The 57,671-nt window shown below is 44.6% G+C and carries 40 protein-coding genes and 1 pseudogene (1 of these 41 running past the window's edge); 17 read left to right on the forward strand and 24 right to left on the reverse strand.

Annotated elements, in window-relative coordinates; translation table 11 throughout:
• Positions 1-278 (reverse strand): hypothetical protein (locus BN161_RS30150; protein WP_209441908.1); only part of this gene is annotated, 278 nt, incomplete at its 3' end.
• Positions 275-1,616 (reverse strand): annotated as a pseudogene (locus BN161_RS16710) (RNA-binding domain-containing protein). The gene BN161_RS30150 and the pseudogene BN161_RS16710, both read right to left, overlap by 4 nt.
• Positions 1,617-1,904: 288 nt before the next feature.
• Between BN161_RS16710 and BN161_RS16715 the strand changes: the two are divergent.
• Both BN161_RS16715 and BN161_RS16720 read left to right on the forward strand, forming a co-directional pair.
• Positions 1,905-4,070 carry a peptidase domain-containing ABC transporter gene (locus tag BN161_RS16715; protein ID WP_044268397.1) on the forward strand — a complete coding sequence of 722 codons (2,166 nt, stop codon included), beginning with the start codon at positions 1,905-1,907 and terminating at the stop codon, positions 4,068-4,070.
• Between the two features lie 107 nt (positions 4,071-4,177).
• Positions 4,178-5,509: a TolC family protein gene (locus tag BN161_RS16720; RefSeq protein WP_044268398.1), complete on the forward strand. Its 1,332-nt coding sequence runs from the start codon at positions 4,178-4,180 to the stop codon at positions 5,507-5,509.
• A 376-nt stretch (positions 5,510-5,885) separates the two neighbouring features.
• Here BN161_RS16720 and BN161_RS16725 read toward each other — a convergent pair whose 3' ends face one another.
• The 5 genes from BN161_RS16725 to rbfA form a co-directional block, all read right to left on the reverse strand.
• Positions 5,886-6,788, reverse strand: a complete 903-nt coding sequence (locus BN161_RS16725; protein ID WP_044268399.1) for a DUF6268 family outer membrane beta-barrel protein — start codon at positions 6,786-6,788, stop codon at positions 5,886-5,888.
• Between the two features lie 133 nt (positions 6,789-6,921).
• Positions 6,922-7,926: a sensor histidine kinase gene (locus BN161_RS16730; RefSeq protein ID WP_044268400.1), complete on the reverse strand. Its 1,005-nt coding sequence runs from the start codon at positions 7,924-7,926 to the stop codon at positions 6,922-6,924.
• A gap of 13 nt (positions 7,927-7,939) precedes the next feature.
• The gene (locus BN161_RS16735) at positions 7,940-8,698 is read right to left on the reverse strand and encodes a LytR/AlgR family response regulator transcription factor (protein WP_044268402.1); all 759 of its coding nucleotides are present in this window, start codon (positions 8,696-8,698) and stop codon (positions 7,940-7,942) included.
• A 44-nt stretch (positions 8,699-8,742) separates the two neighbouring features.
• The gene (locus BN161_RS16740) at positions 8,743-9,975 is read right to left on the reverse strand and encodes an FtsX-like permease family protein (protein WP_044268403.1); all 1,233 of its coding nucleotides are present in this window, start codon (positions 9,973-9,975) and stop codon (positions 8,743-8,745) included.
• The gene (rbfA, locus tag BN161_RS16745) at positions 9,972-10,304 is read right to left on the reverse strand and encodes a 30S ribosome-binding factor RbfA (protein ID WP_044268404.1); all 333 of its coding nucleotides are present in this window, start codon (positions 10,302-10,304) and stop codon (positions 9,972-9,974) included. Before rbfA ends, BN161_RS16740 begins: the two co-directional genes overlap by 4 nt.
• Positions 10,305-10,440: 136 nt before the next feature.
• Here rbfA and BN161_RS16750 point away from each other — a divergent pair, with 136 nt between their 5' ends.
• Both BN161_RS16750 and BN161_RS16755 read left to right on the forward strand, forming a co-directional pair.
• Positions 10,441-11,532, forward strand: coding sequence for a sensor histidine kinase (locus tag BN161_RS16750; RefSeq protein ID WP_044268406.1), 1,092 nt, complete (start codon positions 10,441-10,443; stop codon positions 11,530-11,532).
• A complete protein-coding gene (locus tag BN161_RS16755) occupies positions 11,529-13,475 on the forward strand; it encodes a tetratricopeptide repeat-containing sensor histidine kinase (RefSeq protein ID WP_044268408.1) in 1,947 nt (648 codons plus the stop codon). Before BN161_RS16750 ends, BN161_RS16755 begins: the two co-directional genes overlap by 4 nt.
• Before the next feature lie 3 nt (positions 13,476-13,478).
• On the opposite strand, the gene BN161_RS16760 is transcribed toward BN161_RS16755, so the two are convergent.
• The 3 genes from BN161_RS16760 to aroQ all read right to left on the reverse strand — a co-directional run bounded on the left by BN161_RS16760 (position 13,479) and on the right by aroQ (position 16,126).
• A complete protein-coding gene (locus BN161_RS16760) occupies positions 13,479-14,108 on the reverse strand; it encodes an O-methyltransferase (protein WP_044268410.1) in 630 nt (209 codons plus the stop codon).
• Positions 14,109-14,208: 100 nt separating this feature from the next.
• A complete protein-coding gene (gene pyk / locus BN161_RS16765; RefSeq protein ID WP_044268411.1) occupies positions 14,209-15,666 on the reverse strand; it encodes a pyruvate kinase in 1,458 nt (485 codons plus the stop codon).
• Positions 15,667-15,706: 40 nt separating this feature from the next.
• Positions 15,707-16,126 carry a type II 3-dehydroquinate dehydratase gene (gene aroQ, locus BN161_RS16770; protein ID WP_044268412.1) on the reverse strand — a complete coding sequence of 140 codons (420 nt, stop codon included), beginning with the start codon at positions 16,124-16,126 and terminating at the stop codon, positions 15,707-15,709.
• 210 nt (positions 16,127-16,336) lie between these two features.
• On the opposite strand from aroQ, the gene xerD reads away from it, so the two are divergent.
• From xerD to BN161_RS16815, 9 genes are all read left to right on the forward strand, one after another.
• Positions 16,337-17,287, forward strand: coding sequence for a site-specific tyrosine recombinase XerD (xerD, locus tag BN161_RS16775; RefSeq protein WP_044268414.1), 951 nt, complete (start codon positions 16,337-16,339; stop codon positions 17,285-17,287).
• A 138-nt stretch (positions 17,288-17,425) separates the two neighbouring features.
• On the forward strand, positions 17,426-19,117 hold the full coding sequence (locus BN161_RS16780) for a tetratricopeptide repeat protein (RefSeq protein WP_044268416.1): 1,692 nt from the start codon (positions 17,426-17,428) through the stop codon (positions 19,115-19,117).
• A 98-nt stretch (positions 19,118-19,215) separates the two neighbouring features.
• Positions 19,216-20,268, forward strand: coding sequence for a TlpA disulfide reductase family protein (locus BN161_RS16785; protein WP_044268419.1), 1,053 nt, complete (start codon positions 19,216-19,218; stop codon positions 20,266-20,268).
• A gap of 14 nt (positions 20,269-20,282) precedes the next feature.
• Positions 20,283-21,821 (forward strand): YifB family Mg chelatase-like AAA ATPase, encoded by a 1,539-nt coding sequence (locus tag BN161_RS16790; protein WP_044268421.1) that lies wholly within the window; start codon positions 20,283-20,285, stop codon positions 21,819-21,821.
• Positions 21,822-22,217: 396 nt separating this feature from the next.
• Positions 22,218-25,214 carry a SusC/RagA family TonB-linked outer membrane protein gene (locus tag BN161_RS16795; RefSeq protein WP_044268424.1) on the forward strand — a complete coding sequence of 999 codons (2,997 nt, stop codon included), beginning with the start codon at positions 22,218-22,220 and terminating at the stop codon, positions 25,212-25,214.
• Positions 25,215-25,228: 14 nt separating this feature from the next.
• Positions 25,229-26,848, forward strand: coding sequence for a RagB/SusD family nutrient uptake outer membrane protein (locus tag BN161_RS16800; RefSeq protein WP_044268427.1), 1,620 nt, complete (start codon positions 25,229-25,231; stop codon positions 26,846-26,848).
• Positions 26,849-27,142: 294 nt separating this feature from the next.
• Positions 27,143-29,416 (forward strand): GH92 family glycosyl hydrolase, encoded by a 2,274-nt coding sequence (locus BN161_RS16805; protein WP_044268429.1) that lies wholly within the window; start codon positions 27,143-27,145, stop codon positions 29,414-29,416.
• Positions 29,413-29,955 carry a hypothetical protein gene (locus BN161_RS16810; protein ID WP_244436533.1) on the forward strand — a complete coding sequence of 181 codons (543 nt, stop codon included), beginning with the start codon at positions 29,413-29,415 and terminating at the stop codon, positions 29,953-29,955. The genes BN161_RS16805 and BN161_RS16810 overlap by 4 nt, the downstream gene beginning before the upstream one ends.
• A gap of 261 nt (positions 29,956-30,216) precedes the next feature.
• A complete protein-coding gene (locus BN161_RS16815) occupies positions 30,217-30,831 on the forward strand; it encodes an HU family DNA-binding protein (protein WP_044268434.1) in 615 nt (204 codons plus the stop codon).
• A 29-nt stretch (positions 30,832-30,860) separates the two neighbouring features.
• Here BN161_RS16815 and BN161_RS16820 read toward each other — a convergent pair whose 3' ends face one another.
• From BN161_RS16820 to BN161_RS16870, 11 genes are all read right to left on the reverse strand, one after another.
• Complete coding sequence (locus tag BN161_RS16820) at positions 30,861-32,384, reverse strand: type II toxin-antitoxin system HipA family toxin (protein ID WP_044268437.1); 1,524 nt, start codon at positions 32,382-32,384, stop codon at positions 30,861-30,863.
• Positions 32,374-32,691: a helix-turn-helix domain-containing protein gene (locus BN161_RS16825; RefSeq protein WP_044268440.1), complete on the reverse strand. Its 318-nt coding sequence runs from the start codon at positions 32,689-32,691 to the stop codon at positions 32,374-32,376. The genes BN161_RS16820 and BN161_RS16825 overlap by 11 nt, the downstream gene beginning before the upstream one ends.
• A gap of 66 nt (positions 32,692-32,757) precedes the next feature.
• Positions 32,758-33,990 (reverse strand): histidine phosphatase family protein, encoded by a 1,233-nt coding sequence (locus tag BN161_RS16830; protein WP_052356315.1) that lies wholly within the window; start codon positions 33,988-33,990, stop codon positions 32,758-32,760.
• Positions 33,991-34,019: 29 nt separating this feature from the next.
• Entirely contained in the window at positions 34,020-35,429 is a 1,410-nt protein-coding gene (locus BN161_RS16835; protein WP_044268442.1) for a glycoside hydrolase family 28 protein, read from the reverse strand.
• 27 nt (positions 35,430-35,456) lie between these two features.
• A complete protein-coding gene (locus BN161_RS16840) occupies positions 35,457-37,787 on the reverse strand; it encodes a GH92 family glycosyl hydrolase (RefSeq protein ID WP_394332301.1) in 2,331 nt (776 codons plus the stop codon).
• A 2-nt stretch (positions 37,788-37,789) separates the two neighbouring features.
• Positions 37,790-38,923 (reverse strand): acyltransferase family protein, encoded by a 1,134-nt coding sequence (locus tag BN161_RS16845; RefSeq protein ID WP_074435156.1) that lies wholly within the window; start codon positions 38,921-38,923, stop codon positions 37,790-37,792.
• Between the two features lie 52 nt (positions 38,924-38,975).
• Positions 38,976-41,138 carry an alpha-N-acetylglucosaminidase gene (locus BN161_RS16850; RefSeq protein WP_044268618.1) on the reverse strand — a complete coding sequence of 721 codons (2,163 nt, stop codon included), beginning with the start codon at positions 41,136-41,138 and terminating at the stop codon, positions 38,976-38,978.
• A 91-nt stretch (positions 41,139-41,229) separates the two neighbouring features.
• The gene (locus BN161_RS16855; protein WP_044268445.1) at positions 41,230-45,402 is read right to left on the reverse strand and encodes a hybrid sensor histidine kinase/response regulator transcription factor; all 4,173 of its coding nucleotides are present in this window, start codon (positions 45,400-45,402) and stop codon (positions 41,230-41,232) included.
• Positions 45,399-47,462 (reverse strand): acetate--CoA ligase family protein, encoded by a 2,064-nt coding sequence (locus tag BN161_RS16860; RefSeq protein WP_007219240.1) that lies wholly within the window; start codon positions 47,460-47,462, stop codon positions 45,399-45,401. Before BN161_RS16860 ends, BN161_RS16855 begins: the two co-directional genes overlap by 4 nt.
• A gap of 109 nt (positions 47,463-47,571) precedes the next feature.
• Positions 47,572-48,642 (reverse strand): TIGR04133 family radical SAM/SPASM protein, encoded by a 1,071-nt coding sequence (locus BN161_RS16865; RefSeq protein ID WP_044268449.1) that lies wholly within the window; start codon positions 48,640-48,642, stop codon positions 47,572-47,574.
• Positions 48,635-48,799: a radical SAM-associated putative lipoprotein gene (locus BN161_RS16870; RefSeq protein WP_224321373.1), complete on the reverse strand. Its 165-nt coding sequence runs from the start codon at positions 48,797-48,799 to the stop codon at positions 48,635-48,637. The genes BN161_RS16865 and BN161_RS16870 overlap by 8 nt, the downstream gene beginning before the upstream one ends.
• A 179-nt stretch (positions 48,800-48,978) precedes the next feature.
• On the opposite strand from BN161_RS16870, the gene BN161_RS16875 reads away from it, so the two are divergent.
• On the forward strand, positions 48,979-50,595 hold the full coding sequence (locus BN161_RS16875; protein ID WP_044268620.1) for an AAA family ATPase: 1,617 nt from the start codon (positions 48,979-48,981) through the stop codon (positions 50,593-50,595).
• Complete coding sequence (locus BN161_RS16880) at positions 50,567-52,027, forward strand: vWA domain-containing protein (RefSeq protein ID WP_044268456.1); 1,461 nt, start codon at positions 50,567-50,569, stop codon at positions 52,025-52,027. Before BN161_RS16875 ends, BN161_RS16880 begins: the two co-directional genes overlap by 29 nt.
• 10 nt (positions 52,028-52,037) lie before the next feature.
• Here the strand turns inward: BN161_RS16880 and BN161_RS16885 are convergent, their stop codons facing one another.
• Together BN161_RS16885 and BN161_RS16890 are read right to left on the reverse strand one after the other, a co-directional pair.
• Positions 52,038-53,174, reverse strand: a complete 1,137-nt coding sequence (locus BN161_RS16885; protein ID WP_081743731.1) for an AAA family ATPase — start codon at positions 53,172-53,174, stop codon at positions 52,038-52,040.
• 99 nt (positions 53,175-53,273) lie between these two features.
• Positions 53,274-53,981, reverse strand: coding sequence for an HAD family hydrolase (locus BN161_RS16890; RefSeq protein ID WP_044268625.1), 708 nt, complete (start codon positions 53,979-53,981; stop codon positions 53,274-53,276).
• Positions 53,982-54,408: 427 nt separating this feature from the next.
• Here BN161_RS16890 and BN161_RS16895 point away from each other — a divergent pair, with 427 nt between their 5' ends.
• Positions 54,409-55,182 (forward strand): class I SAM-dependent methyltransferase, encoded by a 774-nt coding sequence (locus BN161_RS16895; protein ID WP_044268458.1) that lies wholly within the window; start codon positions 54,409-54,411, stop codon positions 55,180-55,182.
• 583 nt (positions 55,183-55,765) lie between these two features.
• Here the strand turns inward: BN161_RS16895 and BN161_RS16900 are convergent.
• The gene (locus BN161_RS16900) at positions 55,766-56,662 is read right to left on the reverse strand and encodes an Rpn family recombination-promoting nuclease/putative transposase (protein ID WP_044268628.1); all 897 of its coding nucleotides are present in this window, start codon (positions 56,660-56,662) and stop codon (positions 55,766-55,768) included.
• Positions 56,663-57,637: 975 nt separating this feature from the next.
• Here BN161_RS16900 and BN161_RS16905 point away from each other — a divergent pair.
• Positions 57,638-57,671 carry the 5' end (the start) of a tetratricopeptide repeat protein gene (locus BN161_RS16905; protein WP_044268461.1) on the forward strand. It continues 1,709 nt past the right edge of the window, so only the first 34 of its 1,743 coding nucleotides appear in the window; it begins with the start codon at positions 57,638-57,640; its stop codon lies off the right edge, out of view.

Here is a 57,671-nt window from a genome sequence, read left to right on the forward strand (position 1 = left end):
TCAGAAAATCCATTTTTAGCCAAACAACCATCAAAAAAGAAGATAGATGGCGGCATAGGCGCCACAAAAGCTGAAAAACAAAAATAGATTGGGAACCCTAAGAAAAAGGATTCACAATCTATTTTTTGTGTATTAGGGAGAGACTTATTACAAGTGGGGAACTTTTTCAGTGCCCTCATTAAAACAACTCTCTTTTCAATGAACCCTTTGTGAACCCTTAGGCGAATATATAAACCTCTAAATTTCAACCTATTGAGTGAGCGCATTCTTGTTTTCACTCTGATTTTGAATCCTTTGTGAACCCTTTAAGCGTGTAGTGAGTTCCTTTACCGGTTGTTCCTTGTATTTCTAACCAATTATCCAATTGTGATAATATCCGGTATGCGGTAGCCTTACTTGTATTCAACAATCTTTGCACATCTGAATTTGTTACTGCTCCATTCTTTGCTGCATACTCAATAACAGGCATAAACCGTTTATCCAAATTTTGCGAAACAAGCTGTGAATGTACATCCGTGTAATAGGTTATCATCAAACCACTTAATACTTGTACGACTGGTGGCAACAGATTATAAGAACCGACAGCCTCCAAAATACGTTTATACCCACGTCCCCAACTCTCAATATCTCCACACCTAAAAAGAGCATTGGCAATGGAAGGATTATAAGGACGGGACGGATGTTTCTCAAACAGCTTCTGTGTCGTCCAGTCTTCAGGCAAACGCCCGGCATTCCAAAAAAACCACATGGTCGGGGTAAACACTTATCTGTGTGGGGGTTGCATCCTCATAAGATTTGTGAGCTATGCAATTCATTAAAGACTCTCTTAATGCTTCAACCGGAAACTGTGGAGTTTCACGGCGGGCCCCCCCCTCATAGGAGATGCTATATATAAGATATTTGGTCTTTATCAAATCCATAGCTTTGTCTATCTGTTCCATTAAGGAGCCATGAACCTCATCTTGAAACGCCAAATCTTCATTATCATTCCGAAAGAAACCTATCTTTATGTATGCACCCCGCACATATTTCTCAGGATCAGGATGAAATAGCAATACAGCCGCCCGAGTTAATTGTCGGGTATCATCATCTATCAGCCGCAGATCATAGAGTAAGTGCTCTGTCGTATCATTCAAAATATCAGCATCCACACGGTTGCTTTTTGCAGCTTCCCGGCGGAAACGCCTCAATGCATTAGTCGATAAGTCCTCTATTGTTACACCCGCTATCAGAAAATCATCCCAATTTTTACCTGTACGTTGCAGAATAAAACGATTCAGGGCTCCGCCTTTTAATTCCTGCTTCGTACTACCCGTACGATAATGGTACTGACCTTTATAATTTATCGGATTTGAATAAGGCGGCACTACGATTTCGATGTATTCCAGCCCGTTTTCTTCCAGCAAGTTTACATCCACAATTACGCCCAGAACATCACGCACTTTATTCGGTATATCTTCCAATAACTTTTTAGCATTAGGAGCCCCCACCACTTTTCCATTATCGTCCATACCTATATATATTTTACCGCCTACGGCATTGGCGAAACCGCATATCCATTTCAGATATTCGTCACGCCAGCTTTCTTTCCATTCTATATTTTGATTCTCACTCATATACTTGTACTTTATCAGATGCAAAAAGACTAAAAACGCTAATCATTAAAGAAGAATAATGTTTATTCTTTCCCTCTAATCAGACAACATTGCAGGAATATTCTTGTATTATTCTACGCAGCATCAATTTAACATAGCGATAACATAGCAATAACACAACTTCTTCCACTAACCCCGTACTTTTGCTTCACAGAAAAAATACTCCTTAAAACAATACACGGCTAATGAGATGATAGCCCAAAAACAGCAAGTAAACATTAAGTAGCAAATAATAAAAACAGAGATAAAATGAAAAAAGGTACCAAGATCAAACAACATGACATCACCGATTGCGGAGCAGCCTGTCTGGCTTCCGTATGCGCCCACTACGGACTGCGCTTCCCGGTATCGCGCATCCGCCAATATGCATTCACCGACCAGAAAGGTACGAATGTATTAGGACTGATAGAAGCCGCCAACAAACTGGGATTGTCCGCCAAAGGCGTCCGCGCACAGTTCGATGCACTGTACACGATTCCCAAGCCAACCATCGCACATGTGCTGGTAAATCACAAACAACTTCAACACTTTGTTGTAATCTACAAAGTGACGAAGACACACATCACATATATGGATCCCGGAGACGGACGGATGCATAAGGTTTTACACGAAGACTTCCGGCACGACTGGACAGGTATACTGGTATTGATGGAACCGGAAGAGACCTTCAAAAAGGGAAATCAGCAAACCAGCATGAGCAAGAAATTCCTTTCATTGCTGGCACCCCATAAGTCCGTAATGCTGCAAGCCGTCTTCGGTGCACTTGTTTTCAGTATTTTGGGATTATCCACTTCTATCTATGTAGGCAAAATCACAGACTATGTACTGGTCGACAAAAACACCAATTTGCTGAATCTGATGGGAGTGATTATGCTCATTATCCTGTTGCTGCGTACCTTCATCGGTGCAATGAAAAGCATTCTGGCACTGAAAACCGGACAAAGAATCGATGCAGCCCTGATCCTGGGATATTACAAACACCTGCTGACCCTGCCTCAACAATTCTTTGACACCATGCGCGTAGGAGAAATCATTTCACGCGTGAACGATGCCGTGAAAATACGCAACTTCATCAACAACGTATCTCTCGATCTGGTAGTGAATATCATGATACTGGTGTTCTCCCTGTGCCTGATGTTCATTTATTCCTGGAAACTGGCAGTCATGACCCTGATATCTGCACCGCTATTCCTGCTCATCTTCTGGGGCTTCAACAAGCTGAACCGGAAATACCAACGCAGCATCATGGAAAGCAGTGCCGATCTGGAATCCCAATTGGTAGAGTCCATCAATTCCATTTCAACCATTAAGCGTTTCGGCATCGAAGAGTATGCCAACCTGAAGACAGAAAGTCGTTTTGTACATTTATTGAAGAATACTTACCGAAGTATTTACGGTTCCATCCTGGCACAAGGAGGCATCCAATTCGTATCTACAGGAATCACAATCGCCATCTTGTGGCTGGGCAGCATTCTGGTTATCGATCAGGAGATGACACCCGGCACGCTCATGGTATTCTATTCTCTGGTCGGTTACGTCATCTCGCCCATCGGTTCGCTGATATCATCTAACCAGACTATTCAGGATGCATTGATAGCCGCCGACCGTCTGTTTCAGATTATGGATTTGGAAAGGGAGCAGGACAATGAACAAAAGATCATTCTGGAACCGGACATGATGGGCGACATCATTTTTGAGAATGTTTCTTTCAGATACGGTTCACGCAAGGAAGTATTCAACTCCCTGAATCTAACCATAGAAAAGGGCAAGACTACTGCCGTCATCGGAGAAAGCGGTTCGGGTAAAACAACACTGATTTCCCTTTTACAGCACATCTACCCCATTCAATCCGGACGCATCCGCATTGGAGACTATGACATTGCACAGATTGACAATCGCAGCCTCCGGCGCCGGGTAGGTACCGTTCCCCAACAAATCGAGCTGTTTGCCGGAACCGTCACCGAAAACATCGCACTCGGTGATACGCAACCGGACATGAAACGTATTAGCAGTCTGGTGAAACAGCTCGGCCTGACAGATTTTATAGACAGGCTGCCTAATGGCTACATGACTCAAGTAGGCGAACACGGCGCCACCCTTTCCGGAGGCGAGCGTCAGAGACTTGCCATAGCCCGCGCCCTGTATAAAGAACCGGAAATCCTGATTTTCGATGAAGCCACTTCGTCACTGGATTCCATAGCCGAACGTTATGTAAAAGAAACACTGGATGCATTGGCCGGAAAGGGGAAAACGGTAATCATCATTGCCCACCGACTGACTACAGTGAGATGTGCCGACAACATTGTAGTGATTGACAAGGGTAAAGTGGCAGAAACCGGCACACACAGCCAGCTCTACGATGCAGGTGGCTCATACTTCAGGCTTTGGAACGAGCAGTTTGCCATGCTGGAATAATCTTAACATAGCAATAACATTTCTATAACATCGTTTGAGCTGTCAGTGTTCTATTTTTGCAACAACAAAGCAATAGAATCATACAGTAATCAAACGATGTTATTTTTATGAAGAAATTAATAATGATAAGCGTGGCAATCACGACTTTCGCCTTTATCGGCAATGTACAGGCACAAAATAGAAGATGGTCTCTCCAAGAGTGCATCGATCACGCCATCCGGCACAATATTGAAGTAAAACAAAGCCGGAACCGTATTGAAAAACTAAAAGTAGAAAAAAGCACTTTAAAAAACAGTTTCCTGCCCGACCTCAGTGCCGGAACTTCTCAGAAGTTCGACTTCGGACGCTCACTCAATCGCAGTAATGCATACGAAGACAGCAATACACAAAGTTCTTCCTTCTCCGTAAGCGCAGAAATGCCTCTTTTTACAGGTTTCCGGCGGAGTGCATCCGTATCACGCAACAAGTTCGACCTGATGGCAGCCGAAGCTGATAAGGAACTTATAGAAAACGATTTATCACTGAATGTCACAAGCTGCTATTTCCAGATTCTGCTGAACAAGGAAATCCATAAGATTGCCCGGGAGCAAATCCGTTTGACCCGGGAACAAGAAGACCGGACATTACTTCTGATAGAAAACGGCAAAGCACCGCAATCCCAACTATATGATGTCAAAGCTCAATTGGCTGACGATGAACTGACGGCAACGGAAGCCAAAAACTCGCTCCGTCTCTCCCTCCTCGACCTCATACAGCTCATGGAACTGCAAGGGCATGAGGAGTTCGACATCGATTCTCTTGATGAGAACATATCCCGGACAGATACCATCATGCCCCAAAACATCTATGCAGCCGCACTGAACTGTATGCCTCAAATAAAACAGGCCTATTATTCACTGCAAAGCAGTTCAAAAGCCATCAAAGTGGCCAAAGCAGGATACTACCCCACGCTTTCATTGGGTGCAGGTATCAGTACCGGCTATTACCATTCGGGGAACAGCATAAATCCATCCTTCAGGCAGCAACTCCAAAATAATATGCAGAAAAGTGTCTATTTATCACTGAGTATCCCTCTTTTCGACCGATTTTCAACCCGGAATGAAGTCCGCACCGCACGAATAGAAGAGAGTAATGCCCGTCTGTCTCTGGAAAATGAGAAAAAGAACCTATATAAGGAGATTGAAAAAGCTTATACGGATGCAGTGAACGCATTGGAAAAATACGAATCGACCTCCAAAGCCGTCGTTGCCAATGAAGAGGCACATCGCTATGCTTTGGAGAAGTATGCTTCGGGGAAGTCAGCCGTATATGAATACAACGAAATAAAAATGAAACTGGCAGAGGCATTATCGAAACAATCACAAGCAAAGTATGCGTATCTGCTAAAAGAGCGAGTATTGGCATTCTACTCATGCAGAGAATCAGCACTAAGCCATTGATTATTTCTTTTTGCCCGGTTGTTTCTGTATCTCTACAGTAAGCATTACCGGGTGTTAACCTTGGCTGACAAGCCTGCCAACCTTGGTTAACCGGCTCGTCAACCAAGGTTGATAGGCCTGTTAACCTAGGTCAACACCCGGCTACCCCTAAGGGTAAAGGGATAGATCACTGGTTCTCAACACAATAACCCCTGATATAAAGTAAATATATGCATCATCCTGATCCGGATTGATTGCAAGAGTGAGAGCTCCTTTTTTGCTCTCACTCTTAAAAGTTGCTCTCACTAACACTTAAGATTCTTATTATTACTGCTTTATATACAAAGTGAGAGCAGTGAGAGCAACTTGATCCAACTTTTTGTTGAACGCATTCTGTCTAAAACCCACACTTCACTCCGGCGGAAAAGTAAACCGTCGGATTGAAATACGGATCATCTTTATCACTGAACATATTGTCTACAAACCCTTTAAGCGTACGTTTAGTCAGATCTCCAGACCTGAGCCAATTGCCCCCTATCCCCAAATACAGGCACGACTTCTTACCTATTTTGTATTCCGGACAGAGATAAGATCGCATCATAACCGAAGCATATATCATAGACTTCCCCTCTACATCCATCACAGAAGATATCCCATCCATTTCCATTGCCACCAACCTCAGCTTAAACCGATCTCCCAAACGTACCGCCCCGGACACCTCAACACCGGAAGAGAGATTCACATTGACCTCATAATTACCGGAAAGCTGCCAGTTAAGAAAGAACATCGGCATGGCAATAGGCACTCCAAATGAATTCGTCAATCCAGCCCCAACACCTATATCCAGATTTTTCCTGCATTTATACACAAAAATCACTCCCCCATTCACCAATACACTCTGCCAGGTAATTGCATCCGGTGCCGAATAAATACCTGCTCCCAAACTGGCTATCATGTACCACTTCTTCGACAAGGGCCGTACATGTGTCAGGTTAAGGCTGCCACTCAACACCTCATCCGGATGTATATCCAAAGCCATCTGTCGATTATTAAGCATCGCATAAGTCCCTCTGACCGATGCCGACCACATGACAGGTTGTCCTGATGCATTCTGCTTCAGCGAAAAGGGCAGCGTATATGCTCCGGTGAATTTTAATAAATCGCCCGAACCCAATTTATTCCCCGCTTCATCTCTGAAAGAAGAGGCAGGCATATACTCCGTTTTAATAACTCCTTGTGCAAAACCATCGATTGCTGCCACCAAGAGCAACAGAAATAAAAAATAAGAGAATCGTCTCATTGCTAATAAATTAGATTATTTTATTGCAAAGAAAAGAGATTAGCTTGTCCGGTATAAGTCTTTTCCGACGAACTGCATGAAAGACCTGTTGAATTTCATTATCCCAAAGATGGAACAAAAGGAAAAAAGAAGATTATTCGAGGAAAGGTACTCTCACTACAAATTCTGTAGTACTTTTCACGATATCAATTACTTTATCATACAAGGCGTATTGTTTTTCCAGATTCCCTAATCCTACACCACCTCTATCTACTGAACTCCGCAATTGCAGATTATTGGAAACCATGATCCCCTCATCGGTAAAGCCTATCCGAACAATAAGTGGATTCTTTAAAGTAGCTATATTATGCTTAATCGCATTTTCTACCAGCAGTTGCAAGCTGACGGGAATGATTAATCTGGTTCCGTACAAATCATATTCGTCTATCTCGATGAACAATGTATCTTCAAAGCGAATCTTCTCCAGAAATACATAGCTTTCCAGAAAAGCCAGTTCTTCCTTCAAAGTAACCATCGGACGATTGTTTGTCAACAACAGATAACGGTAGACACCTGACAGCTTTTTAGCAAACAGATTGGTCTTTTCCGCATCACTATAGGCCAGTGAGGATAGCACATTCAGACTATTGAACAGGAAATGTGGATTTATCTGGGCTTTCAAGGTTTCATACTGATACTGAATCTTCTCTTTCTCTATAATTGCCAGTTTCTTCTCTGCTTCCATTTGGCTTTGCTGATAAAAGAATATCTCAATCAGAAGAACAATCATGCTATTCCAAAGTACTACCGGCAGAGACATTTTCAGCAGAGCATAATCTTCCGGCCAAGGTTCCTCCAGAATAATGGACAGGATATAATTTGCCGCTATGCCGAAGCAACTCACCCATACGGATGCCAACAATAAATCGATAAAGATTCTCATTGTATTGTTAATGTTGTCCAGCTTCTTATGGACAATAACAATGATGAGAAAGTCAACAATCCCCACAAAAATGCAGGCAGGTAAATTGAGCAGATACTGTGTCTCCAAACTCAGGCTCCGGGGAGCGTCAGAAAGAAGCTCCGCCACATACTGGAATGCAAACAGAGAAATTGCAATGATCACTATGAAAAGCAGGATATACCATTTATTCTTCATCCCCAAATGTATTTTAAAGCACACCATCCACCCACTTCAGGAAATCAGGAACCCGCACACGACTGATTAAAACCTCGTGCGGACATTCAGGCTGGAAGCTCAACTTCAACCTACTATTGAAGTACTTGGATATCTTACGGATAGAATTGATATTGGCAATGCAATTGCGGGAAACACGGAAGAAAGTCCTCTCATCCAGCAACTGCTCTATCTGTTCCAAAGTATAGTCCACAATATAGCGTTTATCTGAAAAGGTATGCAGAAAGACTACTTTCTCTTCACTGTAGAAGAAAGCGATATCCGAAGTCTCCACATAATGATATGCATCACCTTTCTGGATAAGGAAACGGTTCTTTTTACAATTACTCATCAATGCTTCTTCCAGTTTCCTGTAATCGGTAGCGGGAGGTTGCACAACCCTGAACTGTTCAAATTTCCTCAATGCCGCCAGTAAATCATCTTCCTCCACAGGCTTCAGCAGATAATCCACACTATTCACCTTAAATGCCTGTATGGCATGCTCATCATAGGCGGTAGTAAAGATAACAGGCGTCGTAACCTGCATCTGCTCAAAAATGTCGAAACTGTATCCATCCGTCAACCGGATATCCAGCAACACCAAATCTACCGGATGATGTTTCAGAAATTGTACGGTCTGCTCCACAGTGGCTGTCCATGCCTCCAATTGATAATCGGGGCGTAACTTCTCCATCATCCGCTTCATTTCTTCGTAAGCGAAACGTTCGTCTTCTACTAACAGGTATTTCATCATCCGTCACTCAATTTATAGGAATCTGCCGTAACCGAAAACTGACATTATTTCTTCAGTAACCGCCGCGTCAAATAGTGCACCGGATACCACACCGAAAGGAATCCGACAGTAATCACCGTAATAAATATCAGTACTACATCCGTTGCATGCACACTGACTGGATAAGCATCCACAATAAAGCTGCCACTACCGCCACCTAAGGAGATGATGCCAAAACGCTGCTGGATATAGCAAAGCAACAGCCCCAAAACAATACCGGAAAGTGCACCGAACAGGGAAATAAGCCGACCTTCAAACAAAAATATACGGGCTATCAAGCGGTCATCAGCTCCAAGATTACGCAGAGTCTCCACGTCTTCGCGTTTATCCAGGATCAACATGGAAAGAGATCCAATCACATTGAAACAGGCTATCGCAAGAATAAATGTGAGAAAAAGATAAGATATGAATTTCTCTATCTCCATAATACGGAACACATCTGCCTGCTGCTCATAACGGTCCAGTACCACAAATTCATCACCCAGGATACGGGCAATCTTTCTCTGCACAGCCGTGACATCCGCCCCCGGCTTCAACTTCAATTCCACAGCCGACACCTCCGTGTCATAATTAAAAAGATTACGGGCAAAGCTAAGAGAAGTAAGAATGTAGCGTGCATCATACTTCTGCTGATTAACAACAAACACTACACCGGGAGAGAAAAGGTAATCACGATTGAAAGAAGCGGAAGGATTAGCCATATTCACGCGTACATTCCGTTTGGGAGCATACACTTGAAGAGGATCAACAAACTGAAGTCCTGTTCCCAACTCAGATATCAGCTCCACACCCAATACGCCATAATCTACGATAGAGTCATGTAGGATAAATTCACCTGCGCCGTACAGCAAACTATCAATAGACGTAAGCTCCTCGAAATTATCTTCCACCCCTTTAATAATAGCCATAGCCTGACGGTCCTTATATTGCACCATGGCATTCTCCTCCAGCGTCTCTGTCCAGACACCAATCTCCGGCAAAGAACGCACTTCCTGAAATGCTGCCCCCTGCGGTTCAAAGACTTTTCCTTCACGAACCGTAATTTTCAATTCCGGATCAAAAGCTGTAAAGAACCCTGCCACCATGTCCTGAAAACCATTGAACACGGAGAGTGTACAGACCAACGCCAACGTAGCCAATGCCACTCCACACACCGAAATGCCGGAAATGATATTGATAGCGTTGTGCTTCTTCTTGGAGAAGAGATAGCGCCGGGCTATGTAGAAGGGAAGGTTCACTTCAACAATTCATCTATTTTTTCAAGATAATCCAGTGAATCATCCACAAAGAACTTCAGTTCCGGAATGATACGAAGCTGATGACGCACACGGGTCCCCAACTCATAACGGATAGACTTCATATTATCATTGACATTCTTTATTATCTCCTCCGCCTTTTCCGAAGGGAAGATACTGAGATAAGCACGTGCGACACTCAAGTCCGGGCTGATACGCACAGCACTGACAGAGATCAGTACACCGGGCATCGACTTAGTCTGCAACAAGAAAATTTCACTCAATTCTTTTTGAAGCAAACGGGATATTTTATTCTGTCTGGTAGTTTCCATACTATATATTTCTTTATTTAGAGACAAAGTTACGGAAATATCTCAGTTAGCTGATAAATTATACTTTTTTTAGCACGATTATTGCGACAATCTATTTGTAATAAAATACCTTTGCAACGACACTAATCAAAAAAACATGAAAAAGCCTGTCTTCATACTACTATTTCTGCTTTTCCCGTTTCTTAACAGTTATGCCAATCAGGGTAGCAGCCAAGATAGTATCCGGAAAGTCGCCGACCAGTATATGCAAGAACAGCAATATGAAAAAGCTGCCAACCTGTATAAAGAATTGGGAGACCGAATTGAAACGGATTACAAAGAAATCAACTCCCATAAAGTAAAGGATTTACGGAAGACATACTCCATAGACGAACTGCAACTGGCCAACAACCAGCAACAGAACCATTTGCTATTAGTAGCCCTCATCATATTACCCTGTTTCATCATTGCTGCAGTTTTTTGCTTCGTCTACCTGAAAAAACAAGCCAAAAAGTTAATGTTCTCAAGGCGGAAGTTACAGAAAGCAGAGAAAGCGGTAGAAGACTCGATACGCAACAAAAGCCTTTTCATTTCAAACATGAGCCACGAAATCCGGACTCCATTGAATGCCTTGTCCGGCTTTTCCGATATACTGACCACTCCCGGCATCGATGATGAAACCCGGAAACAATGCAATGATATTATCCAGTTGAACTCCCGCCTGCTACTGAATCTGGTGAACGATGTGGTAGACATATCCTGCCTTGACGTAACGAACATGAAGTTCAACCTTAAACAATGCGATGCAGTGGACTTATGCGAAGGTATCGTTCAAACATTAGAAGGTATCAAGCAGACACAAGCCGAAATCTTCTTCAAAACCGAACTCCCATCCTTAGAGATCGAGACCGATACCCTCCGGTTGCACCAAGTGCTAATCAATATATTGGTCAATGCCACCAAGTTCACAAAGGAAGGAAGCATCACCCTGCTACTGGAACAAAACGAAAAAGGTATGGCGCAATTCTCCATCACTGATACCGGTTGCGGTATTCCGTTAGAAAAACAAGGCAAAATATTCGAACGCTTCGAAAGAGTAAACGAGAAATCCCAGGGAACAGGCCTTGGATTGGCTATCTGCCAACTCATCATCAGCCGCCTTGGCGGGAATATCTGGATAGACCCGCAATATACCGGTGGTTCACGGTTCGTCTTCACCCACCCATTAAAGCAGGAGGACAAGGCATGAAGAAAGCAACATTAATTATTTTGTTCATATCCGGAATGCTATTCCAAATAAAAGCATACCCATCCCAGCAAACAGAGCAACAATTCCGCGACAGCATTTTTCAGGTTGTCAAATCCGAGACTAATGATACACTTCGCTCAAAGATATTGAGAGACGCTTTCCAGCAATACATAGGGAAAAAGGTTGGTATAGAATTTCTCGACTCCGCTCTTGTACTTTCCAGACAGAAAGGAATGCACGAAGAAGAGTTATACATTCTTTTTGATTATTGCCGCCACTATGAATTCCAGGCTGACGCTTCTGAGATGGAACGGTGTTTTCTGAACCTGAGAGAAGCCAGCTACCGATATAAGGATTACTCGCTCTATTATACAATCTGGTTATCCATATTACAGGCCAGGTGTGCCCAGGGAGACACAGAATACGCCATCATGCAAGCCCGGGAAATGCAAAAAGAAGCCGGTCGCATCCAATACGACAGGGGAGTATTCGTTTCACTCATCGCCTTGGCACAAGCACAAGACTTTGCTGAACAATATGACGAAGCGATTGCAAGCTATAAACAAGCTTTGATAGTAAATCCGGATGCCAACAATTATTCTCTGATGCTGATACACGAGAATTTGGCGGGAATATACATGGCACAACAGAAGTATACAGAAGCCCGCAGTGAATTGGAGCAGTTACAAGAGGTCTTGAAAAAAATGGTAGAAAAGGACCCGCAATCCATAAATATATTGAGAAACATTTTCTTAGAGACAGAAATATATTTCGGTACGGCTTATGCTAAGGCCGAAGACAAAGATAGCCTTAAACTACATTTGGCAAGAGCAGAAAAGTACTACGATAAAGATATATTCTTCAGCTACTATATTGATTACCATGCTCTATGGGGCGTATACTATAAGCTCATAAAAGACTGGGAAAAGTGTTTCCAATCATTCGATCTGGCCTTGTCATCCTGTCAGGGAACAGAGCCTTTCCATGACAACAGTATTCTCAAGATGAAAGCAGAAGCTATGCTGGAGGCGGGTCGATATGAAGAAGCAGCCGACATCTATAAAACAGCCGCCCTTAAAGGAGACTCTCTCAACAAGGATATGCTGCAACGCCATGAAGAAGTATATCAAGCTAATTATAAAATCCAAAAAGCTTTATTAGATAAAGAATTGCTGACCAAACAAAATCGCTGGATATACGTCGGAACATCTGCCGTCATACTTATCCTGATGCTCCTTGCCATTATACGCGCCCTTCGCATTCACGGGCAATTACGTAGTTCGGAAAAAGAAACCCGGCACGCATTAGAAACGATAGAAGCGGCAGATAAAATGAAAGAGTATTTTCTGCAAAATATCACTTATGAAATCCGCATACCACTGAATACAGTCGTAGGTTTTTCCGAACTATTATCTACCGAGAAAAATCTTTCCGAGGAGGAAATACAGGAGTATTCGGCAGCCATAAAGAATAACTCTGAAAAGCTACTGGCCTTGATAAACAACATCCTTGATTTATCACGCCTTGAAGCTGGCATGATGCGGTTTAACGTACAGGAATGTGATGCCGTAGAACTTTGCCGGGAAGCAAAGATGATGGTAAACATGCAGACCACGTTAGTGAATCCGGAATTCCACACCACTCTGGAGACATTGCCCATCCAGGCGGATAGCAGATGGTTCCTCAAACTGCTTTCATCATTATTGTCCGTACCAAGGTTATATGACGGAGAAGTTTGCCAAGTGGAATACACCCTGACCAGAGAAGAACAACATCTTAAAATCACAGTAAAAGGAAGTCCTCTCTACCAAGTGTGGGAAGACGAACAGGAACAACGTATCCTGCACGACATCAACCGGCTTTATCTGGGAGCATTTAAAGGGAACTATCAGGTTTCAGAAGGAGTGGAAAAAGTGGTTACAATTACTTATCCTCTGACTTAAATATTATTTCTTGCGGATAATGGTCAGTCCGTCACGCAAAGGAAGAATTACCTTCTCTACCCGTGCATCCTGTGCGACAAGGTCATTGAAAGCCTTGATTCCTATAGTCTGCAGATCAGTACGATGCGGTTGTTCTTCAAGAACATGACCGTCCCACAAAGTATTATCGGCAATAATGTAACCGCCATCGGAAAGACGCGACAGCACCATCTCATAATAATCGATATATTTACGCTTGTCACCATCAATAAAGGCAAGGTCGAAAATAAGATCCAACTGTGGAACCATTTCCAACGCATCACCTATATAAAACCTGATCCTATCCGCATAAGCAGAATTCTCCAACCATGGGCGGGTGAAGTCTTCTTGTTCATCATTGATCTCAAACGTGTATAACATTCCGTCTTCCGGTAATCCTTCGGCCATGCAAAGAGCAGAATAACCGCTATAAGTACCTATTTCCAGAATACGATGAGGACGTATCATTTTGACAAACATCTTTAGCATCCGCCCCTGCAAATGGCCCGATGCCATACGCGGATACAACAATTTAATATGTGTATCCCGATAAAGGGCTTTCAGATAATCACCTTCATCGTCAATGTGCTGCAAAATATATTCGTCTATAGTCATAACAGTTGACAATTAACAATTGACAGTTGACAATTGACAATTGCTATGCAGTGTGACAGCGCAACCAATTGTCAATTGTCAATTATCAATTGTCAATTCATTAAAGGTATCTGTTTTTATTGGGTAATACACTTTCTTCCGCATACTTCAGAGCATCTCCCACTACATTAATTTCGAGGAAAGAAGTATGTGTTCCGGCTTTACCGCTGCTCAGATAACCCACCATATCAGTTTCTGATAAACGGCCTTCTTTCAGCAGACGACGCAGAGCTGCGAAATAGTATTCCTGGCCGTTAGCAAGTTCCGGCATGTAAATAGCTTCCACACCGTAAGAAAGTGCCAGATGGCGCATTGTCTTTTCCTTATAACAGATGGCCAGCACCGGATATTTACCACGGAATGCAGCAAGGTTGCGGGCAGTACGTCCACTGTAACTATCAGTGATGATCGCACGTATCTTCAACTTCGAAGTAGCCTTTACAGCTTGTTTCGCCAGGAAGGCAGTCACATCGTTGCTGTTCTCATCCAGTGGAATACGAATATCGTTATCAGCCAATTTATCTTTTTCTGCTTGTGCAGCCACCTTTGTCATAGTCTTCACGGCATCCAACGGATATTTACCATACGCCGTTTCACCGCTCAGCATCAAAGCATCCGTACGGTAATAAATAGCATTCGCAATATCTGTTACCTCTGCACGGGTAGGACGCGGATTGGTAATCATTGTATGAAGCATCTGCGTAGCCACAATTACCGGTTTCTTTGCCAGGATACATTTACGAATCAGCAAACGCTGAATACCCGGAATACGCTCTTGGGGGACTTCGATACCAAGGTCACCACGAGCCACCATCACACCGTCAGCCACTTCCAGGATTTCATCAATGTTATCAACGCCTTCCTGATTCTCTATCTTGGCTACGATACGGATATCACTGTTATGAGCATCCAGAATTTCCTTTATATCCAGAACATCCTGTTTATTACGCACAAAAGAGTGAGCAATAAAGTCGATGTCTTTCTCAATGGCATAAAGAATATTGGTACGGTCCTTTTCCGTCAGAGAAGGAAGATTGATACGTACTCCCGGCACATTTACGCTCTTACGACTTCCCAAAGTAGCATCATTCTGTATCTCACATACCAAATGATCTTCCGTTTTATCCACAACAATCATTTCCAGATCACCATCATCAATAAGGATGTGTATGCCAATGGCAACATCGTGCACAAAGTTAGGGTAGGAAACGGAAATACATTCACGGGTAGTTTCCAAATCTGGATCACCTACGACTTTCACTCTGTCACCGACTTTGTAAGCGATAGGATCGGCACAGATGGTAGTACGCACTTCCGGACCTTTAGTATCCATCAGGATAGCTATACGGTTGGACACCGCACGCACATTATTTATCAGCATCTCCGAACCTTCGCGGCCGAGATGTGCCGTGTTCATACGCACCACATTCATACCGGCTTCAAACAAGCCTTTTATAAAATCAACATCGCAACGCTTATCAGAAATAGTTGCAACGATTTTTGTCTGTTTCAATAACATAATCTTATACCTATTTTATTTAATTACAAATTATGAATTACTAATTACCGGCCAACGCTTCAAGCGCCAGGCGGTAAGAGTTCAATCCGAAACCGCAGATAACGCCTTTGCAGGCGCAAGCTATCATGGATACATGACGGAAAGCCTCACGAGCATGCACATTAGAAATATGTACCTCGATAACCGGAGAAGTCACTGAACGGATAGCATCCTGCAAAGCAATGGAAGTATGGGTGTAAGCACCCGCATTCAGAATAATTCCGTCTACATCAAAACCTGTTTGCTGAATTTTGTCTATCAGCTCTCCCTCGATGTTCGACTGGAAATAGTCTATTTGTATATCAGTATACTTCTTACGAAGTTCGACAAGGTAATCTTCAAAAGTAACACTGCCGTAAATGGAAGGTTCACGTTTGCCCAGCAGATTGATATTCGGGCCATTAATAATTTGTATCCTCATAACACATTTTTTTATACCTTTGTTCCGGAACTATAGCTCCGCAGTAACTCCGTAAGAAGTCCGTACCTGCTCCGTAGTAAGTCCGTAGCAGCTCCGTATCAGGTCCGTAGTAAGTCCAAGCCTATAGACACGGAGCAGATACGGGGCAGGTACGGATCGGATACGTTCCGGAAAACATTCAAATTCAGGGAACAAAGGTAGAAAAAAGAAATGAAATTAGACGAAAAAACAATAAATAAGGAGAAAGAAGCACTGATTATCAGGAAGTATCAGCAGTATCTAAAGTTAGAAAAAGCACTTTCTGCCAATACGCTTGATGCCTATCTAACCGATCTTGATAAATTGCTGCGTTTTTTGAAAACAGAGAATATCGATATGCTATCAGTCACTCTGGACGACTTGCAACGTTTCGCCGCCAGCTTGCATGACATCGGTATCCATCCCCGCTCCCAGGCACGCATCATGTCCGGAATAAAATCATTCTTCCACTTCCTGATTATGGCAGACTATCGGGAAGATGATCCCAGTGAACTGCTCGAAGGTCCTAAAATAGGTTTTAAACTGCCGGAGGTACTGACCGTAGAAGAAATAGACACCATCATAGCTACTGTAGACATGAGTAAAAAGGAAGGCCAGCGCAACCGGGCCATTCTGGAAACTCTATACAGCTGCGGACTGCGCGTCTCAGAACTTTGTAATCTGAAGCTGTCCGAGCTCTATTTCGATGAAGGTTTCATTAAGGTAGAAGGAAAAGGCAGCAAACAGCGATTAGTCCCCATTTCCCCACGTGCCATCAAAGAAATAAAATACTGGTTGCTCGACCGTAATGTTGGTAAAATAAAGAAAGGATTTGAAGATTATGTATTCCTTGCCCGCTGGGGAAACAGCATCTCGCGCATCATGGTTTTTCACCTGATAAAGGAGTTGGCGGAGAAAGCCGGCATCACCAAAAATATCAGCCCGCACACCTTCCGTCATTCCTTCGCTACCCACTTGCTGGAAGGAGGCGCGAACCTACGCGCTATACAATGTATGCTGGGACACGAGTCCATCGCAACTACCGAAATTTATACCCATATCGACCGGAATATGCTGCGGAGTGAGATCATTGAACACCATCCAAGGAACATCAAATACAGAAAAGAGACAGGATTTCATTAAATTATAATAAAATTGGCTATTCCTTTCAGATTGTGCCGGGAGATTTAATATCTTTGCGAGGCTATTATCATGTGGTAATAGGCACTGAGAGAAACCAATAGACTAATTTCAATTACAAACAATTAATTTATACCTAAAATGACTAAGAGATTGTATCTGCCTTTGTTAATGGCACTGGTTGTTGCACTTTCATCTTGTAGCAGCAAAATGGGTGAATTATCTTCTGATTATTTCACCGTAACCCCTCAGGTTCTTGAAGCTGTAGGTGGCAAAGTTCCCGCCACTATCAACGGAAAATTCCCTGAAAAGTATTTTAACAAGAAAGCTGTAGTAGAAGTAACCCCGGTTCTGAAATGGAACGGTGGAGAAGCTAAAGGACAGTCAGCCGTATTCCAAGGAGAAAAAGTAGAAGGTAACGACCAGGCCATCTCGTACAAGATGGGTGGTAACTACACTATGAAGACTTCTTTCGATTATGTTCCCGAAATGGCAAAATCAGAGTTATATCTGGAATTCAAGGCCACAATCGGTAACAAAACAGTAACTATTCCTGCTGTGAAAGTAGCTGATGGTGTGATTTCTACCTCTGAAATGGTTGAGCAGACACTGAGCAGCGCTACTCCTGCTAACGGAGACGACGCTTTCCAACGTATCATCAAGGAAAAACACGATGCTAACATCATGTTCTTGATTCAGCAAGCTAACGTTCGCGCCGGTGAATTGAAGACCGCTAAGGAATTCAACGAAGAAGTGAAGAATGTAGACGGCGCTGTTAACAAGAAGATCAGCAACATCGAAGTTTCTGCTTATGCATCTCCCGATGGCGGTGTAAGCTTGAACACTAAGTTGGCCGAAAACCGTCAGGACAACACTGCAAAGGTTATCAACCAGAACTTGAAGAAAGCAAAAATTGACGCTGCAATCGATACAAAATATACTGCTCAGGACTGGGAAGGTTTCCAGGAATTGGTATCTAAATCCAATATCCAAGATAAAGAACTGATCCTTCGCGTTCTGTCTATGTATTCTGATCCTGAACAAAGAGAGCAGGAAATCAAGAACATTTCTTCTGTTTACAAGAACTTAGCTGACGAAATCTTGCCGCAATTGCGTCGTTCTCGTCTGACTTTGAATTATGAAATCATTGGTAAGTCTGATGATGAAATCACTAATCTGGCTAACACAGATGCTAAGCAACTGAGTCTGGAAGAATTGCTGTACGCAGCTACTCTGACTAACGATCCGGCTAAGCAAGAAGTAATCTTCACTAAAGCTACTCAGATTTATCCGAACGACTATCGCGCTTACAATAACTTAGGTAAACTGGCTTACCAGGCAGGTAACCTTGACAAGGCTGAAAGCTACTTCAAGAAAGCCGCTTCTATCAAGGATGCTCCTGAAGTTAACATGAACCTTGGTTTGATCGCTTTGGCAAAGGGTGATAAAGCCGCTTCCGAAACTTACCTGAGCAAAGCTTCCGGCGCAAAAGAACTGAACGAAGCCCTGGGTAACCTCTACGTCGCTCAAGGTCAATATGACAGAGCCGTAAACGCATTCGGCGACACGAAATCTAACAGTGCCGCTTTGGCTCAGATCCTGGCCAAGGACTACAACAAAGCTAAAAACACTTTGGCAAGTGTAGAAAAACCGGACGCTTATACTGAATACCTGATGGCTGTATTAGGTGCAAGAACCAACAATTCTTCTATGGTTACCAGCAGCTTGAAGAGCGCTGTAGCTAAGGATCCTTCATTGGCTAAGAAAGCCGCTTCTGATCTGGAATTTGCTAAGTACTTCACGAATGCAGATTTCATGAGTATCATTCAGTAAATAAAAAAATATCTATAGAATGCCCGGCGTTGAGAAATGTCGGGCATTTCTTTTTTATTATCTGCAAAAGCCGTACTTTCGCAAAAAAGTATTTAGAGATGAAGAACGTCTGTCTATTATATCTTCTATTAATCGGCCTCTCTGCCTGTGGTGGAAAGAAGACCGATAGTATCAGCCTCAGCGGAGAAATCAAAGGATTGGGGAATGACACCATCTATTTATATGGTGCGGACAGAATGCATGACCGCATGGATACGTTGATTGCCGAAAAAGATAAATTCTCCGCGACACTTTCCGCTGATACGCTAGTCACCACAATCTTATTATTCAGTGACGGAACGGAGTACCCGCTTTTCCTGAATAAAGGAGATAAAATACAAATAAAAGGCTCCATGGCCGAACTATCCTCTTTACAAATCAACGGCAATACCCCCAATAAAGAATTAACAGACTTCAACCAGGACCTGAAAGGATTGGGTACCCCGTCCGGAAAAGCTTTGGAAGAGAAAGCAGAAAATTTCATTACCGAACATCCCGCTTCATTAGTCAGTATCTATCTGCTGGATAAATATTTTGTGCAGAAACCTCAACCCGACCTGGAACAAATCCAGAAACTGGCAGACCGTATGACCGGAGAACTGAAGGACCGCCCCTTTATGAATGCATTACTGAAACGGATTGAAGAAGAAGAAAAGATAGCTGTAGGAAAATCAGCACCCTACTTCCGACTGCGCAATGCGGAAGATAAAGATATAAGTCGCTCCAACTTTAAAGGCCAGTACCTGCTCATACAGTTCTGGGCTTCGTGGGATACGGTCAGCCGTGCAAACAATGCCATGTTCCGCCGTATTTATAAGGAAGAGCAGAAGAATAAGAACTTCGCATTGCTGGGCGTTTCTCTCGATCTTGATAAAAAGAAATGGCAGGAAACCATCAAAGCGGATACGCTGAAATGGGAACAAGCCTGTGATTTCTCCGGCTGGAGCGGAGAGATTATCAAACAATTTGCCATACAGACACTTCCTACCAACATACTTCTCAGTCCTACGGGAAGAATAGAAGGAAAAAATCTGGATGAAAAAGCAATTGAGAACAAGCTAAAAGAAATTGCTGAAAAAGAAAAGGAGAAGAAAAAAGCTACTCACCACTAATCACTAATAAACACGTGCTAATCAAAGTTTTCGGAGCGGCTGTGCAAGGCATTGACGCAACCCTCATCACCATCGAAGTAAACAGTTCAAGAGGTTGTATGTTCTACCTCGTCGGACTGCCGGACTCTGCCGTCAAGGAGAGCCATCAACGTATCATTTCCGCATTACAGGTCAATGGCTACCGGATACCGACCAGCAATATCGTCATCAACATGGCACCTGCCGATATCCGGAAAGAAGGCTCCGCTTACGACCTGCCCCTTGCCATTGGTATGCTTGCCGCCGGAGAGGTAATCCAATCGGATAAGCTGAACCGCTACCTGATGATGGGCGAGCTGAGTCTGGACGGTAGCCTGCAACCCATCAAAGGAGCACTGCCCATTGCCATCAAAGCACGTGAATTAGGATTCGAAGGAATCATTATACCCAGACAGAACGCTCTTGAAGCGGCAGTAGTCAATCAGATTCAAGTATATGGAGTTGAAAACATCAAAGAGGTAATAGAATTCTTCAACGGGAAGCAGGAGCTCACTCCTACCATAGTCAACACCCGCGAAGAATTTTATGCACAACAAAGTAGCTTTGATCTGGACTTCGCGGATGTAAAAGGACAGGAAAACGTAAAACGCGCACTGGAAGTAGCCGCGGCAGGAGGACATAATATAATCCTGATTGGTGCCCCGGGAAGCGGAAAATCCATGCTTGCCAAAAGATTACCATCCATTCTTCCTCCACTGTCCCTGGGAGAGAGCCTTGAAACTACAAAAATACATTCTGTGGCAGGAAGACTGCAAAACAATACGGGGCTTATTTCAAAACGCCCGTTCCGCGATCCGCATCACACCATCTCCACAGTAGCCATGACCGGTGGAGGCAGTTACCCACAACCGGGAGAAATCAGCCTTGCCCATAATGGTATTTTATTTCTGGACGAGTTGCCGGAATTCAACCGCAGCGTACTGGAAGTCCTCCGCCAACCGCTGGAAGACCGGAAGATCACCATTTCCCGCGTGAAAAGCAATGTGGAATACCCTGCCAGTTTTATGCTGGTAGCCTCCATGAACCCATGCCCTTGCGGATATTACAATCATCCGACAAAAGCTTGTGTATGCAGTCCGGGACAGGTACAAAAATACCTGAACCGTATATCCGGTCCTCTACTTGACCGCATCGACCTACAAATCGAAGTAGTCCCCGTACCTTTTGAGAAAATGTCCGATGCACATCCGGGAGAAGCGAGTTCCATCATACGGGAGCGTGTAATCTCCGCCCGGCAAATTCAGGAAAACAGGTATGCGGATATCCCGGGTATTTACTGCAATGCACAGATGAGCAGTAAACTGCTTTCCCTGTATGCTCGTCCGGATGACAAAGGTCTTGCCTTGCTGAAAAATGCGATGAACAGGCTTAATCTTTCCGCCCGTGCCTACGACCGCATACTGAAAGTAGCGCGTACCATTGCCGACCTTGAAAACAGTGACCTGATACAGCCCTCACATCTGGCAGAAGCCATCGGATACAGGAATCTGGATAGAGAAGACTGGGCGGGATAATCCGGAAAAAAACGATAGTTCACTATTTTCCCCCTAATTTGCATCATTTTCTCCCTGACCCCAATAGTATTGGCGTAGATTTGCAGTAATCAAAATCTAAAATACTATGGAGGCAAAGACATTATCCCGTTTTTTCCCTAAGCTGACACCTATAATTAAGGGCAGCAAAGAATATCTATATTTATTCTTTACATTACAGCTTTCTAATCATTGTAATGTAAAGCAAATTCTCTTTTATCACACCTCCGACTATTTAATTAAACATCAATATATTACATTAGATATGTAATACTAAAGAAATATATTTGTAATATATCAGCCTTACTTTTGCAGCCAAAACAATATTTATAAATACAGAGAAATAAGAAACTTATTTTATAACTAAAACTTTATTTTATGCTGAATGTACAATTAAAAAGAAAAAGGACATTTGCACAAAGCATGCTCTTTGTAGTGTTCTTGCTAAGTAGTACCTTAGCATTTGCCCAGAACAAGGTGACCGGTACTGTAACAGACAAGACAGGTGAGCCGTTAATCGGTGTCAATGTGTTGGAGGCCGGCACCACCAACGGATGTATTACCGATATAGACGGTAAATACTCCCTGAATATAGAAAAAGGGAAAACACTTGTTTTCTCTTTTATAGGTTATACAAAACAGGAAGTAAAGGTAACCCAAAACGTCGTTAACGTGACGATGAATGAAGATACTGAATTGTTGGACGAAGTAGTGGTAGTGGGCTACGGCAGCATGACACGTAAAGATGTAACCAGCTCTATTACAACAGTAAAAGCGGATAAGCTGAATGTGGGTACTTATACTGACCCCGCTCAGCTTCTTCAGGGTAAAGTTCCTGGTCTGACTATCGTTCAGAGTAGTGACCCGAATGGCGGAACAGCCTCTATCACCCTGCGCGGCGCTTCTTCGTTACGTCCTGGTGCAGCGATGGAACCCTATTACATTGTGGACGGAGTACCCGGAGTATCATTGGCTATGGTTGCTCCCGAAGATATCGAAAGCATTGATGTGCTTCGCGATGCAACAGCAACAGCTATATATGGTTCAAAAGCAGCTAATGGTGTAATCATTGTTACTACCAAAAAAGGAAAGAGTGACAAAGCTACAGTGAACTACAGCGGTTATGTAGCATTCGATAATGTACTAAAGAACCTCGATATGATGTCGGCTTCCGAACTGCGCGCCTATGCCAAAGCCAACAACTTTACCATCGACAATGACTATGGTGGTGACGTAAACTGGCAGGATGAAGTTCAACGCACTGCCATCACCCACAATCACAACGTATCTATCTCCGGTGGAAATGAGCATACGACCTATAATGCCAGTGTCAACTACATGGAGAAACAGGGCATTATCCGCGGCACAGAAATGGATCGCCTCATCGGCCGCGCATTTGTACAAAGCAAGGCTTTAAACGACCGTCTGACACTCTCGCTCAACATTAATGCAAGTGTCACCAACAACCACTCTGTAGAGACCGGAAAGGACGGTACAAGCGTATACGATGCCATGAATTACTACTCTCCGCTGGTTCCTGTCCGTGATGAAAACGGTAATTGGTCCGAATACCAAGGCGTATCACAGAACTACAATCCGATGTCAATGATTAATGAAGACCGCCATGACCATGAAGTGAAACGCTTGCAAGGCACAGGAAAAGCAGCATTAGAATTATATGACGGGTTAGTATGGAATGCCACAATATCCTACCAGAACGAACAATTCCTCTGGAGTGACTATAACTCAAGCAAATCGCAAATTGTTAAGATGAACGGTAAAGCCCATCGCCATACTACAGCTGACCACAAAAAAGTATTTGAAACTTACCTCAATTACGACAAGACTTTCAACCAAATACACAAATTAGGTTTAATGGTCGGTTATTCTTGGGAAGAAGGTACCACAGCCGATGGCTACGGTCTGAGTGTATATGATTTTTACAACGACTTACTCGGTTACAAAAACATGGGTATTGGAAATAAAATGGATATGACAGATATCTGGTCATCAGCTGAATCTACCTTACGAATGATTTCGCTTTATGCCCGCGCCAATTACTCTTTCAACAGCAAATACCTTGTGCAAGCTACTGTTCGTCGCGACGGTTCCTCTGCCTTCGGTAAAAACAACCGTTGGGCCACCTTTCCTTCAGCATCAATAGCATGGCGCGCTTCAGAAGAAGACTTCATGAAAAACATGAATATCTTCGACGATTTGAAGTTCCGCATAGGATATGGTGTCAGCGGTAATTCTCTGGGATTTGACGCTTATACAGCACAACCTATTTATGGAGCCACAGGATGGTTCTCTTACACAGATGCCAGTGGTAAAACATCTGACTACCGCACACTGGCCGCCGTACGCAATGCCAATCCTGACTTAAAGTGGGAACAAACCAGCATGTTCAACATCGGCATTGATTTCTCAGTGTTAAACGGACGTTTAGGCGGTACCATTGAGTACTATGACAAGCGCACCAAAGACTTGATATATGACTATCCGGTTTCTACCAACCGTTATCCCTACAAGGAAATGACCGCTAATGTAGGCGAAATCAGCAATAAAGGCATCGAACTGACCATTAACGCTATCCCTGTACAAATGAAAAACTTCCAATGGTCAACTACGCTGAACCTTTCTCACAATAAAAATGTGGTTGAAAAGCTCTCAAATGCTGCTTATTCTGTATCCTACATTGATCAAGGTAACCCTAATGTCGGTGGTTTCGTAGGAATAAACACTCAACGCATTATGGAAGGAGAACCCATCGGCACGTTCTATATGTGGGAATGGGCAGGTTATGACGAAAGCGGAGTATCAATATTCAACTCTTATGATGAAAATAGCGGTGAACTGATAGGTACCACTAATGATCCACAAAATAAAGACCGTCGCAAAGTGGGATGTGCACAGCCCAAACTTAATTTGGGATGGAACAACACGCTGTCCTACAAAAAATGGACGTTGACGGCATTCTTCCAAGGAGTGTTTGGCAACAAAATCCTCAACTCCACCCGTGCACAATACAATAATGTCAGCAACCTCAAAGTGGGTAAGAACGGATTGCGCGAAATTATCACCGAACAGAAAGCCAACGATGCCAATGCCAATGCCCCGTCCGACCGTTACTTAGAGAACGGAAGTTATTTGCGACTTTCTTCGCTGAACCTCTCTTATGACTTCGGTAAGTTAGGTAATTGGATCAACAGCCTAAAACTGACAGCCACCTGCAACAATGTATTCACCATCACCGGCTATGAAGGCCGTGACCCTGAAATCAATTTGGGTGGTCTGGCTCCAGGCATTGACAGTCGCGAAACCTATTACCCGCGCACACGTACATTTATGTTAGGACTTAATGTTAATTTCTAATAGAAAAACAGAATATGAAAAATAGAATCAAACTATACTTAGCAGCCGGATTACTGATCGGCATTACCGGTTGTACAGACTTGGATGTAGATATCAAGTCACAATATACAGAGTTTCCCAACTCGGAGATTGCGGTAGAAGCCAAACTGGCAGATACCTATTATGCCTTTAGGAATGCTTTAGGACGTCGCTTCAACGACCTTCAGTCATTCTCTTCTGATGAATTCACGGGTATTAGTTTTGAACTGGATTATTGGAATAATGGAGAAAATGCCTATCCTACACTCCATAGTATTACTCCGGATGATGTCAGCATTGGTTACTGGCCTGAAGATTTGACCGGTGGCATCACAAAATGCAACTCGGTCATCGTCGAGTTAGGTGGAGAAGACAGTGAGGCTGCCGCACCGGCTTTGGTCATGCGCGCTTTCTATCATTTTGTATTGATGGATCAGTTTGGTGATATGCCCATTCTTGACCATAAAATCGAAGAGAACGAAGCCATAGACCGCTCGCCACGTGCCAAAGTAGCAGAATTTATCGAAAAAGATCTGTTGAAAGCCCTTCCCAATCTGTCCCAAAAATCAGACCAATCCACTTATGGGAAACCGAACTACTGGATGGCGAAAGCACTACTTGCCAAATTATACATCAATTGGAATGTGTACACTTGCAGTGATGTAGCCACCTACACTCCTGATACTCCCAATCCTAAGCTAAACGACTGTATAGCCATATGCGATGAGATTATTGAATCCGGTCTTTTTGAATTAGGCAACAGTTACCGTGAAAAGTTCTGGCCGGAAAATGGATCACACATCAAGGATTTCATCTATGCCATGCCTTATGACCGCATTACCCAAACAGGTATGACTTACGCTCGTTTCCGTACCTGGAGACAATCCAACAAGATGGAGCCCAGTTATTACAACTTCAAGATCGAGAAGTCGGTAGGAGGCAATATGGCTATTAATCCACATATCGTAGATTTATTCTGCTTAGAAGGAGACGAACGCAATAAAGTAATTATCGGTGGCCCTATCTACAACTTCGACAACAACAGGGAGCAAACAAATACCCCTTGCATGTATGAAGGCAAACAATTAGTATTCACTAAAGAAATCGCCATAGATAATGGTCCAGCAGGAGAGTTCAGAGGACAATTGAACACAGGTAAAAACGTGAATGGTTGGTCACAAGGCTACAAATCCGTTAAATGGTTCCCGTCTTACGAAGACTATGCGATTGGTAACCGCAACCAAAACAATGATGTACCTATCTTCCGCTATGCCGACATCTTACTGACCAAGGCAGAAGCTATTCTCCGCGGAGGAACAGCTACCAACAGTGACACGCCAGCATCCCTCATGAACCAAATCCGTACTTATGTCGGAGCGCCAAGCGTACAAGGCAATCCCACCCTCCAAGACTTATTGGACGAACGCGGACGCGAGTTCTTTGACGAAAACTGGCGACGTAATGATTTGATACGTTTTGGTAAGTTCGAAGATGACTGGGGACTCAAACATGTAGTCAATCCCAAAGCCCAAAATGAGAAGTGGCGTCGTATCTTCCCTATTCATACCGAATGGCTGAACAAAAACACCAACTGGAAACAGAATTTCGGTTATTAAATAAAACGATATCACTAATCTAAAAGAGACTTGCATTACATGCAAATGCTTTTTGTTTCGTAATGCAAAGTCTCTCTCTAAATCCCATAAACAATCAAATAGCGTAGACAACACAGTATAATCAATTCCAACAGGAACTACTTTTGAGAATAGATTCATTTATCATGAAATATAAAAAACAAGTAATTGTTTTCTTTTAGAGTTTCTAAAACCCAAAGCCCCGCATTGCAACCGATACACCCAAATCAGTCGGTTACAGTGTTCGGGGCTTTACCATTAAAAAAACAACCGCCAATGAAAAGCAAACTCCTCACACTATCCGTCTTATTCCTGTTCTCAGCAAACTTTTCCGCACAGAACAACGGACTCACCGATTACATCGATCCCCGCATCGGCTCCGAAGGACTGGGACGCGTCTTCATCGGCCCTTCCTGTCCCTACGGAATGGTGAAGCCCTCACCCGACTGCACTCCACGACCCAACAGCGGCTGGCTCCCGATGCCCGAGCAGGTAGATGGTTTCTCACAGGTACACGTCAGCGGAACAGGCGGCGGGCCCAAATACGGCAATATCCTCGTAATGCCTTTCGGCCATGGTATGGACCGAATAAAGCATATCGACCACCGCAAGGACGAAACCATCCAATTAGGATATTACTCCACCCTGTTCCAGTTCTCCGGCATCCGTACCGAGATAACCACCGCACCCCGTGCCTCCTTCTACCGCTTTACCTATCCCGCAGACTCCCTGAAATCGCTGGCAATTGATGTCGGATTCTTCTTAGGTGAAAGTCCCGTACCCGATGCACGCGAGGCACAACAATTTGCAGGCTCCGAAATACAAATCATCTCCGACCGCGAAGTCATCGGCTATACCCGTATCCGTGGCGGATGGAACAACGGTCGTGCCTATACTGTCTACTTTTATGCAGAAACGGACAAACCCTTCATAAATACAGCTACTTGGAAAGATGATAAAATAACAAATGAAAAGTTCCAATACGACTCACATCAAAAGACCGGAGCCCTGCTGCGCTTCAACCCTTCTGAAGAAGTGGTACAGCTGAAAGTAGGTATCTCCTTCCTCAGCTCATTGAAAGCCCGCCAGAATGCCCATTCCGATATTCCTCACTGGTCATTCGAGACCGCACATCAGCAGCTTCTGGCCCAATGGGAAGACTTGCTTCAAAGGATTGAAATCTCTCCCCGTACCCCCGAAGCACAGAAACGCATGTTCTACACCGGCCTCTATCACACCATGATTATGCCTGTAGACCGTAGCGGCGAGAATCCTCTCTGGGCAGATAATGAGCCCTATTATGATGATTTCTATGCTATCTGGGACACTTATCGCACTTCTTCACCGCTCATTACCCTGATAGATCCGAAACGCGAAACAGACATCGTCCGCTCACTCATCAACATCTACAAACGAGACGGCTACATGCCTGATGCCCGTAGTGGCAACTGCAACGGACGTACACAAGGCGGCTCCAATGCCGAAATCGTAATAGCCGACGCCTTCGTAAAAGACCTGGAAGGAATAGATTATGAACTCGGCTTGCAAGCCATGCTGAAAGATGCAACCGTCTGCCCCGGCGACCGCCATGAAGCAGAAGGACGGGGCGGACTGATCCCTTATCTGGAACTCGGTTATATCCCCTACGGCATTCCCCGTGCCGGAAACCGTACCGTGGAATACTCCTATTGCGATTATGCCATTGCCTCGGTTGCCAAAGGGCTGGGAAAAGAAGACCTTTATCAGCACTATCTGAAACAATCCGGAAATTGGAGGAACCTCTGGCGTGACGATTATGAACATGCCGGCGCCAAAGGTTTCATTCTGCCCCGCGATGAAAAAGGCAACTGGCTCGATGAAATCACTTTCGGAAAATCCAATATACAAAAACCGACCTTTACCTATACCCCCGTCACTTTCGAAGGTCCCTGGTACACGCCTTGGTGGGACATGTTCTTCTACGAGGCTTCCTCATGGGAATATTCCCTAAGCATACCGCACGATGTTCCCGGGCTGATAGAGAAATGCGGTGGTGCAGAAAAGTTTGAAACACGTCTGGACATTTTCTTCGACAAGGGCTTCTTCAATGTAAACAATGAACCGTCTTTCCTCTCCCCCTGCCTTTATCATTGGTTGGGAAAGCCCTACCGGAGCAGCGACCGTATCCGCGAAATCATTTCCAGGAACTACAACGATGGTCCTGTAGGACTGCCGGGTAATGACGACTCGGGTGCCATGTCGTCCTGGCTTGCTTTCCACATGATGGGATTATATCCCAATGCCGGACAAGATTATTACCTTATCAACACTCCTTTATTGGAAGAAACAATCTTCCGGTTGGATAACGGAAAGACTTTCCGGATTTCCACTCAGGGGCTTTCGGACAAGAATAGATACATACAATCCGTCACACTGAACGGAGCGGCTTACCCTTACTCAGCTATACGGCATAAAGACATCATTGCCGGTGGTGAACTGATCCTGAAGATGGGAAAGAAACCAAGTGAATGGGGGCAGCAATTATTGTCGAACGAAGAAAACAAGAAATGATGAAGAAACATATAATTCTATCCGCCTTATTGTGCCTGGGCTTCACCGGAAACCTGTTGGCACAGAATATCTTGCCCGATACACTGCTATTTGTATTCAAGCTGCACGGACAGACACGGAAATACGAAATGTCCTTCCGCGAAAGGCAGGATTCAATCTGTCTGTATTGGGGAATAGAACGCAACCTGAAATGGCAATCAGGAAGTTATACCATGGGACCCGAGTCCGTAGAACAAGCTACACGGCTCAGCTTCTTGCAACCGGAAGACGGAAAGCACGTACAGCTTTCTCCGGAGGAAACGGTTTACTTCCTTTCCCGCTCCGCCTATAAACAGCTGAAGGAACGGAATACACTTGTATACAATCAGACAACGTACTCCGTTCTGGACAGCAGTGAAAAAGCTTTGGGCTATCCACTCATTCATGTGAAGGACGCTGTGGAAGGATGCGAAATGTGGATACTGGATAATCCGAAGCTGCCGCTGGTATGGAGAATGCGCAACAATCCGTTAGGGATTAACTGGGAAAGCGGTGAATAATTTATAAATAACTTGTGAAACTTCAATGATGCAATAACCCTGCTACTTCTATTTTTTTTCCCGCCTATTTTTATTATCTTTGTTGCCTAATGCGAGTTCGTTTAACTATAGTAATCCGAAAGGTAGACTATAGTGCTCCTTGCGGATAACTATAGTCATACGCAAAGTAAACTATAGTCTGACGAAATGAAACTAGCGGATGAGCCGCATCCCCACAGGCAGCGGGATACATCAGAATGCCTAACTAAAACAATTACAATTATGAGCTTACTGTACGACCTTTATGAGACGCCCGACATACAGCAGACAGGCGAACAACAACCGCTTCACCCCCGTGTAGTTATCAGGGGAACCATTGGTCAGGATGAGTTTCTGGAACGTGTTCACAAATTCACAGGTTTGAGCCGCAGCCTGCTTACAGGCGCCATGCAGTCTTTTCAGGATGAATTGAGAGACTTGCTTGCCGACGGATGGATTGTGGAAATGGGAGATATCGGTTACTTCTCCGTATCCCTGCAAGGCCCTCCTGTGATGAAGAAAAAGGACGTACATGCACAGTCCATCAAATTAAAGAACATCAACTACCGACCGAGCAGCCAGTTCAAGAAAGAAGTACGCCGGAAGATAAAGCCGGAACGGGGTGAATCCTTCACCCGCCCCCAAAAAGGGGAACGCGACATAGATAAATGCCTGGAAATAATCAACGACCATCTGACGAAATACCCTTGCCTCACCCGCGCTGACTACTGCCGACTGACGGGATGCGACAAACAACGGGCTCTGAAAGAGCTGAACAGCTTTATCGACCGCGGGTTGCTGATGCGCTACGGAGCAGGAAAACAAGTGGTTTATGGAAAGATTATGAAGCAGGAATAACTATTCCGCCTGCCGCCCTAAAAAGGTCTTCACCTCTTAAAAGGCAGCAATAATCTTTCCACAAGTTCTTTCTTGTTTTCAACGACCATCTTGTTTCTGCCTTTGGTGATGATTTCAGCGGCCAAATCGCTTTTACGCCCGGCAATGTATTTCCGCCGCTTTCCGTTGATAACAGCCTCAATGCGGAAATCATGCTTGGTGTTTTCAATAATGTTGATTTCTGATACTTGAAAGCCGTCTTCCGTTTCGTATGGTTCGATAATGGTGGGCAGGTAGTGTTTCATAGTTTCTCCTATACCCGAAGATACCAGGCCGGAAAGATGCTCTTCGATACGGTCTTTCCAATAATCATCTATCCGGTGATTGGTGGCATAATCATAGAAATGGCTGATGGCAAGGCCGACTGCCTCGACTATCTTTTTCGCATTCTTGATTCCGTTCAGCTTGGCAAATCGCAGCAGGTCATCTTCTGTGATACCATTATCTTTTCCTGCAATACTCATAGAGTGTACGTTTTCGTAGGCCGCACCATCTAAATTGGTGGTGAATGTCATGTCGTAGGCAGGGGTGATGTGCCATATGCCGTTTCTCTCCATCAGGAAAGAAAAATTCTTGATATGGTCATCCACATTACCACCCATAATATTGAATACCGCCCGGCGGTATAGTTCAGACTGTTCGCTTGCCGGAATGTTCAGCTTTCGGCAGACTTCAAACAAATCCTCATAGCTTGTCGCATCGGGATTCATGGCAGCAAGTGTCTGGATGTGTGCTTTCTCTCCGTTCACCCTGTCATAACGTTCTGTAAGGAAGTGATGTTTCCCTTCAATCTGAATGAGTCGAGAAGGCATCATCGTAATCCCGGCTTCTTTTGCCATCTCATAATATACCATTTCCATTTGTGTGAACGGGAAATCGTCTCCTTCAGCAAACTTTAGGATGTAGTAAGTATAGCCTTCCGGTAAGGGAACTTGGCCGGAACGTATGTCATGCGTCGTTTCGTTGATGGCAATAATGGCTTTCGGATGTTGTCCTCCGGCTGATGTCCCTACCTCGTAGATACTTTGCAGGTGCAAGGCTTCATCATCTTGCACGGATATTTCTTCCCGCTCCTCAAAGATGCGGCGCGCCAGTTGGTATAGGCTGTCTATCTGGAGGACGGAGGATGAATCCAATCCGGGAGTGGCAGGAACAAACTCAAAAGCTCCCATTCCTCGTTTCCCGATGAAAGAGAGTTTATCTACCGGTGTGAGCCTGCGCTTAGGGATATGGTTTTGTGCCGCCCATTGGTCAAAGACCATGTTTCCCCATCGGTCCGGCAATGAATCTGCCAGGAACGGTGGGAGACCTTGATAAATCTTCTCTCTATTTCCGAGCATAGGCATACCCTTTGCTGCCGATCCTTTGATAGAAGCGGTCAGTGGGGCGATTTCCAGCCCTTTCTTGATAAAGTCCGGGTGATAGTTGAAGACGGATCTTTTACCTCTTTCGTCCCAGTAGAGCTTTCCGACTTCTTCTCCCCATAGCATCACGCTCACAATATTATTTTCCATGTCTTATCCTTTTCGGCCTTTTATTCATTTGCTCCATCGCATATGCAGAAACGGGAATTTCCGGCAGCAGATCATCCATTTGTTCCAAACAATCTATGACTCGCAGGAGAGCAAGAAAGTTGCCCATATTGATGTTATAGGCTTTCCCGTTCTCAAATTGCCGCAAAGTGATAAGGCTTACGCCGGCTTTCTCGGCAGCCTCTTTCTGGGTGAACCTATAGGTTAGCCTATATTCCTTAAATCGCTTGCCCAATTCCGCTATGATTTCCGGATTGGCCATGGCTTGGGTAATGTGATTCGTTGTCATGTCACAAAGATAAATATATTAACTGTTAAATCAAAAACAAAGAGATAACAATTGATATATTTACTGTTATTTTAAATTATACAGGAACTCCCTCACCTCTTTCCACGAATAATATGGCGATTTCTCGCTCTTCAACGGCAGCGTCACCTCACATTCGTTCAACAGGAATTTCACCAGTATATCATTCTTCTTATCGCGATAGAAAATGATTTGCAGATTGGCTCCCATAGGAGAGACCCGATAATCCTGCCACGCCAGATGGAATTTATCCATATCCGTCTCCTGATTGCCGCACCCCTCTATTCGCATCAAAGCAAGCAGACGGATGAGATGGGTATCATGCCCGAAACGGAGATCTGCCGCGGGAGTTCCCTTCTTTATAGCAACATCCGCACTTTCCAGAATATTGCGCAACAAAGGCACAGCGCAGCGGGGCATCAGACCGCCATTGAGCGGAGCAGCAGCATTACACACGTACATGCGGGCATTCACCGTCTTCCAGATGCCTACCAACTCCTCGTATTCAAAGATATCATAAAAAGACAAATCCAACTCTACATTCTGCATATCGGCAGCAATCCAATAGAGGCTGCGCATCATGGCATCCGGATCAGCTATCGCATCAGGGTTCACAAACAGGGAAGCCATCATGCGTCCGGGACGAACGTTCTTCTTTTCAAACTCCCTGAAGCCACGCCGCCACGGGGCTTTCTCTGAAGAAAACTTCTCACCCTCAGGAGAAGTATAAGCTATATAATCCATATACCGATGGTAAGCCCTACGCTCCACATGCAAGGCAGGATTCAGTTCTTTCAAGCGTTCCGTAAAATAGCTCATGCTCATAGCACAACGCAGGGAAGTGGACGAACGGGCATCTATGAAAGCATCCTCGCGGAATACTTGCGGGAAATTGCGATACATGCGTTCGGCTATCTCACGATGCTGACGTTCGCCAAGGGGAGTAATGCTTCCACTACATCCGCGGGCATCTTCCCAAACCTTGTGCAGACGCTGACGTACATCCATGCCAAGAGGAGTAAGCCCAGAACATTGATAAAGGGAATCAAAAACACAGATGACTTCCGTATAACGTTCATCCGCTGTCATCCAACGGGATCCATGGCGACCGTAGTGACTGATATAGAAAGGCTCGTATCCTGCCGGAGCAGGGGTATGGACAGATGGAGGGGCAGGATAAGCATAATAAATACTCCCTGTCTGCTCCGGCGTCAATACGGGCTGGGAACGAGCGGTGAAAGTACACAGTAAATACAATATAAAAATTATGCCTTGTCTCATCTTCGTGACGAATTTAAGTTATCACTCTTTCATTCCTTTATCTTCAGATTACGGACATCCCTCTGCCCAATGCCTTCCGCCGCCCGGTCGGGGCGGATATCCCCCCAGGTAACGGTGCAATCATCTATCCGGATATCAGATGCCGTATCGATATAGAACCCATACGTCTTATCATGGATAAATCCTTCGTCCACACACGGACGTTTATCATAGATACCACCCTCATAAGCCGTACGTTTTTGCAATAGCAGGTCCACGTCTTCAAAGTAGATATGATCCACTTTGTCTTGTGTATCCCCGCCTACAAAGATGCCGTTCTCGCTGGTACACTTGATATTTGTGAAGTAGACGCGGCTCACTTCTCCGCAACGTCCTTCGGTAGCTCCTTTCGGGAAACGCCAGCCGGCATCCTTATGATTGCCTACGGCACGCGGATAGGAAGTCACATAAATAGGTTCCGCCTTTCCCCACCAGACATCGGAGAAGAACATGCAATCCACAATCATATTGGAGAAAATCACATTGGTAACCGTTCCTTCATCCCGGTTCTGGATACCGATGCCACGGTTACTGTTCTTGATGATACAGTTATTGAACAGTACATTATTAATCTTATCCATATTTTCCGAACCGATCTTGATGGCACAGGAACGGGAAACCATAGTACAGTTGGTCACAACTATGTCTTCGCACGAACCGTATTCTTCAAACTCACGGCGATTCTTCAGACAGATGCAGTCATCACCCGATTCGATATGGCAATTGGCTATACGCACATTCTTGGAATGGTCTACATCGATGCCGTCACCGTTGCGTATCTTCAAGTTATTCAGGATAGAGATGCCATCGATGGAGACATCGTTGCAACCGATGAGATGAACCGTCCAATAGGCACTGTTGCGGATTGTCACATCACGGATTACTGTTTTCTCTATATTGATAAGCGTCAGTACATGCGGACGAGGATCAAAGTCGGTCACCGGTTTCAGTTCATAAGAGTCTTCCAGTTCCTTACCCATAAAGGAGACACCATTTCCATCCATGGCTCCTGTTCCGGTGATGGATACCTCTTTCAGATCTTGACCATAAATCCACATCATGCCTTCACCACGATTATCACGGAAAGCACTCAGTGTATAGGCAGCCTCATCAGGATTGGCAAGCAGGCAGGAATTAGGTTCCAGGTGCAGTTCTACAAACGAGGCCAGATGGAAAGGGCTGCACATAAAAGTACGCCCCGCCGGAACCAGCACCGTTCCGCCACCCGACTTGGAACACTGATCGATAGCGGCTTGTATGGCCGCGGCGTCATCGGTGACACCATCACCTTTGGCTCCGTAGTCCATAATATTATAAATAGTCCCTCCGGTCTTCGGAGTGCCGCATGCCCCTAACAGCAAGATGCCGCACAAGGCAAACAAGAATGCTTTTGCTCTCATAAATATATCTTTCTAAAAGTTAACTTGTCACTTCATCATCCCAGGCGGACAGTTTTCCGCTCCCGCTCCCCACTCTTTATTCGGTTCATCCCCCATCACAAACTCCATCACGCCACCATTCACTATATCCTGATGGGTAATGTAATTACGCGCATAAGGTTCCCCGTTCAGCGTTGCCGACTGAATATAGATATTCTTCTGCGATGCGTTACGGGCTTTCACTGTGAACTTCTTTCCACTCTCAAGATTCAGCGTGAAGCTGGGGTATGAGGGGCTGGCAAGTATATAATACGGAGTACCGGGACACACCGGATAGAATCCCATAGCGGAAAACATATACCAAGCCGACATCTGTCCGGCATCGTCATTGCCGGAAAGTCCGCCCGGTTCATTCAGATATTCCGTTTCCATAACGTGGCGGACGGCACGCTGGGTCTTCCAGGGTTCGCCTGCATAATTGAACATATAAGCAACCTGATGACACGGCTCGTTTCCATGCCAGTAACGCTGTTCGCTGAACATGGAATCCAACTTGGCTACATACTCATCTTTCCCTCCCATACTTGCCATCAGTCCGTATGGATCTTGCGGCACGTACCAGGTATAGTGACAGGGGGCACCTTCAGTAATAAAACGGGCAAAATTAAAAGCATTGGCATCATTCAGAAAAGTACCATCGGCATGGCGCCCCTGGGCATATCCCGTACGGGGATCTATCACATTGCGATAATTGGCAGCACGCCGTATCAATGCCTGGTAATCATCCGTCTTACCCAAAGCTTTCGCCATCTGTGCAAGGGCAAAGTCATCATAAGCATACTCTAAGGTACGTGATACCTGTTCCTGGGTATGAAAGGCGTCGGGTACACCGTCTTCAAGAGGAATATATCCGTACTCCAGATAAGAGGTCAGAGCGCGACGCCCCATACCGTTTTTATATTCATCAGGGTTGGAAGGAGTTTCAAAGGCATTCTTACGCATTCCTTCATAAGCCTTGTCCACATCGAAATTGCGAATTCCCTTACAGTAGGCATCACTGATGGCGGAGATACAATGATCGCCTATCATAGCGGCGGTATAGCTATTCCAGCAAGGGAAAATGGGTAGCCACCCGCCTTGCTCATATTTATGCACCAGAGATTGCATCATATCTCCGCCTTTGGTCGGGAAAAGCAGATTTATCATTGGATGCAGGGCACGGTAGGTATCCCACATGCTGTAATCTTCATAATACGTCTCTCCTTCAGGAAGTTGCCGTATCGGGGCTCCATTCGCAAAAGAGGGATAACGTCCGTCCACATCATTGAACGTATGCGGCAGGAAAGAGGCACGATAGAAAGCACCGTAAAACATTTCCTTATCTGCAAGTCGTTCGGTCTCTACATCAATGGTGGAGAGGTGTTTCTCCCAGATTTGTCTTAGTTCTGTGCAAGTCTGTCCAAAGTCCCAATGAGGGATTTCAGCTTTCAGGTTCTTCAAAACACCGTCCCGGTCGGTAAAGGAGGAAGCGGCCTTCACCAATACTTCTTCACCCTCGGTCACATCAAACTCCACATAAGCCCCTATCTGCGCCGCATCTCCTATCCGGGTGGCACCTGGAGACAGGGAATCTCCCTTGAACACACCGTACCCCGTCGGCTTCTTTTGCAGCTGGACGATGAAATGCCCGCTATACCCTGCCGGTTTGCCCCAGCCCTGATAAATGCGGTGAACAGGATTATATCCGTAGATCTGATTGTTGAGGGTATCGATGCAGATGTATCCCTGACCCTCATCACTGTTAGGGTTTACCACCAGATAACCTTTTCCCGCTTTGTTGTAAGTGAAACGGAATATCGCGGAACGCGAACGCCCCGTCATTTCGGCAGAGATATTCTCATCCGGCAGGGGAACCGTATAATAAGCAGGAGTTGCCATTTCTTTCTCATGGGAGAAACGGGTGGAACGTGCTTCCGGCTGGCAACGCAATACACCGAAGAGCGGCATCAGCGTCATAGAACCGTAGTCCTGCGTACATCCGCCCACAATCCAGTGGGAGTTACGAAAGCCTTGCAGCAGAGTATCCGCGTAATAATAGGGTGCTATGCATTTCTGCTCCGTGTCCCGCGTCTGCGCAGTCCAGAAGTTCATTCCGTTGGGTTCGAGTACCGCCGGGAGGGTTTGCCCGTATTCTTCCGTATCCCTGCCAAACAACCCCGCTGTATGGGTCGCACTGGGGGCGGTACCTACACGAGTATCGATATAGGATAATCGCGACTCGTCAATAGTTCCGCAGCGGCTGGTACACGAAATAGCAACCGGTAGCAACACAGTTGCCAATAACAGGGAACAGTATGTATAGATTGTCCGTCTCATCATTACTATATTTTTATATAGATTTTCTTTTTATACAATGGATAGCCGCACACTCCCATCAGCAGTGTAAAGGCAAGGGCGTAAACGGCAGATGCCAGATAAGGACCGGTTATCAGAAAGTGTATTCCTCCGTAAATAACCGGCTTGCTTCCGGTGGCGCCAATGACAATAGCCGCTACCTCGCTGAGTACGTAGAGAAACAAAGGGTTGACTCCGAATATTTCAAAGAAACGACACCAGTTCCTCTTTTCCTTCATATCGATGAAGTAAATCAGCACAGACTGGAGCATGGCTGCCAATCCACAAGTGACTAACACAAATGTAGGCGACCAGATACGCTTATTCAACGGCAAAGCCTCTGCCAGCACAAAACCGCACGTCATCAGAATAAAACCTGCAACAAACAATTTCAGTGTTTTCTGTTCCAAAGCTTCCTTAGCCAGAATGATTTTCCCACAACAGAAGCCGATCAATGTATGAGCGATAGCAGAAAGGGTACTGGTAAGTCCTTCCGGATCTATCGGGCTTTTATGATAAAGGTGGTCTGCACCTAATACATTCCGGTCTATGACAGCCAGAAGGTTTGTATCATCCGGTGCATATCCATTACCTATGTAAAGCAAAACGGCATATCCGGCGATAAGGAAACCAATGATCCAGCCGATATATTTATGATTGACATACAAAGCTGCAAAGGAAACGACACAATAGCACAAAGCTATGCGCGGCAGAACTCCTGTAAGCCGAAGATGGGCAAAAGGAAAGAAATCTCCATCACAAATAAAGTGAAACCAGTGAATAGCCCAGCCGATGCATAGAATGACAAGAGTACGTTTCAGTATCTTACGGACCACTGAGCCAGATGCCTGGAAATGGAACTTGCTCAAAGCAATATAAGTGGAGATTCCCATGATGAACAAAAAGAACGGAAAGACCAGGTCGCAAAGAGTCAACCCATTCCATACAGAATGTTGCAAGGAACTGTATGACAGCTTCCCACCGGAATTATTGACGAGAATCATACCGACGACAGTAATTCCGCGCAGCACATCGAGAGAAAGCAGACGCTTTTTCAATTGACAATTGACAGTTGACAATTGACAATTATCTGTAGAGTGGAGGGGAGATGCTGTTTGCATATGTTATGGGGGTTAATTAAAAACAGTTATTGCGCAGCCTAATTGTCAACTGTCAATTGTCAACTGTCAATTGAAAAAGGGCTTCTTTCGCCACATCCACACAGCTTCCTTCAGGAACCGAACCATACGGATTTTTTGCCAGTGTCCAGGGTTCTTCCATCGCATAATAATCCAGCTTAACTTCGGGTTTACCATCCAGTTGATCCTGAAGAGTTTGCCAGTAGGCTGCCCAACGTTTATAATAGAAATCGCGCAGAATACCGTTCCATTCCTTATGGGCATAGTCGCGCAGACCACCGTCATCAGCGCAAACACGATTGCCCCAAGTGGTTATCTGCACGCGGGCATTCCACTCGTACAGGTCTTTTTCTTCGGGAGTAGTCCCCAAATTGCGTGCCTGCTCTATCCAGCGGCCTACACGGAATTCACTACGTGTACCCAGCAATTTATCCTGCAACAAAAGCAGATCCAAGAATTTCTGTGAATCACAGGCGAAGCTACGTTTATCGAAGCTCTTGAAGTCGGCAATAGCCCGATTGTATGTGATACGCCCTTTATCGGAGATGGCTTGTCGCACGATGTCCACCAAGTCATATTCAAAGTTATTATTACCACGATATCTATCAGCTACTTCCACCATCAGCCGTGCAGCTTCTTCCGTAACGGTAGGATCATAATAGTTCTTCATCTTCGACCAGCTCGATGCCTGGAAGTTATTCAGCGAAGGACGTCCGCAGAAAATAGACTCATGAGGGCCTTGTTGGTTGTTTCCGAAAGGGCAGTTATAAATGGTATTGGCAAGCAAAGTCCATGCTTTTTCTATCTTCTCGTCTCTTACTCCGTAACGGGCAAAGAGATAATCTTTCAGCCATTCCTCTTTCGTGAATTTCTCCGATCTCCAAGGAAGTTCGCACATCAGTTCAAACATCATGGGGTTATTCTCTGCACCTTCCATGGTCAGACCTATTCCTTTCAGATGAACTGCTAACGGATTGTTCTTAGTCAGGTAGAAGTTATCGAGTAGCTGGTCCATGCGACCGTGCAATCCCACATTGCCACCGAAATTGAGCAACATACAGAACAGCCAGTTGTGCTGTTCATAACCCTTGTCACGCTTCCAGATGGAAGGGATTCCCCACATAGGACGACATTCACTGAACAGGTCCAGTATCAGCAGATCTCCATTCTGCATATTCTTTATCATCTCGGGACGAGGGTTCTCTGTCCAGCCCTGCACTACCCAGGTGGCTTTCGGATTCACTTTTTTCATAGCCGCCATAATAGCTTTCCCGGCCGCATCGAAATCTACTGAAGCAGCATTCTCGGCTTCATGAAAAGGATCCATGGAATAATAATCAGCCTTGCCGAAAAGCTTCTCCTGCTCCTGATAATATAAATCGGCAATCTCGGCAAAGCGGATATCGGTAGGTTGCAAGAAAGCAGGACGGGTAAAACCGTTCCATAAATCAGACTTGGTCAGGTTCAGTCCCAACTTCTCGTCAGCATCATGCGGAACCATTCCGGAATATCCCGGAAACACAGGTTTAATGCCATATTCGCGCATACGCTTCAGGATTTTCTTCTGCAAAGCTTCCTGCTGTACATACCAGGAATCCGGATTAGGTCCGCCCCATCCTTCCAGATTATTCATTGCCCACCAGGCAAGAAAAGCAGGACCGGCAATGAACCGGTTAATTTCATCTTTAGAATATCCCAGTTTTTGAAGCATATTGAACCAGATACATTCCTGGCCTACGGCTGCCAAAGGGAGATTGATACCATGTAGAGCCATCCAGTCTATTTCTTTCTCCCAGCGTTCCCAATCCCAAAAGGCCATGGTGTAGGAATAGGTACAGTAGTTGAAATCGTAACGGAGTGAGAGGGATGTTTCGTGACGTTCTTTTCGGGGGACGGGAGGAAGTACCTGCGGCAATTTCGCCTGCATACCATTCCATGACAGTTGGATACCGGCATAATATTTCAGATACCAGTTGATACCTGTCGCTATATTCACATAGTTATTACCCCGGACTACGACTTTAGTCCCTTTCTGGTCCAGTTCGAAAAAATCATCCGCACCTTTCTTGAATTCGATAACAAATTTCTTCGATGCTCCCTTATCAATTCTTTCGAGCAAACCATTTATAGGGTTGGCAGATAACTGAACGGATAAACCTACTACTAACAAGATGAGTAAACTGAGTTTGATTTTCATGGTATTCATTCTTCTGGGTGATGTGCAAAAGTAGGCGTTTATTTTTTTATGTAAGGAGAAAATAGAAAAGTTTGGGGCGAATATAGTAAACTCACTTCTTCCCCAGCTTCGAGCTCGGCAAATATCCGAAGAACTCTTTGAAACACTTCGTAAAATATTTAGGATCGTTGAATCCTACAGCATAGGCTATTTCGGAGACATTCACATCTCCCGATCCCTCCTGTATCATCCGTTGCGCCACGTTCAGACGGTAGTTCTTCATAAACTGCCCGATGGGCTGTCCCGTCAGGTCCTGCATTTTCTTGTTGACCAATGTCTTGCTGTAGCCCATGTCGCGTACAAAGCGTTCCAGGTTATATTCCGCATCGGCATAGTGTTCCTTCATCAGGTTGACTGCATTCGTAATGAATGTCTTGTCTCGCGATTCTTCCTTTACATGCAGCTCTTCCACATTACTGCTGGATGAGAACATCTTCTTATATTTCCTTCGCAGACTCAATATATTACGGATACGAAGCCGGAGCACTTCTTCATCAAAAGGTTTGCAAAGATACTCGTCCACGCCTATTTCAAAACTTCTTTTCTCTTGTACGTCCGAGCGAAGCGCCGTAAGCATCAGGAAAGGAATGTGCGAAGTCGCCAGATTCTCCTTGATACGGCGGGACAACTCCATACCATCCATCACAGGCATCATCAAATCACTGACTATTAAGTCGACGGTATGTTTCTGAACGATTTCAAGAGCCTCCTGCCCATCACCTGCCTCAAACAAACGATAATTACCCACAAGCAACGTACGGATATACGAACGCATATCTTTATTATCTTCCACAATCAGGATAGTCTCTTTCTTCTGAGTGTCCTCCGGTTGTAAGGTATCGGGCAGATATACATTGTTGGGCTGTACCACAACTTCTCCGTTCGTTTCTACCCGCACTCCGGGAATCAATGGCATAAACATACGGAATGAAGCCCCCTGCCTGTGATTATTGCGGGCAAAGATTTCTCCGCCATGCAAGTACACAATCCGCTTGCACAGGAAAAGACCGATACCTGTGCCGCTCTGCCCGTAAACCGGATATTTGGTACTCTTCTTAGACTGGTAAAAGCGGTCGAAAATCTTTTCCAGATCTTCCGCCACAAGGCCATGTCCCGTATCGCATACATTCATATAGAGTAGTTTCTCCCCGTCCTTTCCTCTGACAGACGCCACAAATATGTCAATACGACCGTTATCCGGTGTAAACTTAATAGCATTCGAAACCAGATTCACCAACACCTTGCGCATATATCCCGTATCGATCATCAGAAAGGGATTCTCCAAACGGAAATAAGTACATATGTCGATATGCCTTTCCTTGGCAAAGACTCTGAAAGGTATCAGCAACTCAGACAAAAACTCGATAAAATTCGAGGAACGCTTATCCAGCACCACCTTGTCTATGTCCAGTTTCCGGAAGTCCATCAGTTCATTGACCAGGGAAAGCAAATACCGTGAATTTCGCTCGGCTATCTGCAACTGTGCCTTTACAGCCTCATCCTGCGTCTCCTTTAAAGCATGTTCAATGGGGCCATGAATCAGTGTAACCGGAGTACGGAATTCATGAGTGATGTTCGTAAAGAAAGCAATCTTCTCTTCCGTAATCTCCTTTACGTGTTGAGCCATGTTTTCCAATTGTTTGTTCTGGACAGCCAGTTCCTGCGTGCGCAGTTCCACTTCTTTTTCCAATCGCGCTTTCTGTTCACGATAACTCCGCATCTTCCGCTTATAGAATAAATAAATAGCAAGGCAAATAACTACGACAAGAAGCAGATAGAATCCAATGGATTTATAGAAATAAGGAGTGATCCCCACTTCTATGTCGGTTATTTCATCCGACCAACGCCCCAACTCATCCGTCGCACGCACTTGCAGAGTGTAGTTCCCCGACGGGACAGCCGCATATCTTGCCATATAATCACCCGGTTGAGTTTCATTCCACTCTTCCTCGTATCCCTCCAGACGATAGGCAAAGCGAATACGGCTGCTGTTTCCATAATTCTGTGTGGTAAATCCTACGGAGAAACGATTCTCCCTTTCATGCAGGAAAATACCGGAGGCAAGGGTGATATCCTTTTGCAGATAATCACCACTGGAAGGATAGATAATATTTCCTCCAATCGCCAGTGAAGAGAGTTTCACATGCGAATCCGCAGACGGCGAAGTTTCATTATCAGAATGAATAATAACCAATCCGTCTATGGTAGCCATATAGATAAAGTCGTGTTTTGGCGAATAATGGATGCCGTTCCAGTAGAACTGAGTAGCCGGCAGGCCATCAGCCTGCGTGTAGTTACTGAATGTCATCGACTGGATATTCAGACGGGACACTCCATCATTCGTAGTCAGCCACAAGTTTCCCTTCCCGTCTTCAGCCATACCGATAATTGTATTATTAGGCAACCCGTGACGTGTGGTATAGTTTTTAAAGACAAAGTGATTATTCTTGTCACTCGTCAACTGATACAGTCCGCTTCCATTGCCACCCAGCCAGATAGTACCATTCTTGTCTTCCAAGATGCAATTAATCTTTTCCAGTTGTGTTGACTGTGGATTATCCAGTTTATACCGAAGATATTTATAATCAAAGCGCTTGTTCGACTTGGCAAAAGAAGCAAGGTCTACAATGAAGACACCTTGTGTGGTACCCACCCACAAACGCTTATCCTTATCAATCAGCAGGGCGTGAACCGCTTCGAACTCATTATCCGACTGATCGAATAATACACGGATGAAAGTATCTTTCCGCTTATCGTAGAAATGCACTCCACGTGTAGAGCCGAACCATATTCCGTGATTGATCACATCTTCACAGGCACTATTGATAAAGTCACCTTCCAATTCGGGAATATTCTCACGGGTATAGCGCTTAAAGGTACGGTTATTGGGAATATTCAGGTTCAGTTCGTTGATGCCCACACCCCAGGTATATGCCCACAGACGGTTATCGGAGTCAATCAGCAGTCCGTTAATAGTGTTATTACTGATGGAAGTTATATCGTTAGGAGAAAAAAGATGATGGGCACAAGTCTTTTCCTCCTGATTCCATTTCATCAGTCCACGTTCTACTAATCCAATCCAAAGATTGCCGTCTTTATCTTCACCTACGGCATTAACAGGTGTAGGAGTATCTGTTTCTGTGACAGAAGTACCGCATGTCCATAATTCTGTTTGCAAGCGCTTCGGGGAAAGCAGGTTGATGCCTCCGGTTTCAGTACCCAGCCAGATGGTCTCTCCATCGGTGAACAGGCAGTTGATGGCATTACAGTTAATGGTTACTCCACCCCGGTCACTGGTCTGACGGATGAATGAAAAAGTATCCGTATCTTTGTTATACACATTCAGTCCATTCAGGGTAGATACGATCAGGTGTCCCCGTTCCGTCAGTTTGATATCCGTTATATAGGCCTGGCTCAACATTCCGGGGCGATGAGTGGAGTAGCGATACCTCTTCAGACTTCGTTCGGCATGATTATATCTGAATAAACCACGGTTAGAGCCAATCCACAAAGCATCCCCATCCGCCTGCATACAGGAAATCCGCCAATCTTCACTGAAAGAAACCAAACTATCGGACAAGATATCTGCCTTTAAGAGATGGTCCGGTTGCTTCTCGACACGATATACCTGGTTGTCAATGCCTGCACAAACTGCCCAGCCTATATCAAGAATGGCATGTACGGGAGATTCGTATTCGCTCTTCAGACGATACCAGGTCTTTATATCTCCCTGATCGTCCAAATCAATACACCACAGTTCTTTATTGCCGGAAATCCATAAATCTCCCTGTCTGTCTTTATAGATGGTACTGACGTTTTCATTCAGCAACTTTTGCAGCGGACTATCCGGTGGAACAGGGAGTTTTACCAAAGCATAAGTATTCAGGTCGAGGATATCTATTCCACCTTCGGATGCAATCCACAATCGCCGGAAGTTATCTTCACAAATCTTATGGACAAAGTCATTCTTTAAGCGTATCGGTTCCGTTTGTGTACCATAGTTCAGGAACTGGTAACCATCATATCTGCCTATACCATAATGTGTGGAAACCCAGACGTACCCTCCGGAATCTTTAAAGATATCACTTACAAAGCTATAAGGCAGCCCTGCATTTTCAGTGATAAACTTAAAGTTGTACTGGCTGAAAAAGCGATCCGCACTTTTCGGAAAAAGCGCCAAAGCATGTATCAGACAGATGAGAAAAAGGAAAATACGTTGTTTCATTTCTTTTCGATTCGGATACGCGCATCTACTGCAATCACATATTTTTCCGTTGCCAGTAGCGGGTTGATATCCATTTCCTTGATCTCCGTTGCAAAACGCAACAAAGTGGATAGTCGCACGATAATCTCGGCGAATTTATCTTCATTCACCCCCTTTTGTCCACGTGTTCCCTTGATAATTTTGTAAGCACGAAGGGAATGGATCATGGAGTAAGCCTCTTCATACGAAAGCGGTGCCAGACCGGAAGAAACGTCCTTAAGCACTTCCACAAAAATACCACCCAAACCACACAGCACTACATGCCCGAATTTCTCTTCATACTTGGCGCCTACGAAAAGTTCCGTACCCGTCAGCATCGGTTGTATCAGGATACCTGTCACTTCGGGAATCTGCATCATACGTTCAAATTCAAACGCCAGATGCTCTTCTCCCTTGATATTAAGCACCACCCCGCCTACGTCGGATTTATGAACAGGTCCCACCACCTTTGCCACTACAGGGAAACCCGTGCGACGAACAAAAGCCAGCACCTCGTCTTTATTGGCCGACACAAATTCCTCAACTATGGGAATGCCGGCAGCATGCAGCAATGCTTGCACATAATGGGGCTGAATATATCCATCTTCGGGAATAGAGTCTATAATACGACGAATACGCGGCACATCCACACCAAAGAGTTCGATCTCATTGGCGGCAGGCCGGGAAGCATTCATGATGCGCGACAATGCGGTACCCAATGTCACTTCGTCAGCAAAGTTCACATGGCCTTTAGCAAGGAAAGCGGCGACTTCCGCTCCGGCAGTATTGATGGAGGGAAGAATGGGGAAGATCGGTTTACTGCATGTCTGCATCTTCTCATGCAACACGTCATACATCTCGAACATGGTAACCAGTCCCGGTGTCCCGAAGATAGCCAGAACAGCATCAATATTATCGAATTTCTCTTCACAATATTCCAGGCAAAGACGCAGATGGTCGGGAGTTCCCGTAGCCAGGATATCAATCGGATTTCCTACAGCTGCACCGGGGAAGAGCTTACTTTTCAATTCGTCCACAACCGGGCCTTCCAGCTTGGGCACATTCAGTCCGCCTTTACTCAGCGCATCAGTCAGCATAACGCCCGGACCTCCGGCATGGGTAATGATGGCAAAATTCTTTCCTTTCAGTTCCGGCAGGGTGAAAATACAGCCTACCGTCGTCAGTTCCTCGCGCGAATAGCAACGTACAATACCTGCCTTACGGAACAAAGCTTCCACTGCCGAGTCCGAACTGGCAATGGCACCTGTATGCGAAGATGCTGCACGGCTACCACTTTCACTGCTACCTGCCTTGATGGCAGCAATCTTACAGCCTTTCTTTATCAGAGAGGATGCATGGAACAACAGACGGTCCGGATCACCGATACTTTCAATATAGAGCAGTTTTATTTTAGAATCTTTATCTGCCTGGAAATTCTCGTCCATATATTGCAGCACATCTTCCACACCTATCTGTTTGGCATTCCCCACAGACCAGACAGAATTGAACTGCAAACCTTTTGTTACGGCACTTTCCAGAATGAAAACGGCAGTCGCACCGGAGCTGGATATCAAATCGACTCCTTGAGGATGCAATTGCGGAATGGGTTGACTGAACACACTATGATGCCAGGTATTCATCAGTCCGATGCAGTTCGGCCCTATCAGGGAGGCACCGTACTTATTTACCGTTTCCAGAATACGGTCTTCCAGCAGAGCGCCCTCATGTGTCTCTTCACCGAATCCGGCGGAAAGAATGATAAACGCCCGTACCTGCTTCTCAGCAGCAAGCACTTCTACGGCATCAGGACACATCTGTGCGGGAATAGCGAGTATCGCAAGTTCCGTATCGGGGATGTCCTTCACATCGGCATAAGCTGTTACACCTTGTACTTCTGTCTCTTTCGGATTCACGGCACGAAGTTCACCGGTATAACCACCATTAATAAGGTTACGCAGGATAGCGCCTCCCGGCTTGTGCACATTATTGGATGCTCCCACCACTACAATACTGGCAGGACGAAGCAATTGGTTTGTTATCATAGTCTGTTCACTTTAAGTTCAGGATACAATGTGACAAATATACGTCTTTTATGCAATCCTGCAATCGGAAAAGAAAAGAAAAATGGAAGTGTAATCGGGAGAGGAGGTTTCAAGTAAGCAGCCTCTTTGAATGACAAAACAGGAGATTACCGTTTTCATCACGGAGATGCATCCCGTTGCCCTCGCAATAACGGAAGAAAGAACAATCCCCACATGCATCTTTTTTCATCCAGTCGCGGTTGCGGAAAGGTTGGAAACGCTCTTCCCATACCTGCATGAATTCGTCCTGATAGATATTTCCTTGATGGAAATCGCTCCGTATGCTGGGGCAGGCGGATATGGAACCGTCTATCAGAATTGAGCCAACGGTTACACCGGCATTACAGGCAAAAAAGTTATCGCGCACTTCTCCCTCATACTTACCCAGAAAACCTTCACATCCATAGCTCAGGTGCATCTTGCCTTCCTTGCGAGTATCCTTTATGAAATCCATGAGTCCTGTAAATTCTTCATCCGTCAGCTGGAACTCAGGATACATGACAGCACGCCCCACAGGGAAGATAGTGAACATGCGCCAATGGCGGACGCCAATTTTATAAAGAGAAGTTTTTAATTCGTTCAGATAAGGATAATTACGGCGGTTTACGCAAGTCACCACATCCCAAGTCAGTTCAGGTTCGTGTACCAGCATTTTTATAGCTTCCCAAGCATTGTGATAACTCTCGGGATGCCCACGTAACCAATTATGATCTTCGGAAAAACCATCCAGACTGATGGTAATAGAGTGGAGTCCGGCAGCCATAAGACGTTGCAAACGCGCTTTCGTCAAACTAAGCCCATTGGAGACCATGCCCCACGGATAACCACGGCGGTAAAGAGCCAGTCCGACATCTTCCAGATCTTCCCGCATCAAAGGCTCGCCACCGGTAATAATAATACTTACTTTATTGGGATTTACATAAGGGGTAATTGCATCAATGGTACGCAGGAAATCCTCAGCAGGCATATCTTTCACTGTCGCCATTCGCTTGCAGTCGCTACCGCAATGCTTACAATGCAGGTTACAGCGCAAAGTACACTCCCAAAAGAGCTGCTTTAAAGGGTGCAGTTCCTTCAGGTTATTTCTCATTTTCCGGGCTATCTCCAGAGCAAGACGCCTGCGTATAGAAAGGTTATTCATCCTGCACTTTGCCTTTAATGCCAAAGTCGCAATGAGGTTGTCCATACTCACAAGGAGCGTCTCCCATACTGTCACATGCACTAAATCCCAGTAGAACCAATCCGCCGGACAACATCCGGTTGTAGAAATGTAACCAGTGTTTTTTCTCTTTTTTCATAGCATTTCTCATGTCCATTCTTACTTAGATATCCTTTTATAAAATGCTGTTATTTTGAAAATACTGCACCAAAGATAACCTTTTATCTGCAATAATTCAAAATAATTGTCAGTATTCCGTATAAAGATTTCATATATTTGAAGCCTCATTCTAAAATGGGGGCGTAACAAAACAGAATTATGGACATCAGAAACAGAATACAACAACTATTAACCGCCATCAACCAAGGGGTTTATGAGAAGGATACGGAATTAGGCTTGTCATTATTGGCTGCACTGGCAGGCGAAAGTGTTCTTTTGCTGGGTCCTCCGGGGGTTGCCAAATCCATGGTGGCACGCAGACTGAAGGCTGCCTTCAAGGGAGCAAAGGCTTTCGAATATCTGATGTCACGCTTTTCTACTCCCGACGAGATATTCGGACCTATCAGTATCAACCGGCTCAAGGAATTCGATAAATACGAACGTGCCATTGAAGGATATCTCCCTACGGCAAGTGTAGTATTCCTGGATGAGATATGGAAAGCAGGGCCTGCCATACAGAATTCATTACTCACCGCCATCAATGAGAAAATCTACCGGAACGGAGACAGAGAAATCAAACTACCGCTTAAACTTCTGATTGCCGCCAGTAACGAGTTGCCCGCACACGGCGAAGGACTCGAAGCATTGTGGGACCGGTTTCTGTTACGCATCATCTGCACCTGTGTGAAAGATGAAGCGACCTTCTACAACATGCTGCTCGATGATAATGATAAAGAAATAAACATACCCGCAGATCTGCAAATCAGTGAAGAAGAATATGCAGACTGGCGCAGACAGATAAACCAGGTTTCACTATCCACCGAAATACTACATTATATTACGAATATCCGCCATCAATTGAAACGTCTTCCGCTGGATGATAAAGACACAGTTCGAAACGTATACATAAGTGACCGACGCTGGAAGAACATCGTACAACTATTGAAAGCCTCAGCCTTCATCAACGGACGTACAGCGGTGAATTCGGCAGATTTGCCTCCTCTATACCATTGCCTATGGAACGAGATAGACGAGTGCGAGTCCATTCATCAATTAATTCTCCGTGAGCTGTTCACTTCCTGCCTGGAAAAGATGGAAGAAATCACCGAGGCGATTAAGAGTGATATCCGAATTAGCCGGGTGCGCCAGGCGCTGGAAGATTTTAAAAACAATTGCTCGCCCAAGAATGACCTTGAAATTACGGATTACTTCTACTATCATGTAGCCGAACATGGCACAGGTCATACCTACATCTTCGCCGTAGACTATCTGGCATTGAAAGAGCAGAAGAGAGAAAATGCTCCGAAACAAGCCGTCATCTATCCCGATCCGTTGAATCCGGGACGCTCGATTATCCGTTGTTATCCGGGCGGAGCACCCTCAGGCACAGTTCAGCAACGGGTGAACCTATACAGAGAGGGGACAGAGTACCTGTTAATAGATGGAGTGCAATATCCGATGATGCAAAGGAAGAAAGGAGAAGGAATGACTAAAGCATCTCACCAGTCCGAACAAACCTCCCAAAGCCTGTTCGACAAACTGCCCCAGATCACCTCCCGCAATTACCGGGATGAACTGAACCGGCTCTTTCAGCAGCTTCTCACCCTTACCAACTCCTTATGCACGGACAATCTGTTCGTCAGCCCCGCCGACAAAGAGTTAATCACCCGTTACTCGGACGAAGTGCTGAAAAAACTGCGGAATGTAGAAATCGAAGAGGAAAAGTTACAATTCAACTTGCAGCAATATGGCAGGGCTGAGCAAAAGGAAGTATGATATCCAGTTCTATGTAAAGGTAGTCGAGAAGTTCGTACAAACGGGAGAATGCGCCAAGACGCTATACGGTGAAACGGAAGATCCCCTGCTTCTCTATCTGCTGGCCATCATGAACGATCCGTCCATCAGAGTTCTGGTGTTGGGCGATGAAGTTCGTGCACGCATATTCTACGATATCACTACGCAGTTTGTCTGGCAGTTTCTGGAACAAGAGAAATTTCAGATGCAAAGAGCCCAATCCGAACTTGGAGAAATGGAAAGTGCCCTGAACTGGATTAAAGAGAAACGGGATGGATGGCAGGCCCTACTGAGAAAAATCAAAGATGACTATAAAGAGAATGCCTTCGATGAACCATTCTACGAACACATGTTCGGGGACAAAGACAAGCAACATGATTCCACCGTTTGGGAGAAGATGCTGAAAGACTGGGAAGATTCTTTTCAGCAGAAGCAGCAGGAACAGAAAGAGAAGAATCTGGATGCGAAGAAAGACTTTCTGGAAAAGAAACTGAAAACCAGCCTGAACAAGATACCGGAATACCTGGAAGAACACCAAGTGGACAAGGAGGAATTCTATCAGGCATGGAGCATGATGAACGGATTGTGGAATACCATCGATTTCGAGAATATCCGGAAGATTGTAAAACTGCAAAAGGAATATCCCGAACTGCTGAAAGTAGCCAACCGTATGGGAAGAATAGCCGACGACGAAGGCAGCAAACAGGTATATGTAACGGAAGGCAGTGCCTACAAACTGGCTCATTCCCAGAAGAGCGATATTCTGGGTGTCACCATCGGTAACGACCTGAACGCCCTGCTTCCTTCGGAATTGCTATATTATGCAGACAGCGAACTGCAAGATGTCTTCATGCTGAAATACTTCACGCAGAAGCTACAAACCTTCCGTTATAAATCGGAAATCATGCAACCCTCCAGGCGTCTGGAAGCAAAACCGGCAGTTCTGAAAGGGCCTATGATCGTATGCCTCGACACTTCGGGCAGCATGACAGGGAAACCGGAGCGAATGGCCAATTCCCTGCTGATAAAACTGATTGAAATAGCTGAACTTCAAAACAGGGAATGTTTCCTCATCACATTCTCCGTATCCACCAAAACCATTGACATACGCCGCGACCGGCTGAAACTGATGGAATTCTTCAGCCACCCCTTCACCGGTGATACGGATGCCACCCAAATGCTGAAAGATACTTTCAGGATGCTCGACGAGAACCGCTATATGAATGCGGATGTCTTACTTATCAGCGATTACCGCATCCCCAAATGCAAACCGGAGCTGTTAAAGCAAATGAGCGTACACCGGGAAAAAGGCACTCTCTTTTATGGTCTACAGATTGGCATCGCTCCGAATGAATGGACAGAGCATTTCGATCACATCTACAGGATAGAGTATCATGTAGACCGCAAATATTAAAGCCAGTCCATCAGTTCCGCAATAGCCACATTCCCATAAAACGGTCATAGACCATATATCCGCCGGCCGATTTATAGACAAGTTCTTTCTCTACCAACGATTTCAAAGCGGCATTGACACTGCTCGGAGTTTTCAGCCCATGTCCCAAAATAAACTCTCCACTGTTGGGTGCCGTCACTTTCCCTTCATGCGCAATGGCTTTCATCAGTGCCAACTGATTGTCCGTCAGCATAATAATCAGGTTCTGATAGACAGGTGTATTTTCTTCAAGAAGCCCCATCAGCACTTGCTCTGCCTGAGTGATTTCTACAACCGACTCGTTTCGCTCATACAACCGATTCAGCATTGCCTGCATATACCAGGTATGTCCCTCAAATCGGGTATATATCCAATGAAAAACTGATTTGTCCAACTCTTGCCCCCGCAATTCGAAAAAGTTCCTTGCAAACCGATAATAAGATTCTTCATCAATCTCACGAAGCACCATCAATTGCGTGCTTTGATAGAAAGGACGCTTGGCGGAAACAAACATTTCCTGCATCAAATGCTGACTGCTACCTGCAAAGATGAAACGGACATTCGGGATAAACTGGATATAAGAGCGAAGCAAAGCCTCTGTACCTTCTTCAGGATAAGAAGTGATCTGCTGAAACTCATCAATAGCCAGATAACAATTCCTACCGGAAGCAGCCATATAGTCAAAGATTTCCTTCAATGTCTGTTCAGACTTGTCGGCAACAAAGTCTAAGGTTACTGTAGGAACTCCCGTCAGCTCATCTGCACTAATCACCGGTCGGCAAGAGCGAAAAAAGGAAGTCAGCTTATGCAAAGCACTTTCGCTGAGCGTATCAAGCTGCCCTAGTACGGTTTTTGCCAGCAGGCGAACGAAAGAAGCTAAATCGCGCGTTGCAAAAATATCCATATAGAAACTGGCAACTTCCGGTTTCTCCTCTTGCAGGGTATAGAAGACATTTTTTATCAATCCCGTCTTACCCATACGCCGAGGCGCTATCAATGTCAGGTTCCGTTCATTCTCCAAAGCCAACAACATCTGTTGTGTTTCAGCTTCACGGTCACAAAAATAACGGGGATTCGCATAACCATAAACTAAAAAAGGATTCCGGGGTTGCATCTTCTGAGCTTTCATAAGCGATATTACATATTTTACGTTACACTTTTTGTGTAACACAAAATACGGAATAAATATCGGATTAAACAAATAGATGCGAATATTTAACCTGCATCATTAAAGCCATTCCAACAGTTCCGCCGGACTTTTCATCTGTTTCAGTCTGGGATGGGCGAATGTACCCACCACCTCATGCTGCCACATCACCTCGAAAGGAATGTGTACCCCGTATCCTCCGATAGCCAGTACCGGTTGAATATCGGACTTCAAGGAATTACCGATCATCAGGAATTCTTCCGGAGCAACCTGAAGAGTTTGTAGCAGGCGGGTATATTCTTTCTCCGTCTTATCAGACATTATTTCAATATGATCAAAATAAGATGTCAGCCTGGAGCGTTGCAGTTTACGTTCCTGATCCAACAAATCACCTTTCGTAGCCACTACCAGACGATAACGGCCTTGTTCCTTCAGAGCTTTCAAAGTCTCTTCCACACCGGGCAGCAACTCAATCGGCATCTGAAGCAGAGATTTACCTAAAAAAATAATCTGTTGTATCTTATCTGCTGAAATCTTCCGCTCACTCACCCGCAAAGCAGTTTCAACCATCGAGATGGTGAACGCCTTGGCGCCATAGCCCAAACATTCCAGATTATCCATTTCTGTTTGAAACAGTTCTGCCGAAATCTCCTCTGCGTTATCATATTCACTTAACAGATCCGTATACTTTCGTTCTACCTCTTGAAAAAAAGGTTCATTGCTCCAAAGCGTATCGTCCGCATCGAAAGCAATGACTTTAATAGCGTGTTTCTTTTTCTGAGTCTCCATCCGGTTCATTACATATTTTACATTACATCATTTATACAATGCAAAGTACATAAGAAATTATAGATAAAGCAAAGGAGTACGGACTTTTAACGTCTTTATACTCCGAAATAAGAACCGATCAAAAAACCATGCAGTATAACCTGGGCCGTACTTGCTCCGTACCAGCTCCGTAGTTTCTCCATATAAAGGTACTTCTGACCGAAGAATGTACGGAGCAAGTACGGCTCAGATACGATTCGGATATGGCTCACATCGAGTTTACGCAAGATTCATATATTTCAAAATATAGTTACATTATCATAAAGTAGTTTTATTATCCTGTATTTTATAAAAAGCTACTTATTTTTGTATGTATTAAAGCATTTTCCGACCCTTCTTATTCTTTGACCTCATCGGGAATCTAAACAATAAACTTAATATAAATATCATGCAAGAACGACAGAAAAACAGAAAATTGTATTTTGAGGAACTTTCCATAACAAGCAGGAAATATTACATCCCATACATATCAAAATACAAAAAGATTAAAAAGGGAATGAATATTTTAGAAATAGGGTGCGGAGACGGAGGTAATTTATTACCTTTTGCCGAACTGGGATGCAACACCACAGGAGTAGACATATCCGCAGGTAGAATCAGGGATGCCATCCTGTTTTTTGAGGAAAGGCAGATAAAAGGGAACTTCATCGCCTCGGATATTTTTAAATTGAAAGGATTTGAACATAAATTCGACTTAATCATTTGCCATGACGTTATAGAACATATAAAAGACAAAGCGACATTCTTATCAAATCTCCCCAAATACATTAATTCTGAAGGGATCATCTTTATGTCATTTCCTGCGTGGCAAATGCCTTTTGGAGGGCATCAACAAATATGCAAAAGCAAAATAATTTCTCACTTCCCTTTCATACATTTACTACCTGCATCTATATACAAAGGCATTTTAAAAATTGGCGGTGAGAACATCAGCTGTATTGAAGAGCTTCTTTCTATAAAGGAAACTAAAACTCCAATAGAATTATTTGAAAAGTTAGCGCATAAGAAACGCATGACGGTTATAAACAGGCAACTGTTCTTTATAAGCCCTCATTATGAGATAAAATTCAGATTAAGCCCTCGGAAACTGCCTTCAATAATTGCCGGTGTTCCATATCTGAGAAACTTCTTCACCACATCATGCTTTTATATTCTAAAATGACACACTTTGCTCACATAATATGGAAATGCAACTTGCTATAACTGCAACGACGACATTACACTTGAAAACAAGTAATGTTATGGTCCGGAACAAGTAATGTTACGGATGATTACATTGCTTGTTCTCATCAACAACAAGCAATGTAATTTTAGGTAAGTCTGATTTGCAAACGGAATATATAAGAGGTTATTTTCTTCTTGCAGCCTTTCAGCTTTTTCCAAGTTCCCTGTTCATCGACATTTTGGCTGAAACATACCTGAAACAACTATAAGACTGGAAGTTTCAGGCTGAATACCGATGAACAGGAAGTTCAAAGAGAAGTAGCCCGGAACTGTCATCCGTTTTCGTCTTTAGTATTTTTATTCCGCTTGTTACCGTTTATATAGAGCAGTGGTGAGCGGAACTTTTTATTTGCTTCCCTTCATGACGAGTTATGAGCTAAAGTAAAAACTGCTCTTGGAACAGTTCTAAACTAAGAGCACTGATAGTGTGCTGAAGTACATAAAGTACCGGAAATAGAACGTCCCACCTGCTTTTCAACACGAAAATCGGGCGAGACGGAAATAAATGGTCATCTTGCTAGTTATAATCCTTCTATGTCTTTAATGGGTAAACCAGTCACTTGGTGGATGAGCTCGAAGGAGATATTCAGGGATTTCATCGTACGGGCATTCTCTATGTTTTTTTCCTGCTTTCCTTGTTCAAGCCCTTCCTGTCTGCCTTCCTCTCTTCCTTCCTCTCTTCCTTCCTCCGCCGCCGTACTCAGCACATCATTCTGAATCATCACGGCATTGATATGCTCGTCATACGCCAGTTGTTCCGCCCTGTCCATATTATAATAAATCAGTTTGCGGCGTGCCTCTTCCAGTCCGGGAGCTTTCGTGTCGGGGCGGATGATTCCGGTTTTCAGATACTCTATCCACTCCTCAAGCGGGGTGACGGCCACCTTATTGAACTCATTCACTCGAATCAGGAAGTATTCGGGGAAGATTTCGGCAGGCAACTTGCGCACGATGGCATCCTTCTCCTTGGTGGTGACTTCCAGAAAATCGCCCGTATGCACGCCCACAAAGGAGTTCTGACCGTGGTACAGGTAATCGTTCCCCTTGCCAATGTCGAAATAGAGAATGCTGATGGAGTACACTTTCTTCACTTGGGAGTAAAGTTCTCCCAGTTCGATATGCTCCGTGATGGCCTTGGCAACGCCGAAGAGGATGCGCTCTAAATAGTATATTTCGCGCGTGTTCTGCACCTCAACGATGATGATTTCATCCTTGCTATTGCGCGCCTTGATGTCCACACGGTTGAACTTCTCGCTTTCACGTTGCTGGTTGCCCTCGCTTTCCAGTATCTCGACGATGCGGATAGGCTCACCCAGCAACACGGTGAGGAAGCCTTCGAGCACGCCGAAGTTGGCTTTGTTGCGCAGCAAACGTTTCACAGCCCAATCAAAACGTATATATTTGTCTTTCTGTTCCATAACTTTTGTTTTTGTCTTCCGGTTATGCACAAAGGTAAGCATTATTTCTGTTCCCAACATGTCCGGAAGCAATAATTTATTTCATTACTTCTCATCTATAAGTCAAATTAGCATTCTCATGTTCCGACTTATAGAACAATCTCCTCCCCTTCCCCGTACCAAGTATAAAAACTCGATGTCCTCTGTGTCCTCTGTGGTGAAATAGTTCCTTTCCGTTTTGAGTCAAAAGCCGTGCGTCCAATTTATTGCGCTGATGCCCTGCCATAAAATGGCTTCTTTTCTCACAGGAGTTTTTTATATATTTGTCAGCACATCGTCACTTTCGAAGTAAAAGGCAGATATATAGGCTGTTATCTGTGCTGACAACAGTGACGGTAAGTGCTGACAACTATTTTACCGTCACTCTTTTTGTTCTGTTTGTTTACAAAATAACGGACTAATATCCTAGCTGTCAGACTGTAATGCTATTTTTGCATTTATGACTGATATTGGTACGAATGCTCTATTTTTGTCTGTATACTATGGTACTTCATTGCTCCGGAATGAGTTCACTGCTACCAGTTCTATACACATGAAGTCTGTTCCCCTATGTAGGATGGCAGTCCCCTTCATGGGAACGACAGTTTCCCTTTGTGGGAACGAGTGTTCCCCTTAATGGGAACGAGCGTTTCTCACGATGGGAACGAGCGTTTCTCCTAATGGGAACGGAAGTTGCTCTTCATGTGCATTGTATTATCTGTTTGTCTCTGTCTAAAAGATAAGTAAGTGTTCATGATTAGTTCATATATATTCGGGTTATGAATCAAATTAAACTACTGACTCGCATTATTAATCAGTGAATATCAATGCTGTAACGCCAAAATTATGGTCAGAGGCTCTGAAGATCAAAAAGAAAATGAATTTCACTCCCCGACTTCAAAAAAGTTTATTACCTTTGTATGATTTAATAACACTAACGACTAAAGCAACACGCGTATGAAATGGCCTAAACCACTACTAATAATCATTC

Source organism: Bacteroides timonensis (assembly GCF_000513195.1).
Lineage (GTDB): Bacteria > Bacteroidota > Bacteroidia > Bacteroidales > Bacteroidaceae > Bacteroides > Bacteroides timonensis.

Bases quoted from the DNA above. Each gene is read 5' to 3' on its own strand.
- BN161_RS16875 (WP_044268620.1), top strand. From the start codon at position 48,979: ATGGACATCAGAAACAGAATACAACAACTATTAACCGCCATCAACCAA.
- BN161_RS16900 (WP_044268628.1), bottom strand. From the start codon at position 56,662: ATGGAACAGAAAGACAAATATATACGTTTTGATTGGGCTGTGAAACGT.
- BN161_RS16800 (WP_044268427.1), top strand. From the start codon at position 25,229: ATGAAAAATAGAATCAAACTATACTTAGCAGCCGGATTACTGATCGGC.
- BN161_RS16785 (WP_044268419.1), top strand. From the start codon at position 19,216: ATGAAGAACGTCTGTCTATTATATCTTCTATTAATCGGCCTCTCTGCC.
- BN161_RS16850 (WP_044268618.1), bottom strand. From the start codon at position 41,138: ATGAAAATCAAACTCAGTTTACTCATCTTGTTAGTAGTAGGTTTATCC.
- BN161_RS16855 (WP_044268445.1), bottom strand. From the start codon at position 45,402: ATGAAACAACGTATTTTCCTTTTTCTCATCTGTCTGATACATGCTTTG.
- BN161_RS16830 (WP_052356315.1), bottom strand. From the start codon at position 33,990: ATGAGACAAGGCATAATTTTTATATTGTATTTACTGTGTACTTTCACC.
- BN161_RS16825 (WP_044268440.1), bottom strand. From the start codon at position 32,691: ATGACAACGAATCACATTACCCAAGCCATGGCCAATCCGGAAATCATA.
- BN161_RS16870 (WP_224321373.1), bottom strand. From the start codon at position 48,799: ATGAAAAAAGAGAAAAAACACTGGTTACATTTCTACAACCGGATGTTG.
- BN161_RS16815 (WP_044268434.1), top strand. From the start codon at position 30,217: ATGAGCTTACTGTACGACCTTTATGAGACGCCCGACATACAGCAGACA.
- pyk (WP_044268411.1), bottom strand. From the start codon at position 15,666: ATGTTATTGAAACAGACAAAAATCGTTGCAACTATTTCTGATAAGCGT.
- BN161_RS16795 (WP_044268424.1), top strand. From the start codon at position 22,218: ATGCTGAATGTACAATTAAAAAGAAAAAGGACATTTGCACAAAGCATG.
- BN161_RS16880 (WP_044268456.1), top strand. From the start codon at position 50,567: ATGGCAGGGCTGAGCAAAAGGAAGTATGATATCCAGTTCTATGTAAAG.
- aroQ (WP_044268412.1), bottom strand. From the start codon at position 16,126: ATGAGGATACAAATTATTAATGGCCCGAATATCAATCTGCTGGGCAAA.
- BN161_RS16820 (WP_044268437.1), bottom strand. From the start codon at position 32,384: ATGGAAAATAATATTGTGAGCGTGATGCTATGGGGAGAAGAAGTCGGA.
- BN161_RS16860 (WP_007219240.1), bottom strand. From the start codon at position 47,462: ATGATAACAAACCAATTGCTTCGTCCTGCCAGTATTGTAGTGGTGGGA.
- BN161_RS16865 (WP_044268449.1), bottom strand. From the start codon at position 48,642: ATGAATAACCTTTCTATACGCAGGCGTCTTGCTCTGGAGATAGCCCGG.
- BN161_RS16840 (WP_394332301.1), bottom strand. From the start codon at position 37,787: ATGATGAGACGGACAATCTATACATACTGTTCCCTGTTATTGGCAACT.
- BN161_RS16715 (WP_044268397.1), top strand. From the start codon at position 1,905: ATGAAAAAAGGTACCAAGATCAAACAACATGACATCACCGATTGCGGA.
- rbfA (WP_044268404.1), bottom strand. From the start codon at position 10,304: ATGGAAACTACCAGACAGAATAAAATATCCCGTTTGCTTCAAAAAGAA.
- BN161_RS16890 (WP_044268625.1), bottom strand. From the start codon at position 53,981: ATGGAGACTCAGAAAAAGAAACACGCTATTAAAGTCATTGCTTTCGAT.
- BN161_RS16725 (WP_044268399.1), bottom strand. From the start codon at position 6,788: ATGAGACGATTCTCTTATTTTTTATTTCTGTTGCTCTTGGTGGCAGCA.
- BN161_RS16735 (WP_044268402.1), bottom strand. From the start codon at position 8,698: ATGATGAAATACCTGTTAGTAGAAGACGAACGTTTCGCTTACGAAGAA.
- BN161_RS16885 (WP_081743731.1), bottom strand. From the start codon at position 53,174: ATGAAAGCTCAGAAGATGCAACCCCGGAATCCTTTTTTAGTTTATGGT.
- BN161_RS16835 (WP_044268442.1), bottom strand. From the start codon at position 35,429: ATGAGAGCAAAAGCATTCTTGTTTGCCTTGTGCGGCATCTTGCTGTTA.
- BN161_RS16810 (WP_244436533.1), top strand. From the start codon at position 29,413: ATGATGAAGAAACATATAATTCTATCCGCCTTATTGTGCCTGGGCTTC.
- BN161_RS16720 (WP_044268398.1), top strand. From the start codon at position 4,178: ATGAAGAAATTAATAATGATAAGCGTGGCAATCACGACTTTCGCCTTT.
- BN161_RS16760 (WP_044268410.1), bottom strand. From the start codon at position 14,108: ATGACTATAGACGAATATATTTTGCAGCACATTGACGATGAAGGTGAT.
- BN161_RS16730 (WP_044268400.1), bottom strand. From the start codon at position 7,926: ATGAAGAATAAATGGTATATCCTGCTTTTCATAGTGATCATTGCAATT.
- BN161_RS16845 (WP_074435156.1), bottom strand. From the start codon at position 38,923: ATGCAAACAGCATCTCCCCTCCACTCTACAGATAATTGTCAATTGTCA.
- xerD (WP_044268414.1), top strand. From the start codon at position 16,337: ATGAAATTAGACGAAAAAACAATAAATAAGGAGAAAGAAGCACTGATT.
- BN161_RS16750 (WP_044268406.1), top strand. From the start codon at position 10,441: ATGAAAAAGCCTGTCTTCATACTACTATTTCTGCTTTTCCCGTTTCTT.
- BN161_RS16805 (WP_044268429.1), top strand. From the start codon at position 27,143: ATGAAAAGCAAACTCCTCACACTATCCGTCTTATTCCTGTTCTCAGCA.
- BN161_RS16895 (WP_044268458.1), top strand. From the start codon at position 54,409: ATGCAAGAACGACAGAAAAACAGAAAATTGTATTTTGAGGAACTTTCC.
- BN161_RS16755 (WP_044268408.1), top strand. From the start codon at position 11,529: ATGAAGAAAGCAACATTAATTATTTTGTTCATATCCGGAATGCTATTC.
- BN161_RS16780 (WP_044268416.1), top strand. From the start codon at position 17,426: ATGACTAAGAGATTGTATCTGCCTTTGTTAATGGCACTGGTTGTTGCA.